52 protein-coding genes and 2 pseudogenes (2 of these 54 running past the window's edge) are annotated in these 54,699 nt (G+C 55.9%); 33 read left to right on the top strand and 21 right to left on the bottom strand.

Annotated elements, in window-relative coordinates:
* A protein-coding gene (locus ACHH0Z_RS09080) for a DUF2002 family protein (protein ID WP_008502568.1) crosses the window boundary here: on the top strand, positions 1-296 show its 3' portion. 49 nt of this gene lie to the left of the window's left edge; the window shows 296 of its 345 coding nt (coding positions 50-345); its start codon lies beyond the left edge, outside the window; it ends in the stop codon at positions 294-296.
* 32 nt (positions 297-328) lie between these two features.
* Here the strand turns inward: ACHH0Z_RS09080 and alaE are convergent, their stop codons facing one another.
* A complete protein-coding gene (gene alaE / locus ACHH0Z_RS09075; RefSeq protein WP_023294397.1) occupies positions 329-778 on the bottom strand; it encodes an L-alanine exporter AlaE in 450 nt (149 codons plus the stop codon).
* A gap of 492 nt (positions 779-1,270) precedes the next feature.
* Between alaE and stpA the strand changes: the two genes are divergently transcribed.
* A complete protein-coding gene (gene stpA / locus ACHH0Z_RS09070; protein ID WP_008502566.1) occupies positions 1,271-1,675 on the top strand; it encodes a DNA-binding protein StpA in 405 nt (134 codons plus the stop codon).
* Between the two features lie 38 nt (positions 1,676-1,713).
* Here the strand turns inward: stpA and ACHH0Z_RS09065 are convergent, their stop codons facing one another.
* From ACHH0Z_RS09065 to ACHH0Z_RS09055, 3 genes are all read right to left on the bottom strand, one after another.
* Positions 1,714-1,893, bottom strand: a complete 180-nt coding sequence (locus ACHH0Z_RS09065; RefSeq protein ID WP_008502565.1) for a hypothetical protein — start codon at positions 1,891-1,893, stop codon at positions 1,714-1,716.
* Between the two features lie 79 nt (positions 1,894-1,972).
* Positions 1,973-2,494 carry a rhodanese family protein gene (locus ACHH0Z_RS09060; protein ID WP_023344777.1) on the bottom strand — a complete coding sequence of 174 codons (522 nt, stop codon included), beginning with the start codon at positions 2,492-2,494 and terminating at the stop codon, positions 1,973-1,975.
* A 9-nt stretch (positions 2,495-2,503) separates the two neighbouring features.
* Positions 2,504-2,803: a helix-turn-helix transcriptional regulator gene (locus ACHH0Z_RS09055; protein WP_008502563.1), complete on the bottom strand. Its 300-nt coding sequence runs from the start codon at positions 2,801-2,803 to the stop codon at positions 2,504-2,506.
* A gap of 181 nt (positions 2,804-2,984) precedes the next feature.
* Here ACHH0Z_RS09055 and ACHH0Z_RS09050 point away from each other — a divergent pair, with 181 nt between their 5' ends.
* Positions 2,985-3,143, top strand: a complete 159-nt coding sequence (locus tag ACHH0Z_RS09050) for a YqaE/Pmp3 family membrane protein (RefSeq protein ID WP_008502562.1) — start codon at positions 2,985-2,987, stop codon at positions 3,141-3,143.
* On the opposite strand, the gene ACHH0Z_RS09045 is transcribed toward ACHH0Z_RS09050, so the two are convergent.
* The gene (locus ACHH0Z_RS09045) at positions 3,140-4,069 is read right to left on the bottom strand and encodes a LysR substrate-binding domain-containing protein (protein ID WP_008502561.1); all 930 of its coding nucleotides are present in this window, start codon (positions 4,067-4,069) and stop codon (positions 3,140-3,142) included. The genes ACHH0Z_RS09050 and ACHH0Z_RS09045 overlap by 4 nt on opposite strands.
* A gap of 319 nt (positions 4,070-4,388) precedes the next feature.
* Here ACHH0Z_RS09045 and ACHH0Z_RS09040 point away from each other — a divergent pair, with 319 nt between their 5' ends.
* From ACHH0Z_RS09040 to ACHH0Z_RS09010, 7 genes are all read left to right on the top strand, one after another.
* The gene (locus ACHH0Z_RS09040; protein ID WP_008502560.1) at positions 4,389-4,994 is read left to right on the top strand and encodes an ankyrin repeat domain-containing protein; all 606 of its coding nucleotides are present in this window, start codon (positions 4,389-4,391) and stop codon (positions 4,992-4,994) included.
* Between the two features lie 108 nt (positions 4,995-5,102).
* Positions 5,103-6,644 carry an acyl-CoA synthetase FdrA gene (gene fdrA, locus ACHH0Z_RS09035; protein WP_045408749.1) on the top strand — a complete coding sequence of 514 codons (1,542 nt, stop codon included), beginning with the start codon at positions 5,103-5,105 and terminating at the stop codon, positions 6,642-6,644.
* Positions 6,644-8,059, top strand: a complete 1,416-nt coding sequence (locus tag ACHH0Z_RS09030; protein WP_045408751.1) for a DUF1116 domain-containing protein — start codon at positions 6,644-6,646, stop codon at positions 8,057-8,059. The genes fdrA and ACHH0Z_RS09030 overlap by 1 nt, the downstream gene beginning before the upstream one ends.
* A gap of 11 nt (positions 8,060-8,070) precedes the next feature.
* A complete protein-coding gene (locus tag ACHH0Z_RS09025; protein ID WP_008502557.1) occupies positions 8,071-9,624 on the top strand; it encodes a hypothetical protein in 1,554 nt (517 codons plus the stop codon).
* A complete protein-coding gene (locus ACHH0Z_RS09020) occupies positions 9,621-10,577 on the top strand; it encodes a carbamate kinase family protein (protein WP_045353532.1) in 957 nt (318 codons plus the stop codon). The genes ACHH0Z_RS09025 and ACHH0Z_RS09020 overlap by 4 nt, the downstream gene beginning before the upstream one ends.
* A gap of 1 nt (position 10,578) precedes the next feature.
* A complete protein-coding gene (locus ACHH0Z_RS09015; protein WP_045408753.1) occupies positions 10,579-11,958 on the top strand; it encodes an amidohydrolase family protein in 1,380 nt (459 codons plus the stop codon).
* A gap of 126 nt (positions 11,959-12,084) precedes the next feature.
* The gene (locus tag ACHH0Z_RS09010) at positions 12,085-12,819 is read left to right on the top strand and encodes a bifunctional 2-polyprenyl-6-hydroxyphenol methylase/3-demethylubiquinol 3-O-methyltransferase UbiG (RefSeq protein WP_045408755.1); all 735 of its coding nucleotides are present in this window, start codon (positions 12,085-12,087) and stop codon (positions 12,817-12,819) included.
* Here ACHH0Z_RS09010 and ACHH0Z_RS09005 read toward each other — a convergent pair.
* Positions 12,813-13,415 (bottom strand): short chain dehydrogenase, encoded by a 603-nt coding sequence (locus ACHH0Z_RS09005; RefSeq protein WP_025912360.1) that lies wholly within the window; start codon positions 13,413-13,415, stop codon positions 12,813-12,815. The genes ACHH0Z_RS09010 and ACHH0Z_RS09005 overlap by 7 nt on opposite strands.
* Before the next feature lie 97 nt (positions 13,416-13,512).
* On the opposite strand from ACHH0Z_RS09005, the gene ACHH0Z_RS09000 reads away from it, so the two are divergent.
* The 3 genes from ACHH0Z_RS09000 to ACHH0Z_RS08990 all read left to right on the top strand — a co-directional run bounded on the left by ACHH0Z_RS09000 (position 13,513) and on the right by ACHH0Z_RS08990 (position 16,196).
* Positions 13,513-14,400, top strand: coding sequence for a LysR family transcriptional regulator (locus ACHH0Z_RS09000; RefSeq protein WP_025912359.1), 888 nt, complete (start codon positions 13,513-13,515; stop codon positions 14,398-14,400).
* A 19-nt stretch (positions 14,401-14,419) separates the two neighbouring features.
* Complete coding sequence (locus ACHH0Z_RS08995) at positions 14,420-15,601, top strand: PLP-dependent aminotransferase family protein (RefSeq protein WP_045408761.1); 1,182 nt, start codon at positions 14,420-14,422, stop codon at positions 15,599-15,601.
* An 85-nt stretch (positions 15,602-15,686) separates the two neighbouring features.
* Positions 15,687-16,196, top strand: coding sequence for a DUF6622 family protein (locus ACHH0Z_RS08990; protein WP_021241976.1), 510 nt, complete (start codon positions 15,687-15,689; stop codon positions 16,194-16,196).
* An 83-nt stretch (positions 16,197-16,279) separates the two neighbouring features.
* Here ACHH0Z_RS08990 and ACHH0Z_RS08985 read toward each other — a convergent pair whose 3' ends face one another.
* The 4 genes and pseudogenes from ACHH0Z_RS08985 to ACHH0Z_RS08970 form a co-directional block, all read right to left on the bottom strand.
* Positions 16,280-17,449 carry an HlyD family efflux transporter periplasmic adaptor subunit gene (locus tag ACHH0Z_RS08985; RefSeq protein WP_086374946.1) on the bottom strand — a complete coding sequence of 390 codons (1,170 nt, stop codon included), beginning with the start codon at positions 17,447-17,449 and terminating at the stop codon, positions 16,280-16,282.
* Positions 17,450-17,459: 10 nt separating this feature from the next.
* Positions 17,460-19,658: pseudogene (locus ACHH0Z_RS08980) on the bottom strand (type I secretion system permease/ATPase).
* Positions 19,655-21,058 (bottom strand): TolC family outer membrane protein, encoded by a 1,404-nt coding sequence (locus ACHH0Z_RS08975; RefSeq protein ID WP_031275130.1) that lies wholly within the window; start codon positions 21,056-21,058, stop codon positions 19,655-19,657. Before ACHH0Z_RS08975 ends, ACHH0Z_RS08980 begins: the two are co-directional and overlap by 4 nt.
* 80 nt (positions 21,059-21,138) lie before the next feature.
* The gene (locus tag ACHH0Z_RS08970; protein ID WP_045408765.1) at positions 21,139-31,200 is read right to left on the bottom strand and encodes a BapA/Bap/LapF family large adhesin; all 10,062 of its coding nucleotides are present in this window, start codon (positions 31,198-31,200) and stop codon (positions 21,139-21,141) included.
* 757 nt (positions 31,201-31,957) lie between these two features.
* On the opposite strand from ACHH0Z_RS08970, the gene ACHH0Z_RS08965 reads away from it, so the two are divergent.
* From ACHH0Z_RS08965 to ACHH0Z_RS08955, 3 genes are read left to right on the top strand one after another with little or no spacing between them, the layout of a single operon-like run.
* Positions 31,958-32,485 (top strand): tetratricopeptide repeat protein, encoded by a 528-nt coding sequence (locus ACHH0Z_RS08965; protein ID WP_008502544.1) that lies wholly within the window; start codon positions 31,958-31,960, stop codon positions 32,483-32,485.
* On the top strand, positions 32,466-33,023 hold the full coding sequence (locus ACHH0Z_RS08960; protein WP_045408768.1) for an RNA polymerase sigma factor: 558 nt from the start codon (positions 32,466-32,468) through the stop codon (positions 33,021-33,023). The genes ACHH0Z_RS08965 and ACHH0Z_RS08960 overlap by 20 nt, the downstream gene beginning before the upstream one ends.
* Positions 33,020-33,811, top strand: coding sequence for an anti-sigma factor (locus ACHH0Z_RS08955; RefSeq protein WP_045408771.1), 792 nt, complete (start codon positions 33,020-33,022; stop codon positions 33,809-33,811). Before ACHH0Z_RS08960 ends, ACHH0Z_RS08955 begins: the two co-directional genes overlap by 4 nt.
* On the opposite strand, the gene ACHH0Z_RS08950 is transcribed toward ACHH0Z_RS08955, so the two are convergent.
* On the bottom strand, positions 33,803-34,363 hold the full coding sequence (locus ACHH0Z_RS08950; protein ID WP_021241981.1) for a YceI family protein: 561 nt from the start codon (positions 34,361-34,363) through the stop codon (positions 33,803-33,805). The two genes, ACHH0Z_RS08955 and ACHH0Z_RS08950, sit on opposite strands and share 9 nt — an antisense overlap.
* A 105-nt stretch (positions 34,364-34,468) precedes the next feature.
* Entirely contained in the window at positions 34,469-34,825 is a 357-nt protein-coding gene (locus ACHH0Z_RS08945; RefSeq protein ID WP_008502540.1) for a hypothetical protein, read from the bottom strand.
* Positions 34,826-35,211: 386 nt separating this feature from the next.
* Between ACHH0Z_RS08945 and ACHH0Z_RS08940 the strand changes: the two are divergent.
* The 3 genes and pseudogenes from ACHH0Z_RS08940 to ACHH0Z_RS08930 all read left to right on the top strand — a co-directional run.
* Positions 35,212-35,409 (top strand): annotated as a pseudogene (locus ACHH0Z_RS08940) (nucleotidyltransferase domain-containing protein); the annotation flags it as partial.
* A gap of 159 nt (positions 35,410-35,568) precedes the next feature.
* Positions 35,569-36,345, top strand: coding sequence for an isocitrate lyase/phosphoenolpyruvate mutase family protein (locus ACHH0Z_RS08935; RefSeq protein WP_045408774.1), 777 nt, complete (start codon positions 35,569-35,571; stop codon positions 36,343-36,345).
* Positions 36,329-37,375: a bifunctional transcriptional activator/DNA repair enzyme AdaA gene (locus ACHH0Z_RS08930; protein ID WP_025912349.1), complete on the top strand. Its 1,047-nt coding sequence runs from the start codon at positions 36,329-36,331 to the stop codon at positions 37,373-37,375. Before ACHH0Z_RS08935 ends, ACHH0Z_RS08930 begins: the two co-directional genes overlap by 17 nt.
* Before the next feature lie 657 nt (positions 37,376-38,032).
* On the opposite strand, the gene ACHH0Z_RS08925 is transcribed toward ACHH0Z_RS08930, so the two are convergent.
* The 5 genes from ACHH0Z_RS08925 to ACHH0Z_RS08905 are packed head-to-tail and all read right to left on the bottom strand — an operon-like array spanning position 38,033 to position 41,742.
* Positions 38,033-40,366 (bottom strand): primase-helicase zinc-binding domain-containing protein, encoded by a 2,334-nt coding sequence (locus tag ACHH0Z_RS08925; protein ID WP_032712339.1) that lies wholly within the window; start codon positions 40,364-40,366, stop codon positions 38,033-38,035.
* A 14-nt stretch (positions 40,367-40,380) separates the two neighbouring features.
* On the bottom strand, positions 40,381-40,701 hold the full coding sequence (locus ACHH0Z_RS08920; protein WP_032712337.1) for a DUF5375 domain-containing protein: 321 nt from the start codon (positions 40,699-40,701) through the stop codon (positions 40,381-40,383).
* Complete coding sequence (locus tag ACHH0Z_RS08915) at positions 40,698-40,925, bottom strand: hypothetical protein (protein ID WP_032712336.1); 228 nt, start codon at positions 40,923-40,925, stop codon at positions 40,698-40,700. Before ACHH0Z_RS08915 ends, ACHH0Z_RS08920 begins: the two co-directional genes overlap by 4 nt.
* Positions 40,922-41,479 carry a host cell division inhibitor Icd-like protein gene (locus ACHH0Z_RS08910; RefSeq protein WP_032712334.1) on the bottom strand — a complete coding sequence of 186 codons (558 nt, stop codon included), beginning with the start codon at positions 41,477-41,479 and terminating at the stop codon, positions 40,922-40,924. Before ACHH0Z_RS08910 ends, ACHH0Z_RS08915 begins: the two co-directional genes overlap by 4 nt.
* Positions 41,476-41,742 carry an AlpA family transcriptional regulator gene (locus tag ACHH0Z_RS08905; RefSeq protein ID WP_023165627.1) on the bottom strand — a complete coding sequence of 89 codons (267 nt, stop codon included), beginning with the start codon at positions 41,740-41,742 and terminating at the stop codon, positions 41,476-41,478. The genes ACHH0Z_RS08910 and ACHH0Z_RS08905 overlap by 4 nt, the downstream gene beginning before the upstream one ends.
* 537 nt (positions 41,743-42,279) lie before the next feature.
* On the opposite strand from ACHH0Z_RS08905, the gene ACHH0Z_RS08900 reads away from it, so the two are divergent.
* Genes ACHH0Z_RS08900 through ACHH0Z_RS08890 form a run of 3 tightly spaced genes read left to right on the top strand, consistent with a single transcriptional unit; the run spans position 42,280 to position 43,836 of the window.
* Complete coding sequence (locus tag ACHH0Z_RS08900) at positions 42,280-43,023, top strand: hypothetical protein (RefSeq protein WP_032712328.1); 744 nt, start codon at positions 42,280-42,282, stop codon at positions 43,021-43,023.
* A gap of 2 nt (positions 43,024-43,025) precedes the next feature.
* The gene (locus ACHH0Z_RS08895; protein ID WP_045408790.1) at positions 43,026-43,244 is read left to right on the top strand and encodes an ogr/Delta-like zinc finger family protein; all 219 of its coding nucleotides are present in this window, start codon (positions 43,026-43,028) and stop codon (positions 43,242-43,244) included.
* 28 nt (positions 43,245-43,272) lie between these two features.
* Positions 43,273-43,836 carry a phage polarity suppression protein gene (locus tag ACHH0Z_RS08890; protein WP_045408793.1) on the top strand — a complete coding sequence of 188 codons (564 nt, stop codon included), beginning with the start codon at positions 43,273-43,275 and terminating at the stop codon, positions 43,834-43,836.
* A gap of 5 nt (positions 43,837-43,841) precedes the next feature.
* Here the strand turns inward: ACHH0Z_RS08890 and ACHH0Z_RS08885 are convergent, their stop codons facing one another.
* Positions 43,842-44,267: a hypothetical protein gene (locus ACHH0Z_RS08885; protein WP_239519693.1), complete on the bottom strand. Its 426-nt coding sequence runs from the start codon at positions 44,265-44,267 to the stop codon at positions 43,842-43,844.
* 238 nt (positions 44,268-44,505) lie between these two features.
* On the opposite strand from ACHH0Z_RS08885, the gene ACHH0Z_RS08880 reads away from it, so the two are divergent.
* Positions 44,506-46,728, top strand: coding sequence for a hypothetical protein (locus ACHH0Z_RS08880; protein WP_032712322.1), 2,223 nt, complete (start codon positions 44,506-44,508; stop codon positions 46,726-46,728).
* Between the two features lie 42 nt (positions 46,729-46,770).
* Here ACHH0Z_RS08880 and ACHH0Z_RS08875 read toward each other — a convergent pair whose 3' ends face one another.
* The 3 genes from ACHH0Z_RS08875 to ACHH0Z_RS08865 all read right to left on the bottom strand — a co-directional run bounded on the left by ACHH0Z_RS08875 (position 46,771) and on the right by ACHH0Z_RS08865 (position 49,982).
* Entirely contained in the window at positions 46,771-47,967 is a 1,197-nt protein-coding gene (locus ACHH0Z_RS08875; RefSeq protein WP_047722569.1) for an integrase domain-containing protein, read from the bottom strand.
* Between the two features lie 354 nt (positions 47,968-48,321).
* Positions 48,322-49,347 (bottom strand): site-specific integrase, encoded by a 1,026-nt coding sequence (locus tag ACHH0Z_RS08870; protein WP_322499704.1) that lies wholly within the window; start codon positions 49,345-49,347, stop codon positions 48,322-48,324.
* A 2-nt stretch (positions 49,348-49,349) separates the two neighbouring features.
* Complete coding sequence (locus ACHH0Z_RS08865) at positions 49,350-49,982, bottom strand: phage repressor protein CI (RefSeq protein WP_395149526.1); 633 nt, start codon at positions 49,980-49,982, stop codon at positions 49,350-49,352.
* A gap of 116 nt (positions 49,983-50,098) precedes the next feature.
* On the opposite strand from ACHH0Z_RS08865, the gene ACHH0Z_RS08860 reads away from it, so the two are divergent.
* The 10 genes from ACHH0Z_RS08860 to ACHH0Z_RS08815 all read left to right on the top strand — a co-directional run.
* Positions 50,099-50,341, top strand: a complete 243-nt coding sequence (locus tag ACHH0Z_RS08860; protein ID WP_180261550.1) for a Rha family transcriptional regulator — start codon at positions 50,099-50,101, stop codon at positions 50,339-50,341.
* Between the two features lie 32 nt (positions 50,342-50,373).
* Positions 50,374-50,883 carry a phage regulatory CII family protein gene (locus ACHH0Z_RS08855; protein ID WP_180261551.1) on the top strand — a complete coding sequence of 170 codons (510 nt, stop codon included), beginning with the start codon at positions 50,374-50,376 and terminating at the stop codon, positions 50,881-50,883.
* Between the two features lie 7 nt (positions 50,884-50,890).
* On the top strand, positions 50,891-51,091 hold the full coding sequence (locus tag ACHH0Z_RS08850; RefSeq protein ID WP_395149525.1) for a phage filamentation protein Fil family protein: 201 nt from the start codon (positions 50,891-50,893) through the stop codon (positions 51,089-51,091).
* Positions 51,055-51,396: a DUF5347 domain-containing protein gene (locus ACHH0Z_RS08845; RefSeq protein WP_395149524.1), complete on the top strand. Its 342-nt coding sequence runs from the start codon at positions 51,055-51,057 to the stop codon at positions 51,394-51,396. The genes ACHH0Z_RS08850 and ACHH0Z_RS08845 overlap by 37 nt, the downstream gene beginning before the upstream one ends.
* Before the next feature lie 67 nt (positions 51,397-51,463).
* Positions 51,464-51,697, top strand: a complete 234-nt coding sequence (locus ACHH0Z_RS08840; RefSeq protein ID WP_001744223.1) for a DUF2732 family protein — start codon at positions 51,464-51,466, stop codon at positions 51,695-51,697.
* Positions 51,697-51,924, top strand: a complete 228-nt coding sequence (locus tag ACHH0Z_RS08835) for a TraR/DksA family transcriptional regulator (protein ID WP_395149523.1) — start codon at positions 51,697-51,699, stop codon at positions 51,922-51,924. Before ACHH0Z_RS08840 ends, ACHH0Z_RS08835 begins: the two co-directional genes overlap by 1 nt.
* Positions 51,921-52,505, top strand: coding sequence for a 3'-5' exonuclease (locus ACHH0Z_RS08830; RefSeq protein WP_015386356.1), 585 nt, complete (start codon positions 51,921-51,923; stop codon positions 52,503-52,505). The genes ACHH0Z_RS08835 and ACHH0Z_RS08830 overlap by 4 nt, the downstream gene beginning before the upstream one ends.
* Positions 52,502-53,197 carry a hypothetical protein gene (locus ACHH0Z_RS08825; protein ID WP_200143509.1) on the top strand — a complete coding sequence of 232 codons (696 nt, stop codon included), beginning with the start codon at positions 52,502-52,504 and terminating at the stop codon, positions 53,195-53,197. Before ACHH0Z_RS08830 ends, ACHH0Z_RS08825 begins: the two co-directional genes overlap by 4 nt.
* Positions 53,194-54,054, top strand: coding sequence for a DNA adenine methylase (locus tag ACHH0Z_RS08820; protein WP_063144847.1), 861 nt, complete (start codon positions 53,194-53,196; stop codon positions 54,052-54,054). The genes ACHH0Z_RS08825 and ACHH0Z_RS08820 overlap by 4 nt, the downstream gene beginning before the upstream one ends.
* Positions 54,045-54,699, top strand: the 5' end (the start) of a protein-coding gene (locus ACHH0Z_RS08815; RefSeq protein WP_179154403.1) for a replication endonuclease. 1,754 nt of this gene lie beyond the right edge of the window; the window shows 655 of its 2,409 coding nt (coding positions 1-655); the start codon lies at positions 54,045-54,047; its stop codon lies off the right edge, out of view. Before ACHH0Z_RS08820 ends, ACHH0Z_RS08815 begins: the two co-directional genes overlap by 10 nt.

Genomic DNA, 54,699 nt, shown 5'->3' with positions numbered 1-54,699 from the left:
TCACCATGGATGAGGTGACGCCAAAAGCGTATGGATATCGCCGTGGCGAGAATTATGTTTACGTTAATCGTGAAGCAAGAATGGGACGTACCGCTCTCATTATTCACCCGACGTTGAAAGACAGAAGTCTGTCATTTGCTGAGCCTGCCTCGGATATTAAAACCTGCGATCATTATCAGCAATTTCCGCTCTATTTAGGCGGAGAGACGCATGAGCATTATGGTATTCCGCATGGTTTCAGCTCGCGTATGGCGCTGGAACGGTTTTTGAAGGGACTGTTTGGCGACGTACAGTAAATTTGCGACTGGCCTGCGCCAGTCGCTTCACATCACGCTTTAGCCTGGCTGTACTGGCTGACCTTAAACAGGCGGCGACAGTAGTCGAGGAAATAGCCATATACCGCCCCCATCAGCATTGAAATCACAATATTCGAACTGACCGCCGCCGCGATCTGGTGCCAGTCCGCGCCCACCGTCAGCAGAATGGCCACGTAAACCGGCGACTGGAACGTCACATAGGCCAGAACGTCTGCCAGATTTTTCACCCAGCCTGCGGGGCTGACACGCCGCGCGAAGCGCATGACGGCATCGCGGTATAAACCGTAAGGCCAGGCAATAATAATATTGACCGGAATCGCCACCAGACGAGAAGAAAGTGACTGCTCGAAGGACATTCCGGAGAGGAATATTTCGATCAGCATGTTCACAACGGAACAGTAAACAACCATCGCGAAAGTATCCGCCACAGCATGGCGAAGGCGTGATTGCGGTGAGAACATGTCTGAACTCCTTGAGAAGAACACAAAAGAAACGATTTTCCCGAAGCGGTTAGTGCTTTAGGTTGGTTTGTTTGACGTGTATAGCGTATATCTCTACGTTTGAAGTAACAACTAGTGATTAATTTTTATTTAATCGCGTTTTGTCCACAAAATTCTCTAAAATTGATGGTTTTTTGTTCGCTTCGTTATAATCTGTCTCGTGCGATGATTTTTGGTTTTAAATCATTGGCTTAACTATCTTGATGTTGAAAGGTGAGTCAGTGCTTTTGTGGGGAGCGAAGAATGCTGAAATTTTGATTAAGGTTGACCCTTTATATTGCAGTGATGATTGAATCCCTGCGTATCGCTCAGACGTTATAAGATAATATTAACGGCGACAGTAAACATATTTACGCTATTGACTGGCCAGCCTGCGGGTAGATATTTCAGCGGAAATGAATTATTCTGTCGGTGATTTATCTATTTACCCTAAACAAAAGGTTTTCAAATAATATGTCTTTGACGTTACAGAATCTTAATAATATCCGAACTCTGCGCGCCATGGCACGCGAATTATCCCTGGACGTTCTTGAGGAAATGCTGGAAAAAGTCAGGGTCGTTGCTGAAGAGAAACGTAGTGAGCTGGCGGAATTAGAGCAGCAGAGAGCCGAGCAGCAGGAGAAAATTAATGCTCTGCTGGAGCGGATGAAAGCCGATGGTATTTCACCGACCGATCTGCTGGGCTCTGAACTGGCGCAGACGGGTAAATCCACGAAAAAGCGTAAGCCGCGTGAAGCGAAATACCGCTTTATTGACCAGAACGGTGAAGAGAAAACGTGGACCGGCCAGGGCCGTACGCCGAAGCCTATTGCCAGCGCGCTGGCAGAGGGGAAATCACTGGATGATTTTCTGATCTAATGCGTGAACCGGGCGGAACATACCGCCCGGCACTCTTTTCAGCAGACGCCGAAATCACCGTCTTCGGTATACGGCGCCAGCTCGGCGGCTTTCAGGGTATATTTCTCGCCTTGTTCATTGCTGGCCTGTACCGCCACCACGCTTTCACCGTTCACTTCGAGCACTTTCAGCTTCGGGCCGCCTTTACGCGGTTGTACATAATCACCGACAGAAAACATATTACCTCCTCATCGTTTTAGCGATCTTCACCTTAGCCCACGTATGACACCGGGTACAGCGTATTTCACCGATTACTGCTTATGAGGTACGCCGGTTCCAGGGCATCACCTTCAGCAGCCGCGCCATGCCGCAAAAACCGGTTACACCGGCGAACAGCAGCCCGGCCCCCACGAAGCCGCTGAGCAGGAAAAAGCCGTCTGAGACGCTATAGCCCAGCACTACGCCGCAGAGAATGAGCAGCCCGGCAGCGATTTGCACCTGACGCATCAGCGGCAGCGGCTGGGTTTTGTCTTCGACTGTCTGCAGACCCGCCTGCTTCCAGCCCTGAATGCCTCCTTCGACCACAAATGCCTGAGCGGGGGCGGCCGCCTGCGCAAGGCGATCGGCATTGCCTGAGGTGCGGGCGCCAGACTGGCAGTGAAAAATCACCGTTTCGCCCGCCTGCGTTTTAAGTCCGCCGGGTAAGGTATTCAGCGGCACGGACTGCGCGGCGGGAATATGCTCGCGGGCGTACTCGTCGGCATCACGAATATCAATCAGTTTTGCGCCATCGGCGATGCGGGCATTGGCCTCGCGCGGCGAAAGAAGGGGAAGTGACATGGCGGCTCCTTACGGGCAATAAAGGGTTTTCAGGGTGCTGATGAGCTGATGCACCGCGTCGTTTTTAATGAAATAGAGAATGCGCTGCGCCTCGCGGGTGCTGGCGATCAGGCCTTCCTCACGCATGCGCGCCAGATGCTGCGACGTGGCGGAAGGACTCAGGCCCGTCGCGCGGGCCAGCTCCCCCGCGCTGGTGCCGGGGGCGCCGCACAGCGTGCAGAGGATCAGCAGCCGACGCGGGTTGCTCATCGCTTTTAAAAGCGTTGCGGCCTGCTCTGCGCTGGCCTGAAGCTGTTCGAGTTCAGTCATAGTACTTTAGCGTTTACTTAATTAAGGCAATGCTAAAGTAATTGTGCGCCTTACGCCAGCGTAAAAAGCGTAAAAGAGGGTAAACGCGGAGCAGGGATCTGGCGCAGACAGGTAAACTGGCTATGCTTAGAAAGGGTTCTCTCTATTATTTTCAATGGATTAGCTTGCACGGGGTTTTAATATGGGTTTTTGGCGTATTGTTTTTACCATCCTGCTACCGCCGCTGGGCGTGCTGTTGGGCAAAGGGCTTGGCTGGGCGTTTATCATCAACATTCTTCTGACGCTGCTGGGCTACTTCCCCGGCCTCATACACGCGTTTTGGGTACAGAGCAAAAGCTAAGCGCGCCACAGTAAATCGCTATAGATATCGGTCAGCACCCCCGCTGGACCAAACTGCTGTTTGATCCAGCGCGTGACCTGGCCTGTCGCGGCATGCTGCGTGGCGAGCAGCATGCGCGAATCCTGACGCGGGTTATTGATACGCCGCGTCACCAGCAGCCCATCTTCCACCGCGTCCCGCGCCATATACTCCGGTAAAAAACCTATCCCTTCGCCCAGGATCTGACACTGGCATTTGGTATTAAAGTCCGGCACCAGAATCGCCTCCTGACCGTGCAGCAGCCAGCCCACCTTCTTGTTAATGGTGTGTGCGGTATCTTCCACCATGATGTTGGGATACAGGCGCAGCTGGCTCTCCGCTATCGGTTCCGGAACGAACGCCAGCGGATGCGCCGGCGCAATGGCAAACACCCAGCGGATGGCGCCGATCTCGGTGTAGTCAATCCCACCGCCGTCGAGCAGCGTGTCCGGTGCGCCAATGGCGATATTGGCCTGGTTATTGATGATCGAATCCCACACGCCGTTGTAGACCTCGGTGGTGACGGTGATCTGGCAGGTCGGAAACTGTTTTTTCAGCACCTGGAGCAGCCGCGCGGTATGGCGCGGCGTATATAACAGCTGGTTGATACAGATGCGCACCCGCGCCTCGATGCCCTGTGAAATGGTATCAATCCCGCGCTTGATGGCGTGGAAGTCGTTAAGCAGGTCGGTGGCTTTGCGGTAAAAGTAGAACCCGGACTCGGTCAGCTCAATGCTGCGCGTGTTACGCACAAACAGCACCACGTCCAGCCCGGTTTCCATCCGCTTGATGGTGTAACTGATGGCGGAGGTGGTGACGCCCAGCTCGGCAGCCGCCTTGCTGAAGCTGCCGAAGCGTGCGGCGGTGGTGAAGGCCAGCAGGTTCTCTTCGGTAAAGATGGAATTCATATCACAGCTTCCTCAGTCATCAGTTTTGAACATATTTTAACAACGCCTTTACAACACATTTGAAGCCGATCACAGTTCTGACTCTTTACGCAGGGCCCCGTCATGCAAGGCTTTTTCAACCATACGAATAATGCAGCCTGAGGCGCTAAAAAGCGGTTAAACATAAGAAAAAGGTTGCACGGACGCACGTTTTATCCTGACTGTTGAATTTATCTCAACAATGAATTCACTGTCGATGAATCATTTTTAAGCGGATTCTTTTATGACCAGGCTGTTGCTATTCTCGGGTCAAGAGCAATAAAACATCGGGAGTCTGAATATGTCTGCAACTGAACTGGTTACGGAATTTCTGCTGGCGGCAGAAGAGGGAAATAGCGATGCGCTAAAAGCCTGTCTGGAAAAAGGCGTGGATATTAACGCCACTAACCGCCAGAAAAGAACCGCCGTTACGATTGCCAGCCTGAAAAAACACTATTCCTGCGTGGCGTTATTAATTGCCGCCGGGGCAGATATTGATAAACAGGACCAGACCTGTTTTAACCCCTTCCTGATCAGCTGCCTGACGAACGATTTAACCCTCCTGCGGCTGGTATTACCCGCGAATCCGGATCTCGACCGCCTTACCCGCTTCGGCGGCGTGGGCATTACCCCTGCCAGTGAAAAAGGGCACGTGGAGATCGTGCGCGAGCTGCTGGAAAAAACCGACATTAACGTTAACCACACCAACTTTGTCGGCTGGACGCCGCTGCTGGAAGCCATTGTGTTAAACGACGGCGGTGCGAAACAGCAAGAGATTGTGAAGCTGCTGCTGGATCACGGCGCGAACCCGCACATGACCGACAAATACGGCAAAACCCCGCTCGAACTGGCGCGGGAGAAAGGCTTCACTGAGATTGCCGACCTGCTGCTGGCGGCGGGCGCGTAACACGACCGGTCAGCCCGTTCCGGCTGGCCGCTAATTTAAAAAAGCATTTTTACCGACGTGCATTTTGCACGACGGCGGCCTCCTTTTATCCGTAAACAGGTGCAAATAATGCCAACGAAAATCGTGATTAAAAAGAATACGTATTATGACTCCGTGTCATTAATGTCCGTTTCCACCAAAGCCAATAAATTGCCGGGCGTCGAGCAGGCCTTTGTCGCCATGGCGACGGAGATGAATAAGGGCGTATTAAAAAACCTCGGGCTGTTAACGCCGGAATTAAATGAGGCGAAAAACGGCGACCTGATGATCGTCATTAAAGGCGACGCGGCAAATGATGAAACCCTGGCGGCCATCGAAGCGCTGTTTACGCGTAAAGAGCCCGCGGGCTCCCATGAAGCGCGCTACGCGACGATTGCCAGCGCCAAAAAACATCGCCCGGAGAGCAACCTCGCGGTGATTTCCGTCAACGGCACCTTCGCTGCCCGCGAAGCGCGCCAGGCGCTGGAACACGATCTCAACGTGATGCTCTTCTCCGATAACGTGTCGCTCGACGACGAGCTGGCGCTGAAGCAGCTGGCGCATAAGAAAGGGCTGCTGATGATGGGGCCGGACTGCGGCACCGCCATCATCAACGGCGCGGGATTGTGCTTCGCCAACGCGGTGCGTCGCGGGCCGATTGGCATCGTCGGCGCGTCCGGCACCGGCAGCCAGGAGCTAAGCGTGCGCATCCATGAATTCGGCGGTGGCGTGTCGCAGCTGATTGGCACCGGCGGGCGCGATCTTAGCGAGAAGATCGGCGGCCTGATGATGCTCGACGCCATCGACATGCTGGAAGCCGACGAGGGCACAGAGGTGATTGCGCTGATCTCCAAGCCGCCGGCGCCAGCCGTGGCAGAGAAGGTGCTGGCCCGCGCCAAAGCCTGCCGCAAGCCGGTGGTTGTTTGCTTCCTCGGGCGCAATGAACCGCCCGCCGATGAAGACGGCCTGCAGTTTGCGCGCGGCACCAAAGAGGCGGCGCTCAAGGCCGTTTTGCTTACCGGCATCAAAAAAGAGTCCCTCGATCTGCACCCGCTCAACTGGCCATTGATTGAAGAAGTGCGCGCCCGCCTGACCCCGCAGCAGAAGTACATTCGCGGCCTGTTCTGCGGCGGCACCCTGTGCGACGAGGCGATGTTTGCGGCGCTTGCGAAATTCGACGACGTCTACAGCAACATCCAGCCGGATCCGGCTAAGCGCCTGAGCGACATAAGCGTCAGTAAAGCCCATACCTTCCTCGACTTTGGCGACGATGAGTTCACCAACGGCAAGCCGCACCCGATGATCGACCCGACCAACCGCATCAGCCGCCTGCTGCAGGAGGCGCGCGATCCGGAAGTGGGCGTCATCGTGATGGACTTCGTGCTGGGCTTCGGCGCGCACGAGGATCCGGTAGGGGTGATGATCGAGGCGATCAAAGAGGCGCAGGCCATCGCGAAAGCCGATAACCGTCCGCTTGAGATCCTCGGCTACGTGCTCGGCACCGACCAGGATCCGCAGTCGCTGGCGCAGCAGTGCCAGCGGCTGACCGACGCAGGCGTCATCTGGGCCAGCAGCAGCACCAATACCGGATTACTGGCACGCGAATTTGTCTGCAAAGGGGAGAACGCATAATGACCACCTTATTCAACCAGCCGCTGAACGTCATTAACGTCGGCATTGCGATGTTCAGCGACGATCTTAAAAAGCAGCACGTACCCGTGACCCCGCTCGACTGGACGCCACCGGGGCAGGGCAATATGCAGGTGGTGGAAGCGCTCGACCAGCTGGCGGAAAAACCGCTGGCGGAGAAGATCGCCGCCGCCAACCAAATCGCCCTTGAGCGCATTATCCTGTCCCATCCGGTGTTGGTGGGCTATGACCAGGCGATTAACGTTGTGCCGGGGATGACCCGCACCACCATTCTGCACGCCGGTCCGCCAGTCTCCTGGGAAAACATGTGCGGCGCGATGAAGGGCGCGGTCACCGGGGCGCTGGTGTTTGAAGGTCTGGCGAAAGATCTGGACGACGCGGCACGGCTTGCCGCCTCAGGGGAGATCGCCTTCTCGCCGTGCCACGAGCACGACTGCGTGGGCTCGATGGCGGGCGTCACCTCCGCGTCGATGTTTATGCACATCGTGGAGAACAAAACCTACGGCAACCGCGCGTTCACCAACCTCAGCGAGCAGATGGCGAAGATCCTGCGCATGGGCGCCAACGACCAGAGCGTCATCGATCGCCTGAACTGGATGCGCGACGTGCTCGGCCCGATGCTGCGCGACGCGATGAAGATTATCGGCGAAATCGACCTGCGCCTGATGCTGGCCCAGGCGCTGCACATGGGCGATGAGTGCCACAACCGCAACAATGCGGGCACCACGCTGCTGATCCAGGCGCTGACCCCGGGGCTGATCCAGGCGGGCTATCCGGTTGAGCAGCAGCGCGAGGTGTTCGAGTTTGTCGCCAGCAGCGACTACTTCTCCGGCCCGACGTGGATGGCGATGTGTAAAGCCGCGCTGGACGCCGCCCACGGCATTGAATACAGCACCGTCGTGACCACCATGGCGCGCAACGGCTACGAGTTCGGCCTGCGCGTCTCCGGCCTGCCGGGGCAGTGGTTCACCGGCCCGGCGCAGCAGGTGATTGGCCCAATGTTCGCTGGCTATAAGCCGGAGGATTCCGGGCTGGACATCGGCGACAGCGCGATCACCGAAACCTACGGCATCGGCGGCTTTGCGATGGCGACGGCGCCGGCAATCGTGGCGCTGGTGGGCGGCACGGTGGAGGAAGCCATCGACTTCTCCCGTCAGATGCGCGAAATCACCCTTGGCGAAAACCCGAACGTCACCATTCCGCTGCTCTCCTTTATGGGGATCCCGACCGCCATCGACATCACGAAGGTCGCGGGCAGCGGCATTCTGCCGGTCATTAATACCGCCATTGCCCACAAAGACGCGGGCATCGGCATGATTGGGGCGGGCATCGTTCACCCGCCGTTTAGCTGTTTTGAAAAGGCGCTGTTGACCTTCCGCGATCGCTACTTTTTATAAGGCATGCATCCATGAAAAACATGAAACTGGAGTGGAAAAGAGGTGACTGGGCGGCGTATTTCGGGTTGATGACCAACAACCTGACCAATCTGCTGACCATGATGGGGTTGCTCATTTTTGTCGTCGGCATCCCGAAGGAGATTGTTTATGGACGCATTGCGCCAGCCTTCGGGCTGGCGGTATTGGCCGCGAGTATTTGCTATGCGTGGTTCGGCATGCAGATGGCGCGCCAGACCGGGCGTACGGACGTCACCGCGCTGCCGTCCGGCCCCAGCGCGCCGTCCATTTTTACCGTGACCTTCCTGGTGCTGATGCCGGTCTATCAGCAAACGGGCGATGCGGAGTTCGCGATTCAGATTGGCCTGGTGTGGTGCTTCGTGGAGGCGATGATCCTGGCGGGCGGTTCGTTCCTCGGTGAAACCATCCGCAAGATGATCCCGCGCACCGTGCTGCTGTCGTGCCTCTCCGGCCTGGGCCTGCTGCTGCTGGCGATGAACCCGATGCTGCAGGCGTTCGAAGCGCCGACCGTGTCGTTCATCGTCCTGCTGCTGATCTTCATCAACTGGTTCGGTAAAAAGCCGATTTTCGCCAAAATCCCGACCGGTCTGCTGTTGCTGATTGCCGGTACGGCCCTGGCGTGGATCTCCGGTCTGCAAAGCCCGGAAGCGATCAAAGCCTCCATGTCATCGTTCGGCTTTAACCCGCCGCAGGTGCATGTGGAGGGCTTCCTGCAGGGCTTGCCGCATGCGCTGCCGTATCTGGCCTCTGCCGTGCCGCTGGGGCTGGCGAACTACATCTTTGACCTGGAGAACATCGAAAGCGCTCACGCGGCGGGGGATGAATACCCGACGCGTAAAGTCATGCTGGCGAACGGTCTGGCCTCCATGCTCGGCTGCCTGATGGGCAACCCGTTCCCGGTGACGGTCTACGTCGGCCATCCCGGCTGGAAAGCGATGGGCGCGAGCATCGGCTACACCCTGGCTTCCGGCGTGACCATGTTCATCGTGCCGCTGTTCGGGCTGGGAGCCTTTATGCTCGCCATCATCCCGATGACCGCCATCGTGCCGATTCTGGTGTTTATCGGCGTGGTCACCGCCAACCAGGTGGTGAGGGAAACGCCGAAGGTGGAAGTGCCGGTGATCTTCATCTGCCTGTTCCCGTGGATCGCCAACTGGGCGCTGACCATGATGAACAGCGTGATGGGGGCGGCGGGCACGAATGCCGCCAAAATCGGTACCGATGTGCTGCACAGCAAAGGGATCTACTACGAAGGACTCGTCCATCTGGGGAACGGGGCACCGCTCGCCAGTATGCTCTGGGGCTGTATCGCCATTTTCGCCATCATCAATAAACCGCTGCGCGGCGCCGTGGCTGCCGCGGGCGGGGCACTGCTGGCGCTGTTCGGGGTGATCCACGCGCCGGTGGTGGGCTTTGCCGAAGGCAGTTCGCTGATGTTCGTCACCGCGTATCTGATGATGGGCGGCATGTTTGTGGTGAAGCATTTTCTCGACAGCCGGGAAGTGACGAGCGCTGCGTCGGGTACTGTTGCGAAGGAACACGTATGAAAGAGCTTATGGTCGTTGCCATCGGCGGCAACAGCATTATCAAAGACAACGCCAGCCAGTCGATTGAACATCAGGCGCAGGCGGTTAAAGCGGTGGCAGAGTCGGTGCTCGAAATGCTGGCCTCCGACTATGACATCGTGCTCACCCACGGCAACGGTCCGCAGGTGGGGCTGGATCTGCGCCGCGCCGAAATCGCCCACGAGCGGGAAGGGCTCCCGCTGACCCCGCTGGCAAACTGCGTGGCGGACACCCAGGGCGGCATCGGCTACCTCATTCAGCAGGCGCTGAACAACCGCCTTGCCGCGCGCGGGGAGCAAAAAGCGGTCACGGTCGTCACGCAGGTGGAGGTGGATAAAAACGATCCCGGTTTCACGCACCCCACGAAGCCGATCGGCGCGTTCTTCAGCGAGGCGCAGCGCGACGAGCTGCAGCGCGCGCACCCGGACTGGCACTTTGTTGAGGATTCGGGCCGGGGATATCGTCGCGTGGTGGCCTCCCCGCAGCCGCTGCGCATTGTCGAGGCCGATGCGATCAAGACCCTGACGCAAAAAGGCTTTGTGGTGATTGGCGCGGGCGGCGGCGGGATTCCGGTGGTGCGCACTGAGCAGGGCGATTACCAGAGCGTCGACGCGGTGATCGATAAAGATCTCTCCACCGCGCTGCTGGCGCGCGAGATCCGCGCCGACGTGCTGGTGATCACCACCGGCGTGGAGAAGGTGTGCATCCACTTTGGCAAGCCAAACCAGCAGGCGCTGGACACGGTGAGCGTGGCGCAGATGACGCGTTACAAAGACGAGGGCCATTTCCCGGCGGGCAGCATGCTACCCAAAATCGTCGCCTCGCTGGCGTTTTTACACCACGGCGGCAAGCGCGTGATCATCACCTCGCCGGACTGCCTGCCCGCCGCGCTGCGCGGAGAAACCGGTACCCATATTGTGAATGAAGGAAGATAAGATGAGTGAAAATAAAAGCCGCCGTGAATTTATCAGCCAGAGCGGCAAAATGGTCACCGCCTGCGCGCTGTTTGGCGCGACCGGTTCCGTCGCGTATGCTGCCGACTCCGCAAAACCAACCTGCGAGACGGGTAAACCGATGACCATCACCGCGAAACATTACTATCTGGACAACGTGCTGCTCGAAGCCGGGTTTAATTTTGACGGCAACGTGGCGACGAGCACCCGCACCGAGCTGAAAACGCTGGAGATTCAAGACGGGAAGATCGTCGCCCTGCGCGACAACAAGCGCCACGACGACGCCACGCTGCCGCACTACGACGCGGGCAACACGCTGATGCTCCCGGCAATGCGCGACATGCACATCCACCTGGATAAAACCTTTTACGGCGGCCCGTGGCGTTCCCTCAACCGCCCGGCGGGCACCACCATTCAGGATATGATCCGCCTGGAACAGAAGCTGCTGCCTGAGCTCCAGCCCTACACCCAGGAGCGTGCGGAAAAGCTGATCGACCTGATCCAGTCAAAAGGCTCCACCCTCGCCCGCAGCCACTGCAATATAGAGCCGGTTTCCGGCCTGAAGAATCTCGAAAACCTGCAGGCGGTGCTGGCGCGCCGCAAGCCCGGATTTGACTGCGAGATCGTTGCCTTTCCGCAGCACGGCCTGCTGCTGTCGAATTCCGAAAAGCTGATGCGCGAGGCGATGCAGGCCGGGGCGCACTACGTGGGCGGGCTGGACCCGACCAACGTCGACGGCGCGATGGAGAAATCTCTCGATCTGATGTTCCAGATTGCGCTGGACTACGACAAAGGGGTGGACATTCACCTGCACGAAACCAGCCCGGCGGGCGTGGCGGCGGTGAACTACATGGTCGAAACCGTGGAGAAAACCCCGCAACTGAAGGGCAAGCTGACCATCAGCCACGCCTTCGCGCTGGCCACGCTCGACGAGCAGCAGGTGGATGAGATTGCTACCCGCATGGCGGCGCAGCAGGTGACTATCGCCTCCACCGTGCCGATTGGCACCCTGCATATGCCGCTGAAGCAGCTGCGGGACAAGGGCGTGTTTGTGATGACCGGCACCGACAGCGTAATCGACCACTGGTCGCCGTACGGTCTGGGGGACATGCTGGAAAAAGCGAATCTCTACGCCCAGCTCTACATCCGCCCGAACGAGCAGACGCTCTCCCGCGCGCTGGGAATTGCGACCGGCGACGTGCTGCCGCTGAACGACAAAGGTGAACGCGTGTGGCCGAAAGCGCAGGACGACGCCAGCTTTGTGCTGGTGGACGCCTCCTGTTCCGCCGAGGCGGTGGCGCGCATCTCCCCGCGCACCGCGACGTTCCATAAGGGCAATCTGGTCTGGGGTACGGTGGGCTAAAAGCGAGCCGGGTGGCGGCTTCGCCTTACCCGGCCTACTGAACCCCTCAAATCGTAGGCCGGGTAAGCGCAGCGCCACCCGGCAATGTTTTATACTGGGCGTCACATTATTAAAGAGGGATCTGCCATGGCACAAAACATCTACGACAACCCGGCGTTTTTTGAAGGCTACGCTCAGCTTCCGCGCTCGGTGCAGGGGCTGGACGGTGCGCCGGAGTGGCCCGCGCTTAAGGCCATGCTGCCGGATTTAACCGGTAAATCGGTTGTCGATCTCGGCTGCGGCTACGGCTGGTTCTGCCGCGCCGCGCGCGAACTGGGCGCCTCTGAGGTCACGGGCGTTGATATCTCCGAAAAGATGCTCGCCCGCGCAGCGGAGCTTACGGCGGATCCAAAGATTCACTATCAGCGCAGCGATCTGGACGCTCTCAAGCTCGACGAAAGCAGCCTCGACCTCGTCTACAGCTCGCTGGCGCTGCATTACCTTCCGGAACTGGACACGTTATTTGCCAGGGTTCAGCGCGCGCTCAAGCCCGGCGGGAGGCTGGTCTTTTCCATGGAGCACCCGATTTACACCTGCGCCTCGCGTCAGGGCTGGCTGACCGATGATAACGGCGAGCGGTTCTGGGGCGTGAATCATTATCAGGACGAAGGCCAGCGCGTCAGCAACTGGCTGGCGGACGGGGTGATCAAATACCACCGCACGCTCGGCACCACGCTTAACGCGCTGATTAAGGCCGGATTAACGATAAGCAACGTCAACGAATGGGGGCCAACGCAGGCGCAGATTGACGCCTGGCCCGCGCTGGCCGAAGAGGCGGAGCGCCCGATGCTGGTGCTGATCGCCGCCCGCAAGGCTCAGTAGCCGACCTTGTACACCCGCCCGGTCTGCACGCCTTCCACGCTGCGACGATAGGCTTGCGCCACCGTGGCGGCAGGCACGCTTTCGAAGCCCGGGAAGAAGCCATCGTACGTGTCGACCGATTCGGTGAGCACCGTTGGGCTAATCAGGTTGATGCGGATCCCGCGCGGCAGTTCGCAGGCTGCGGCGCGAACAAACCCTTCCAGCGCCGCGTTCACCGTGGTGGCATTTACCCCCTGCGCAATCGGCTCGTGCGCCACGATCCCGCTTATCAGCGTAATCGAGCCGCCTTCGTTCAGGTAGTGCTGGCCGGTCAGCGCCAGGCGCACCTGCCCGAGCAGCTTATCCTGCAGGCCCTGGTTGAAGTCACTGTCCTTCATGGTCGCGAGCGGGCCGAAGTAGAGGCCGCCGCTGGCGGACACAATGGCATCCACCTGGCCGATTTTCTCAAACAGCGCCTGAACGCTCGCCTGCGAGGTGATATCTACCTGCTCGTCGCCCTGCGTGCGGCCCACGCGGATGACCTCGTGGCGACGACTCAGCTCATCCGTTACCGCACGACCGACCGTACCGCTGGCACCAATAATGACGATTTTCATAGCCGACTCCTTATGTTGTGAGCCTTCATTCTTTAATAAATTAAAAGTCGGATAAACTGGGCTAAAGTTAGAAGATTGCTAACCAGAGGTTTGGAATATGGATAAGCTTCGCAGCATGGAGACGTTTATTGCCGTGGTGGAAAGCGGCAGCTTCACCGGCGCGGCGGCGCGGCTGGAGATGTCGGCGGTGATGGTGGGCAAATACGTTGCGCTGCTGGAAGCACAGTTGGGCACCCGACTGCTGGAGCGTAACACGCGCCGCCAGAGCCTGACGGATGCCGGACGCGTCTATTTTGAAGAAGCCCGACGGGTTCTGGAGCAGGTGTCGATTGCCGAAAGCGCGGTTGAACGGCTGCGTGCCACGCCGTCAGGCACCCTGCGCGTCACGGCGCCTACGTCGTTTGGCGGCTGCGCGATCGCCCCGCTGACGGCAACCTTTTTGCAGCGCTACCCGGAGGTACGCATCGAGCTGGATCTGACTAACCGGATGGTCGATCTGGTGGAAGAGGGCGTCGATCTGGCCATTCGCATTGGCGACATTCATAACGACGATCTGGTGGCGAAATACCTGTGCCCCTACAACATGGTGATCTGTGCCGCGCCGGACTATTTAGCGCAACACGGCACGCCGCAAACGCCAGACGATCTGGTGGATCACCTCTGTCTTTCGCACACGGTGTGGACCGCGCGCAACGAGTGGCGGCTGCCGGGCGTGGAAGGGGAGGTGCGCTGGAAGCGCGATGCCGTTTTACGATGCAATGACGGCTATGGCTTACGCATGGCGGCGCGCGCGGGGGCGGGGCTGTTGCTGCAGCCGGAGGTGCTGGTGGCGGAAGAGCTGGCAACCGGCAGGCTGGTTCGGGTAATGGAACCGTTCACGCCCGCGCCGAGGCCGGTGCATTTATTGTGGCGTCAGGATTTGCGGCCGCTGCCTAAGCTGACGGAATTTATTGCCCATATTCTGCTAAGATTGGGCACAATATAAAAAAGAAGGTAATCAAAGAATGTCTGCAAACAAACTCGCCCGCAGCGCGCAGGGCCTGCAATCCTCTGCCATCCGTGAATTATTAAAACATAGCAAAATGGCGGGCGTGATTTCGCTGGGTGGGGGTATCCCAAACCCGGACCTGTTCGATCGCGAAGGGCTGAAAATTGCCTCTGATGCCGTCTTATCGCAGCATTTTGGGGAAGCATTCCAGTATGGCCTGACGGAAGGCGTGCCGGGGCTGCGCGAAGAAATTAAACGCATCTGCGAGGGGCGCGGCATCACCTGTAAGGCCGATGATGTCGTCATTACCTCCGGCTCTCAACAATCTCTGGACGTGCTGGCGCGCGCGTTAATTAATCCGGGCGATACGGTTGTCGTTGAGCGTCCAACCTATCTTGCTGCGCTGCAGGTCTTTGGCCTGGCGCAGGCCAACTTTGAATCCGTCGGCACCGACGGTGACGGCATGAAGGTCGATGAACTTGAGGCGTTGGTGGCAAAGAAAACCATCAAAGCGGTCTATATCGTTCCAACCTTTGGTAACCCAGGTGGCGTTACGCTGTCTGAGGCGCGCCGTAAACAGCTGGTGGCACTCTCGAAGCGCTATGACTTCGTGATTATCGAAGACGATCCGTACAGCGAAATTAACTATACCGATGACGTCTTCCGCCCGTTAATTGCCCATGCCAAAGATATCGGCAACGAAGAGAACGTGGTGTATACCTCCACCTTCTCTAAAATCCTCGCGCCGGGTACCCGCGTGGGCTGGGTGGTGGTACCGGAGTGGCTGAAGCGCGCGGTGGTGAACCTTAAGCAAACCACCGATCTGCACACCAGCACGCTGTCGCAGCTGATGACATATGAGTACCTGAAGACCGGCCGTCTGGCCGATCAGATTAAAACGATCCGCGAGGCCTATCGCCAGAAATACCGGACGTTCGCCACGGAGCTGGAAGCCGAGCTGGGCGACGTGATGTCGTTCCACAAGCCGAAGGGGGGCATGTTCCTGTGGGCGAAAATGAACAACGGCATGAACACTACCCGCTGGCTGGAAAAAACCTTAAGCAACGGCGTAGTCTTTGTGCCGGGCGAATTTTTCTACTGCAACGAGCCGGACCAGACAACGCTGCGCATGTCATTCGTCACCCCAACGGATGAGCAGCTGATAGAAGCGATTCGACGCCTGAAAAAATCGCTGTAAAAGACCTGCGCATAACGGTGGTTTTGCCGTTATGCGCAATACGCGTTCAGGGCGGCACGGGCCGCAATCGTCCATGGAGATCTCCATGTTTGAATTTCTGATCGGTGTTGTGACGCACACGCCCGTCTGGGTGTGGGTGCTGTTTATCTTCCTTATCTCCCGCGGCCTTAAAGCCCGACGGCCCGCCACCGTGACGCTGGAGCGGCTTGCCATTATTCCGGGCATCTTTCTTATCTGGGATATTTACGATCTGATAGTCTATCGCACGCTGACTCCCGGGACTGTTGCATTGTGGACGGCGGGGATCCTTGCCGGTGCCGCGCTGGGGTATGTCCTGATTAAGCAGGCTGTGATTACCCGCGCAGAGGCGCCGCGCAGCCTTTACCGGCAGGCCGACTACACCGCGCTGCCGTTTATGATGCTGGCGTTCGGGGTGAAGTATGTGCTGGGCGTGATGAGCGCGGTCTCTCCCCAGACGATGCAGCAGCCCGCCATGAGCGCGCTGGCGATCGTCTCCGGCGGCATGTTTGCCGGCGTCTTTATCGGGAAATTTGCGCGCTATGTTGGAGTCTATGTCGCCCGGGTTCCGGTCTGATGCCCTCACCCCAACCCTCTCCCGCAGGGAGAGGGAGAAAACCATGTAGGCCGGGTAAGGCGCAGCCGCCACCCGGCGATTGACTACCGCTCCCTCAGCGCCTCTTTCGCCCGGTTAAACGGCTTAATCAGATAATCCAGCACCGTTTTCTCGCCGGTCTTAATGTCTACCGTGGCAATCATCCCCGGCACAATCGAGAAATGCCTGCCCGCCTTATTGACCAGGTAATCCTGGCTGGTGCGGATAAACACCCGGTAATAAAACACCTCCGGCTTGGCCTCATCCTGAATGGTGTCCGGGGAAATGGTCTCGACCACGCCGTGCAGCCCGCCGTAAATGGCGTAGTCGTAGGCGGTGATTTTGACCAGCGCCTCCTGGTTCGGGTGGATAAAAGCGATATCACGCGGCGAGAGGCGGGTTTCGATCAGCAGGTGATCGTCCACTGGCACAATCTCCATTAGCTCGCCGTTGGGCGGGATCACCCCGCCGATGGTGGTGACCTTGATGTTTTTGACGATCCCGCGCACCGGAGATTTAACCGTCAGGCGGGTGACGGAATCCTGACGGCCCTTGAGGATCGCCGAGACCATATCCACCTCCGCGTTGGCTTTCGAGAGCGCCTCGCGGGCCTGGACGTAATACTGCGAACGCACGTCGGTGAGCTTCAGCTCCAGATCGCTTTTCTGCCGCTGCAGGCGCAGCACCTCCACGTGGCTGGCGGCCCCGGTCTTTACCAGCCGCTGGGTAATGGCCAGCTCTTTGTTAGCCAGATCTAACGCGGCGCGAAGCTCCCGCTGGGTATCCTCCAGCTGCGCGCGGCGCGAGTTGTACAGCCGGGTTTCGTCGGCAATCAGATCCGGCCATTTCGCCAGCGAAGGCGGGAACTTCAGCGGCAGATCGTTTACCTCGGCGTAGAGGCGGGCGCTGGAGGCCAGCGAGGCGCGGTAGCGCGCCGCGCTTTCGCCGACGTTTGACTCGGAACGGGTCGGATCAAGCCGCGCCAGCACCTGCCCGGCCTGCACCTGATCGCCCTCGTGGACGTTCAGCTCGGTGAGGATCCCGCCGTCGAGAGACTGTAAGACCTGCTCGCGCGAGCTGGGGATCACTTTCCCCGATCCGGTTGACACCTCATCCAGCACGCCAAACCACGCCCAGACGCCCAGCACCACAAACATCAGCAGCGAGAAGATCACGATCCGGCGCGCGCCGGTGTAGCCGCTTTCGGAGTCGAGGGCGTTATCCAGATCGTCCATTGCCGCCACGTCACGCTGACTGATTTTCATTTTTCCACTCCCGTCCGGTTGCTGCCTGCTGCTGTTGCTGCTGCATGCGGCTGTTGCTCAGCGCCTGGGCTTTTGGCGCGTCCATCACCAGCATCCCATCTTTCAACACGACCACGCGCTCCACCAGCTCCAGCACCGGTACGCGATGGGTGGCGACGATCAGGGTGCGGTGCCCGAGCCAGTCGCCCAGACGCTGGATGAATTCCCGCTCGGTGTGCTCGTCCAGCGAGGCGGTGGGTTCATCCATCAGCACGATATTCGGATCGCGCAGCAGCATTCGCGCCAGCAGAATCGACTGGCGCTGCCCGCCGGAGAGCCCCACGCCGTTTTCCATGATCGGGTAGTCCAGCCCCTTGGGCAGCTTCTGCACGAAGCCCGCCGCGCCGGTCAGCTCCAGCGCCTCGAAGATCTCTTCGTCGGTGGCGCGCGGCATGCCGAGGGTGATGTTCTCGCGCAGGGTGCCGTAAAACAGCCGCGCGTTCTGGGTCATAAAGCCGACGTTGCGCCGCACGTCCGCCACGTCGAGATGCGGCAGGCTGAAGCCGTCGAGCCGCAGCTCGCCCGCCGCCAGATCCATCCCGCCCGCCATCGCCTGCAGCAGGGTCGATTTGCCCGCGCCGTTGCGCCCGAGGATCGCCACTTTCTCACCCGGCCCGATCTCGAGGCGGTTAATGCGCAGCGCCATGCGCGGATCGTCCGGCTGATAGCGGAACTGCGCCTGCTCGAAGAGGTAGTGGCCGCGCAGCACGTCCTGGCGGATCGGCGTCTCCTCGCGCTGGTTTTCGGTGGGAAGCTGCATGATGCTGTCCAGCCCCTCTTTTGCCGCTTTGACCTGCTGCCAGCGGGCCAGCACGCCGCACAGTGTCGCCATCGGGGCGATCATGCGGGAGGCCAGCATCGATGCAGCGACCACCGAGCCGGTGGTCAGGGTACCGTCGATCACCATCGGCGCGCCGACCACAATCACGGCGGCGTAAACCAGGCTCTGAATGGTCATCCCTCAGCTGATCAGGTTCTGCGTCAACTCGCGGGTGCGCAGGCCGGATTCGGCGGTGATCTGGATATAGCTGTTCCACTGCTGCAAAAAGCGGTTTTCCGCCTGCATCAGCTTGATGTCTTCCAGCCCCTGCACGCTCTCCACCAGCACCGCGTTGCGCAGGGTCGATTCATGGGCCGACTGCTTTGCCAGCTCCGCCAGCTTCTTCTGCAGCAGCAGGCCGGGCAGGACCATGATCACCGCCGCGACCGGAGCGATCCACGCCAGCTGCGGGGCGATGATCGCCAGCACCACCACGAACAGGAGAAAGAAGGGCAGGTCGACAATCGTCGAGATGGTGGACGAGGTGACCATCTCGCGGATCTGCTCCAGCTCGCGCAGCTGTGAGATAAAGCTCCCGGTGGAGCGGGGAATCGCGCTGTTGCGCAGCCGCAGCGCGTGGCCGAAGACGCGATCCGAGACGCGCATATCCGAGCGCTTGCCGAGCAGATCCATAATGTGGCCGCGCGCCACGCGCAGCACGAAGCCAAACAGGGTGGCGATCAGCACCCCGATGGTCAGGACGTACAGCGTCGGGTAGGACTGGGCGGGGATCACCCGGTCATACACCTGCATGGAAAAGACGATCCCGGAAAGCGACAGCACGTTGATAAACAGCGCGGCGAGCATCACCCAGCTGTAGGGGCGGAGATCGCGCATCACCAGCCGGTAGAGCCAGTCCGGGCGATATTTTGAGATATAAGCATCCACGCGGCTGTCCTTCAGCGCGGCAAGGGGACGCAGGGCAATGACGTGGCGGATAGCGGGCAGCATGGCCGTCATCGACAGCCGGTTGGTGTAGGTCTGGTCGTCGAAGAAGCTGACTTCCAGCGTGTCGTCGCCGTCGAAGTGCTCGATCGCCCCGACCCGGCCGTCATTCAGCGCCACCACCACCGGCAGACGCCAGCTGTTGATTGACTGCTGGTCAGCGGTGAGCAGCTGAAACGACAGCCCCGCTTCACGGGCGAGCTGGGTGAGGGCGGGCACCATCGGTTTGCCTTTCAGCCACGGTGCGCCTGCGATCAGCGCGCCGGGCGAGCAGGCAACGCGGTAGCGGGTGGCGATAAAGCCAAAGGCCTGCGCCCACTGCGCCAGGGCCGCATCCGTCATGTTTTCACCTTGCGGGATATCACGCTGCTTCATGGCTGGATCTCCACGGTCTGGATGGTGCGGTTATCAAGGTCGAACGCATGACGCAATTGCCCGGTGTTATACAGGCAGTTGAGCTGCAGCTGGTGCAGCTGACCAACGGTCTGCTGCTGGGTGAAGCGCGCCTGATAAACCTCCTGTTCGGCGTTGAGCACGTCGAGCAGGGGGCGCGAGCCGAGGTCCAGATACTGCTGCTGGTACAGTTCGCGGGTGCGGGCGCTGAGCGCCTCCTGGCGACCCTGAATTTGCAGCGTGCTTTGCAGGCTCATCACCTGGCTGCGGGCTTCCAGCAGTTTCTGGCGAACGTCAAGGCGCGTGCGCTGAATGGTGGACTGTGCCGCTTCCACCGCGTGTCCGGCGGCGTTACGCCGGGCGGTGAGGCCGCCGCCCTGGTAGAGCGGCATCTGCACTTTCACCCAGGCGGAATACTGGGTGCGATCCCGCGTGTCGCTGCCCGCGTAGCGATCGTTCATGTAGTGGCGCACCTCCGGCTCCAGCGAGACGGTGGGCGTCATCTGCGCGTCGGCGTAGTCGAGGTTAGCCTGGGCGACGTTAGCCTGCGCCCAGGCGGCGAGTACCGCGGGAACCAGTCGGTCGTCCGGCTCGGCGACATCGCAGCTGCGGGCCAGCTTTTGCGGAAAATCATTGCTGATCGCGTTCAGGCTGTTCCAGCCGAGAAAGCTCATCAGCGTCGCGCGGGCGCTGTCCAGGCTGGCCTGGTATTGCATCAGCTGGGCGCGCGCGCCTTCGATACGGGCATCGGTCTGTACCACGTCAGAGAGCGACGTAGCCCCCTCGTCGTTACGCTGGCGGGTCAGCGTGCCAATGGAGGAAAGAGCCTCAAGCTGCTCTTTGGCGGTGTCGACCATCTGCTGCCAGGTTTGCACCTGTACCATGGCGACGGCGGTATCGTGGGCGATGGTGTCGATACTCACCAGCACGTTAGCCTGCTGCTGGGCCACGCCGGCGCTTTCGGCGCGCACCTGGCTGGCCACCTTGCCGAAGTCGTAGAGCATTTGTGAGAGGGAAAGCACCAGCGACGGCGTAAAGCCGTTCTGGTCGCCGTCGTGGGAATACCCGTTGTCCACGCCGGCATTAATCTGCGGATAGTATTTTGATTTTGCGACGTCCACCTCTTCGCTCTGCTGGTAGAGTTTGCCCACGGCTTCGCTGATGGCCGGATGCCAGGTGACGGCACGGTTGACGGCCTCGCCAAGCTGTAATGAGCCGGGCGCGGCGTTGCCAGCCACCGGGGCCACGCGACCGTTGAGCGAGGGGAGTTCCTGCGTTTCGCGAAGCTGTCCGGTATTGATGGTTGCCGCCGGATTTGCGCAGAAAGCGGGCACAGATATCAGGCAGCACGAGAGCCACCAGTAAGGCATCTTCATTCCCATGTCATGTCCCTAATAAAAAAGTACAGCTTTATTATTAATGCCCGGGCGCTGTGCGCCCGGGTCATCTGTTGCAGGTGCTATCAGGTAATGATGTGTTGCTGGTTAACAAGCTCGTCGTACGTGGTCTGAACGTTATCAAGCGTAACGAGTGCAGTATTAGTGTAGGTGGACCCTGCACCATCACGGTCGATGGAGATCACAGTGTTGCTACCGCTTTGTGTGACATGGATATAATTCCCCAACGAGGCGGTATTACCGTCCCAGCCCACCAGCAGATCGCCAATGTCGATCTTGTCTCCCTGCGCCAGCGAGAACCCGGTCCAGTGATCGCCTCCGGCGCTGCTGACGTTACCCGCCGTGGCATTCCCCACCGTACTGTTCAGCACCTGGTAAATCAGCGTATCGCCGTAGGCCGTACCGGTGATGGCGTCGTTATGTTCCGAGCTGATGAACTGCGGCGCCATATTGATGGTCAGCGTAGCGGTATCCGTTCTTCCGGCAGAGTCGGTCAGGGTGTAGTTGAAGGTCTCCTTCGAGGTCATGGTTGAGAGCGATACCCCGCTGTTCAGGGTATAGGTGTAGTGTCCGTCAGCGCCGATCGCCAGCGTGCCGTAGTGGCCGACAATGTTCACCGTTGCGCTGCCGGTATACGGATCCAGCGTGGTGGTCACGCCGTTGTAGCCGGTCACGCTCAGACGGGTATCCACCGAGTGGAGCTGATCCAGCACGCCGCCAGAGTCGGTGCCGTCAAAGATATTGCCGTTGACGGTGTGGCTGCCGGTGACGTCGAAATTACTCAGCGAGTAGGTGGTGCCGTTTACGCTTGGCGTGATGGTGATGGTCCCAACGCTGAGCCCCGGTACGCTACCGGTAAAGCTCAGCGTATAGGTCCCGGCGTTGAGATCCAGCCCGGTCAGCGGGACGTCGATACTGCCGCCCAGCAGCGAGGCGCCGCTGAAGGAGCCGCTGCGGATCGCGCCGTTGGCATCGCTAATCGTCCAGTTCACCGTCAGCCCGCCCAGCGCCAGCAGCGAGGCCACGCTAAAGTGCAGCGACGCGTTGTGCAGCGCGGTGTTCGGGTCGACCACAAAGGTTCCGCTGCCGCTGCCCTGGGTTGACGAGAGCAGGGCCGTGGTCCAGCTGGCGACGCCCACGGTGGTATCCGAGTAGACCGACGTGTGGTGCACCGAGGTAAGGTCCATCGTGGCGCTGACATCGTTGACCGCATTCATTGCCTGCGCGGTTGGGGTGATGTTGAGCGATGCCGTATCCTTCGAGCCGTCAGGCGCGGTAACGGTGTAGACGAACGTATCCGGCGTGCTGATATGGTCCGCGCCTACGCCGTTCCTCAGGGTATAGGTGTACTGACCGGACGCATTGATGGTCAGCGTGCCGTATTCCCCCTGAATGGTGGTGGTGCCGCTGCTGTTGACCGTCACGCCGTTCACTTCGGTAACCAGCGTGCCCGCCGGAACCGGGTCATTCGCCAGCACGTCGCCGGTGGTCGTTTCGCTAATACTCGCCACGCTGTAGACATGGTCCTGCAGGACGCTCAGCGTGTAGGCCGTCAGGGCGGTGATCCCGGACGCGGTATTCAGCAGGAACAGGTACTCCCCGGCAGGCAGGTTCAGCGTAAGCTGCGGTGACGTGCCCCCCAGCAGCGGCGCGCGCAGCCAGCCCGACTCGACGCGAACCTGCTCGAAGGTCTGGGTCGCATTGTTGAACTTATAGACGTACAGATCGAACACCGATGCCAGCGCCACGCCCCCCACGGAGGCCTGGATGGTCATGGTACGGGTCGTCCCTTCCTCCACGTTGTAAATAATCGGGTTGGTCAGGTCGTCCAGCAGGTTAAGCCCCAGCGTGCTGCCGAGATTAATGCCCACCAGGGTAAAACCGTTCTGAGACGAGGCGCCGTTATTCACCTCACTCACGGTGGTGTCAAAGGTCAGCGAGGCCGTGTCGTCTACTGCCACAATGCCGTTGATGACCGTACCGGCACCCAGAGACAGCACCAGGTTTGCCGACGCGCTGACGCCGTTATGGGTGATGGTGTAGGTGAAGCTCTCCGTCCGGCCAACGACCGCGGCGCTGGTGTCGGTCAGGTTGTAGGTATAGCTGCCGTCGCGGTTGATGGTCAGCGTACCGTATTTGCCCTGGATCACCGTGCCGTCGGCGTTCACGCTGGTGGTCACGCCCTGCGCGTTAGTGACCGTGGAGATAGTGGTGCCGGCCGGCGCGTTGTCGCTGCCGGCGGTCGGGTCCGTATCGAGGATCACGTTGCCGTTGAGGCTGGTATCGCCCGTGACCGTACCCGGACCGGTCTCTTTCACCGCCACGTCGAGGCTGGTGTAGGAACCGGTCGCCAGCAGGTTGGTGTTATAGCTGAGCACGCGGTAGTTGCCGTCGGCCAGCCCGGTAAGGTTCAGCGAGACGCCGGTGGCGCCGAGGGTCAGGAGATCGGCAAACTGCGGCTGGCCGGTATCCACCACGGTTGTCCAGACACCGTTGACGTAGTGCTGCACCACCAGCTCAAGGGTATTGAGCAGAGAGAGCACCGCCCCCGTGGCGTTGGCGTTTACCACGATGTCCGCGCTGCCGCCGTTGCCCACCGTGAAGTTCACCTGCGCGGTGTCATTACCGATCAGCGTCAGGACGTTGCCCACGGCGCCGACCAGCAGGAAGCCGTAGTCGCTGTACTGGCTGTTGGTCACGGTCGCCGTGGTGCTGAGGTTCAGCTCCTCAACGTTATTGCTGGCGGAGAGCGGCACCACCGGCGCAAGGGCAGAGCCCGGCAGGGAGGTGTTGCCTGCGACGTCGGTCGCGGTGATCTGCAGCGTCTGGCCTTCGATCTGTTTGTTAATGAAGGTGTAGCTGTAGGTGCCGTTGCTGCCCGCAATGGCGGTCACCGTTGAACCGTCCGCAAGGCGGATAGTGACGGTGCTGCCCGCCTCCGCGCTCCCGGTCAGGATGCTACCGTCGGCGTTGAAGGTTCCGGTCGGCGCCGTTGGCGCGGTCGTATCGACGATAATCGTCGTCACGGCTGACGCCACGCTGGTGTTGCCCGCCGCATCGGTGGCCGTCGCGGTAAAGTTATGCGTGCCCTGCGTCAACGTGGTGGTGGTTTGTGGCAGGGTCCAGTTGCCGCTGCCATCGGCGGTGACCGTGCCCACCAGCGTGATGCCGTCGTAGATCCGAACCGTGGCATTCGCTTCGGCAGTCCCGTTCAGCGTTGGACGGGTGTCGTTAGTCGGGTTCGTACCGGTCACGGGCCCGGTGACGCTGCCGACATCATCAATGACCGAACTGATGACCGGCGCGGCTGGCGGGAGGGTATCGACGTTAATGACATATCCGGCGGTGGGGGCGCTGGCGTTGCCCACCGCATCGGTGGCGGTGAAGGTCAACGTGTGCGCGCCGTTGCTCAGCGCCGGAGATGGCGTAAAGCTCCACGCGCCGCCGGTCGCCGTCACGCTGCCGATCTGTACGCCGTTATCAAAGATTTTCACCGTGGCTCCCGCTTCCGCCGTACCGCTGAGGGTCGGCTGCGCGTCGTTGGTGAACCCACCGTTGGCAACCGGCGTCGCCGCATTGCCCACGTCATCCAGAATGCTGGTCAGCACCGGCAGCGCAGGCGGCGTGGTGTCGACGGTGAGGCTGAAGCTGGTGGACGACACGCTGGTATTGCCTGCCGCATCCGTGGCCTGCGCGGTAAAGCTGTGCGCGCCCGCGGTCAGCGGAGGGGTGAGCACGATGCTCCAGCTGCCGCTGCCGTCCGCGGTGCCCGTGCCGACCAGAGTGGTGCCCTCATAGATCTTCACGGTGGCAAACGGTTCGCTGGTTCCAACAAGCCGAGGTACGGTGTCGTCGGTTGTCTGCCCGGACGTGAGCGGGCCGGTGATGCTGCCCACGTCGTCTATCGCCTGGCTGATAACCGGCGCGTTCGGTGCCGCGGTATCAACAATCAGGGTAAAGCCCGGCGAGGTCGGGCTGACGTTGCCCGCTGCATCGGTGACCGTGGCGGTCCAGGTATGGCTGCCGCTTGTGAGCGGCGCTGATGGCGTAAAGCTCCATGCGCCGGTGCCGTCCGCCTGCACGGTGCCGACCGGCTGTCCGTTTTCATACACGGTAACCGTGGCGTTGGCGGTCGCGGTGCCGTTCAGCGTCGGCGTGGTGTCGTCGGTGCTCTGCCCGGAAGAGAGCGGGGTTTGAATACTGCCCACGTTGTCACCCGCGGTCGAGATGACCGGCGCTAACGGCACGCCCGTATCGACCGTCAGGTTAAACGGTGCCGTTGTGGCGCCGGTGTTGCCTGCCGCATCGGTCGCGTTAAAGGTGATGGCGTGTGGACCTTCGGCCAGATCGCTGCCCGGGGTGAAGCTCCAGTTGCCCTGGGCATTGACCACCGCCGTGCCAATTTCGTTGCCATCAACGAGCACGTGCACGGTAGAACCCACTTCGCCCGTACCGCTGAAGGTCGGACGCGCGTCGTTGGTGCTGTTACCCGACGTGAGCGTCCCGGTGACCGAACCGATATCGTCAACCACGCTGGTGACTACCGGTACACCAGGGGCTGCGGTATCCACGGTAAAGGTGAAGACCGATGAGTTGGCCGAGGCGTTGCCTGCAGTATCCGTTGCATACGCGCGCAGGGCGTAGCTGCCGTCGCCCAGCGGCGCGGTCGGCGTAAAGGACCAGTTCCCGCTTCCGTCAACGGTCGTTGTACCAATCTGCGTGCCGTTATTCATGATGTGGATAGTGCTGCCCGCCAGCCCGGTGCCGCTGATGGTTGGGGTGCTGTCGTTGGTCACCTGGCCGCTGGTGAGGTTACCCTGGACGCCGCCAGGGACGTCGTCGCTCACATTATCCAGCGTCGGAACCGTCGGTGCAGTCAGGTCAATCACCACGCTCCAGGGCGCGGAGACCGCGCTGAGGTTACCCTGCGGGTCGGTCGCCCGGACGGTAAAGCTGTGCGAGCCTTCGCCGAGGGCGGTATCAGGGGTAAACGTCCATGCGCCGGTACTGTCAGCCGTCACTACGGCAATCTGGGTGCCGCCGTCGAAAATAGTCACCACGCTGTTTGCGTCCGCTGTCCCTGTAAGGGTTGGCGTGGCGTCGTTGGTGAGCTCGCCGCTGACCACCGTGGTGGCGGCATTGCCCACATTATCCGTGACGTTGGTGATGACCGGCGTGGCGGAAACGGAATCCACCACGACGGTGAAGCCCGCCGAAGGACCGCTCTGGTTCCCCGCCGGATCGGTCTCGCGGATGGTCAGGACGTGATTGCCCTCTGCCAGGACAGGCGTGGTGTAGCTCCAGGTGCCGGTATTGCCGATTACCACACTGTCCAGCAGCACGCCGTTGTTGTAGATGGAGATGGTATCGCCCACCGCGCCGGTGCCGGTGAGGGTCGGCTGGTTGTCGTTGGTGGTCTGGCCGCTGGTCAGCGGGCCGGTGCCCGGGCCGACGTCGTCAATCACGGCGCCGATGGTCGGCGTGCCCGGCGCGGTAAGGTCAACGGTGACGCTGGCCGCCGGAGAGCGGCCGCTGGTCTGGCCGTTAAGGGTCGCAGTCACCTCAAAGGTGTGCAGCCCCTCGCCAAGCGCGGCCGGCGTATAGCTCCAGTTGCCACTGCCGTCGGCCGTGACCGTCGAGACGGGCGTCACGCCACCGTCCAGGTAGATAGCGATCTGGCTTCCCGCCTGAGCCGTACCGGTGAGGGTTGGGGTGGTGTCGTTGGTCGTTTTGCCTTTCACGTCGCCAATGATTGGGTCGACGTCATCGTTGATGGCCACGATCACGGGTACGTCAGGAAGATTCGGAAGCGTACCGGTGACGTTATAAGTTGCATCAACGCTGGTACGTCCGGAAGCATCGGTCGCGGTCACGGTCAGGGTCGCGCCATCCTGCGGGGCCGGGCTGACCGCAATGGAGAAACTGCCGCCGGTCGCCACCCCGGTACCAATGACGTTACCGCCACTATCCTTAACGGTGATGAGTGCGCCTGCTTCGGCGGTACCGGTCAGCGGTGTACCTTCTGGAGCAAGGCTAAGATTGCCCGGTGCGGTTGGGTCCTGGGTATCCACCGTCACGCTCAGTGACGCTGAACCGTTTGACGGATTGCCTGCCTGATCGACTGACGAGACAGTAAAGGTATGTGAACCATCCAGGAGCGTTGTGCCTGCGGTCCAGCTCCAGCTGCCGTCCGGCTGGATCGTGATCGGCACACCTGACGCAGTACCGTCGACGGAGACGATAACGGTGGTGCCGGGCTCGCCGGTCCCGGTTAGGGTCGGCGTGCCGTCGCGGGTGTAGAGCACGTTGTTGGTGAGCTGGCTGTCTGAGACGGCATTAATTTGCGGTATCCCGGGCGCAACGGTATCGAGCGTGACGGTAAAGACCGAACTCGGCGCGCTGAGGTTGCCCGCTGTGTCCACGCCCGCCACGGTAATGTTCAGCGGACCGTCCGTTTGCGCTGGAAGCGTCAGGCTCCATTCTCCGTTCACCACCACGACACGGCCCAGCTCGACGCCGTTGTTGTAGACGATCACCGTCTCACCGTTAACGCCGGTTCCGCCCACTGTCGGCGTGGTATCGGTGATAAAGCCACCATCAGGCGCGCCGCCCACTGCACTAATCACCGGTGTATCCGGCGCCAGGGTATCCACGATGATCGTAATCGCTGACGACGGGTCAGAGACGTTGCCCGCTTCATCCGTGGCGGTGGCGGTATAGGCGTGGCTGCCCTCGGCAATGTCGCTGCCGGGACGCCAGCTCCAGTTGCCGTTGCTGTCTACCGTGACGGTGCCCACAACGGTCGGTGTACCGTTAACGGTGTCAGTGATGTTGATAACGTCGTTTGGCGTACCGGTGCCGCTCAGCACCGGGCGCGGATCGTTGGTGGTGCCGCCATTGGGGACGGGGCCGGTGATCTGGGTGACGCTGTCGGTGACGATCGGTGCCGCAGGCGTAGCCGGCGCCTCGGTATCAATGGTAATAGTGACCGGCTGCGACGGGGCGCTTTCGTTGCCCGTGCCGTCCATGTTGGTGACGGTCAGAGTGATGTCATAGGTTCCGTTAGGTAGCGGGGTGGCTGGTGTCCATGTCCAGTTACCGTTACCGTCCACGAGCACATCATCAAGTTTGACGCCGCCGTTGTAGATCGTCACGGTATCACCTGGATTGCCGGTACCGCTCAGGGTTGGCGTGGTGTCGCGGGTGGTTTCGCCCGGATTCAGCGGCGTTGTTGTGCCGTCAGGATTGACGGTAATGGCCGGGATATCCGGCGTGGCAGGCGCAACGGTATCCACCGTCAGTTCAAATGGCGTTGAGATGGTGGTATTGCCCGCGGCGTCCGTGGCGTGCACCGTCAGGGAATGCGGACCGTCGGTGAGCGGGGTCACGGGCGTGAAGCTCCAGCCGCCGCTGCCGTTGAGGATGGCGGTGCCAAGCAGAGTCGTGCCGTCATAGACGGTGATCACCGTGTCTGCAGGGGCAGTGCCCTGCAGCAGGGGGCGAGTGTCATCCGTGGTATCGCCGCTGTTGAGCGAACCCAATACGCCGCCGACGTCGTCGGTCACGGTGACGATGGTGGCCGCCGCTGGCGCAGTGATATCAACGTTCAGGGTAAAGTCGTCTGACGGCTGGCTGGTGTTACCCGCCGCGTCGGTGGCGACAACGCTAAAGGTATGAGGACCTTCGTCAAGCGGCGTGGGAAGGGTATAGGTCCAGGTGCCGCTGCCGTCGATCGGGATCGTAATAAGATCGGCACCATCCAGGCGAATGGTAACGGTTGAGCCCGGTTCAGCCGTGCCGTTGAGCGTTGGCGTGGTGTCGTTGGTGCTGTCGCCAGAATTGAGGGCGCCGAGGCGCTCCGGCACATCATCCAGCACCTGGGTAATGACCGGCGCCCCAGGCGCGACGCTGTCAACCGTCAGGGTCCAGGTGTTGGAGACGGGGCCGGGGTTGCCTGCCGCATCGGTCGCGACGGCGGTCAGAGCGTGGGGGCCTTCACCGATTGGGGAGGAAGGTGTAAAGCTCCATACGCCGAGGCCATTGGCGACGGTTGTACCAATTTCAACACCGTCCACGCGCAGGCTGATCGTCGCGTTTGCTTCAGCGGTACCGCTGAGCGTCGGGGTGGCGTCGTTGGTGGTCCCGTTCAAGTCGATCGCGCCGGTCTGCCCTGGAATATCGTTTACAACCTGTAAAATCACCGGGGCGGTTGGCGCTGTACCGTCAACGTTAATTGTCCACGCATTTGATATCCCGCTCGGGTTACCGGCGGGATCCGTCGCCTTCGCGGTCAGCACCCAGGTGCCGTCGGTCAGCGGTGTGGGCGGCGTAAAGCTCCACTGGCCGGAGGAGGGAACAACCACCGTACCGAGGGCATCGCTGCCGTTATAAATCGTGATGGTCGAGCCTGCCTCGCCTGTGCCGTTCAGGGTCGGTGCCCGGTCGTTGGTCAGCCCATTCTGGGCCACGGGACCGGTGGTGGCCTGCACGTCATCAATCACCGACAGGATGACCGGGGTCTGCGGCGGGGTAATGTCCGGTGCCGCCGCGGAGGTGGTTGGACTGGTGTTGCCCGCCGTGTCGGTGGCGTCAGCGGTAAGGATTTCGCCGTTGATCCTCGGCGGGCTCAGCGTCAGGCTGAAGTTCCCCTGGCTATCAACAACCACTGTGCCAAGAGTGAAATCGCCTTCACGGATGGTCACCGTGCTGCCTGCTTCTCCGATGCCGCTGATGGTGCCGCCATCATTCGACACCACGAGGTTTCCTGGGGCTGACGGCGGCGTGGTGTCCACGGTAAAGATGATAGGCTCAGAGGCCGTACTCTGGTTTCCGGCGGCATCGGTTTCAGTGACGGTGATCGAGTGCGTTCCGTCCGGGAGCGGGCCCCCTGGGGTAACGCTCCAGGTACCGTTAGGCAGCACCGTCGTTGTACCAATCGCCACGCCGTTATCGTAAATGGTGATGGTTCCACCGGGTTCGCCCGTTCCCGCCAGGATCGGCTGCGAGGCATCGGTAGGCAAGCCCGACGTGATTGTTCCTCGGATAAGGCCCGTATCGTCGAGCAGCACAATCGCGGTGGGCGCTGTCGGAGGGGTAAGATCGACGGTGAGGGTGAATACCGGTGAGGCTGGCCCGGTGTTGCCGGCGGCGTCGGTTGCCCGTACGGTAATCTGGTGGGTGCTTTCATTCAGGTCGACGGACGGGGTGAATGTCCATGTGCCATTGCTGGCGACGACCGCGGAGCCAATGGCTATTCCGCCGTCATAAATCGTCACGGTGGAGCCCGCTTCAGCGGTGCCGGAGAGCTGCGGCCGCCGATCGTTGGTGCTGCCGCCGTTGATCACCGTCCCCGTCTGAGGGGCGATATCGTCGATTACGCTGCCAATCGTTGGTGCATCGGGTGCGGTGAGATCCGGTGCGGTGACGCTTGAACCCTGGCTGATATTCCCGGCGTTATCCGTTGCGGTGGCGGTTACCTGCTCGCCGTTGGTCAACGGTGTCCCGAGGGAGACGCTAAAGTTGCCGTCGCTGCCCGTTTTTCCTGTGCCAATGACGTTGCCGTTCGCGTCTTTCAGCGTGATGGTACTGCCGGGTTCGGCGGAACCGGTGACGGTTTTACCGTCTGAGGAGAACTTAAGGCCGGAAGGTGCATTTGGTGCAGTCGTATCCGGATCGGCCGAATTGTTACTGCTGCCACCACCGCCGCCACCGCCGCTACTTGCCGCGGCCGCGATGCCCCCTGCAGCGGCAATACCACCCAGGGCCCATGGCCAGATGGCGGCGCCACCAGCGTCACTTCCTGACGCCGCAAGCAGCACGTCCGTGGACGCGATAGATTCGTACGTGGCGGCCCCGGTCGGATCTTCAATCCACCATAACGCGCCGTTGCTGTCCTGCAGAACCAGCTGACTCACGCCCTGCGCGTCCGCCACATAGAAGTTTTTAAGGGTGATCACCTCGCCGGAGTGCAATGTCACCAGCAGGTCGTTACCGCTTCGCGCGAAGTGGGAGACGCTCGCTCGCTCGACGTGAAGCTCAACGACAGAGGAATGGTTCAGCGTAACCTGTGTGCCTTCCAGGGTCGTTTCTACGCCAGTAAGTTTTGAAATAACAGAGATTTGGCTCATTTTGTTATTACTCCAGCAGAAGTGTCATGAACGGCGAGCAAGACGAGCCATCTCTGCTGAAGGTAAAGGGCGCCCCCGGCGCAGTTGCTGTTATAAAACAGCGCTCACCGTAGATTTCAGCGCGCACGATGCCCGCCATGCGTCAGAGTGGCAACATCAGAGCGAATCTAATGACTTATGAAAAAAACGTTTAATGGGTGTTTTGTATTTTATAAAACCCTGTAATTAATAGAGGAATTGGTTTCTGGAATATAAAAATGATATAGACAGAAAATGAGGGTTGTGCAAATTAAGCTTTGGTAAATAAAGATGGAAACAATGAGTGGGGCATTAATGGATTGCTCTTTTTTATAATTGTTGTTTTTTATATCGTTGTTTTTAGTGTCTTTTTGTTTTCTTTTGCGGTGCTGTTATTTAACGTTTACGACCCAGTATGATAATTGGTAGGGAGCATTTTAAATATCATGTCAAACGTTATTATTTAAGCGCGCTTAATGTGTGTTTAAGTTAGGGTAACGTTTTTGATGTAAGATATATTATGTCACTTAGGTAATGAAATATATTCTTGTACAGGGTTAAAACTCTGCTAATGGGCGCAAGGAATAATAACGAGAAAACAAAAAATAACCTGGTTTATTACCTTTACAACTGAAGTGCAGGCAGGGTTTTAGGACAGAAAAAAATTCACCGAAGAATGAATAAAAATCCTCACCCGGACGTTTACTGACGTCACTCCCCACTCACCCTGGAGTTTTATATGCGCACAACCTCGTTTCGTTTGATCCCGGTGCTGATTTTTTCTCTGCTGTCTCCACTGGCGCTGGCCATGGGCAATAATAGTACCGAGAGCAAAACGCCTGATTGTCCTTCCGGACAGGTGTATGACAGCGCCACGCAGAAATGCGTGCCGGACAAGAGCAGCAGCCTCAGCGACCAGGACAAAACCAACTATGCGTACCATCTCGCGAAGAAAGGCGAGTACCAGGCGGCGCTGAACCTGCTGGATTCGCTGAAAAATGGCAACACGGCTGAAGCGTGGAACTATCGCGGGTTCGCCACGCGCAAACTGGGCCGAACGGACGAAGGGATTGGCTATTACCAGCGCGCGCTGGCTATCGCCCCGGATTACGCCAAAGCCCGGGAGTATCTCGGTGAAGCGTGGATGGTGAAAGGACGCCCGGACCTCGCGAAAGAACAACTGAAGGTCATTGCCGGAATCTGTGGCCAGTCCTGCGAGGAGTATCGTGACCTGCAGGCCGCCATCAATGGACACCCGGAATCCTGATCTTCTCGTGGAGGGAAAACCCATCGCAACCCGTGAGGTTCGTCAACAGCTCGCCGCACACCTGACGCGCCTCTGGCGCTATGGGCTGGTGCTGTCGCGAAACAGGGATATCGCCGAAGAGCTGGTTCAGTCCACCTGCGTGCGTGCGCTTGAAAGAAGCAGCCAGTACACGCCTGGCACGCGCATCGACAGGTGGCTGTTCGCGATCCTGCACTCCATCTGGATCTCAGAGCTTCGGGCACGACACGTTCGACAGGGGCAGGGATTTGTTCCCAGCGACGAGTTGCTGGCACCGGACACCCAAGAACAGAATGAGACGCGCCTGCATTACCTTCAGGTAATGCAGCGCGTTAACGCGCTGCCCGAAGCCCAGCGCAACGCGGTATTTTTGGTTTATGTCGAAGGCTTTACCTACCTGGAGGCGGCGGAGACCCTGGCGGTGCCGATCGGTACCGTGATGAGCCGGCTGGCGACGGCGCGGGCTCGGCTTGCCAGATCCGCTGACGCACTCCCTCCGGTAAAGGAGAAACGCTCTTGAACGCGCACCGTTTTACACCGCCCTATAACGACGACGCCATCGTGGCCTGGATAGATGGCGAGATGTGTCGCGCCGACGCGCAGCAGTTTGAAGAACAGTTAAAGCGTGACGAACGCCTCGCCGGACGAACCGATGAACTGATGAAAAGCAGCCAGGATTACGCCGGGGCGTTTGCTCCCCTGCTGGATGATGCGCCTCTTGAGACGATGCAGGCGCGTCTTGCGGCACTTCCCGACCCGCAGTCCGCCACGCCGACTGGCGTCAGCCGACGGGCGCTGATCGCCGCCTCGGTCAGTTTCTTGCTGGTCGGCTCCGGGCTGGGCTACCTGCTGCGGCCTGCTGCTGCCCCAGAGGATGAGAATGCCCATATCCGCGACCTCGAAGCGCAATATATGTCCCTGTACAGCGTCGAGACGCTGCTGGATATGGACAGCGCAACGCCGGTTCTGCAGCGCGGGCTGGAACGGGCCGCGCAGGATATCGGCATGACGCTAAACCTGTCGCAGCTTACCCTGCAGGGGGCAGAGCTTAAAATGGTGCGCATGCTGCGCTATGAAACCACCTCTATCGCGCAGATTGCCTGGATCAACCCCGACTACGGCCCGATGGCCCTCTGTATTTCGCCTGTTGATGAGAAGACGACGGCCTCGCTCCAGCAGGAGCAGCGGCACAGCATGAACCTGGCGTGGTGGCTGGAGGCGGGCTACCAGTTTGTCCTGATTGGCCGCAACCCGCCGTCTCACCTGCGGGGAAACGCTGAGCGGCTGCAGCGCGTGATTTCAGGATGACGGCACCTTGTTAGTCTGTATCGCAATGGCGATGGCAATACGATCGTCAACGACCAGGGCAAACTTATCCATCCCGTAGGACGCGCGTGATATCGCGGTGGTGGCATCCAGCGTGAGGGCCTGCGCATGCGGGTCTTTCACCGCGGCCTCCAGGATCACCGGCCGGGCAATGTTTCGAACGGTCAACGTGCCGAACACCCTGAACCGTCCGGCGCCCTGGTCGACCACGCGAGAGCTGATGAACTCGATGGTCGGGTAGTGCTCCGCATCAAAAAACATGTCGCTTTTTAATTGCCAGGTGAGCAGCGTGTTTGAGGCCACCAGGGTGGCCACGGGAATGGTGACGTGGATGTGGTCGTCAACGTCGTTATCCGGATTGAGCGTTACGGCACCCGTCACGCCGCTGAACGTCGCCCAGGAGAGGATGCCGCCGAAGGCGTGCCACGAGAGCCGAATGGCGGTGTTTTCGGTGTCGATAAGGTAGCTTTTTGGGGCAGCATGCAGGGAAGGGCATAAAAGCAGAACGGTCAGAAAGGCCAAAAGGCGATACATAGTGGTTTCTCCGATAAGTGCGCACTGCGTAAACGCCTGAGGTGCTAATTATATTCGAAGAAATAAAAAAGGCCGCAAGCGCGACCTTTTCGTGAGGATAATTAATTACTCAGTGACTTTCTTTTCCAGCTCGCTGGCACCTTCTTTGGTTTTGTTCCAGCCTTTCTCCGCGCCTTCTTTGGTGGCATCCCACCCTTTCTCGGTGCCTTCTTTGGTTTTATGCCAGGCTTTCTGGGAATCTTCGCTGACCTTGCTGCCAAAGCTTTCGCTTTTACCTTCCGCAGCATGCTTCTGTTTCAGCTTCAGCTCTTCACCTTTGTTCTGCTCTTCGTGCAGTTTTTGCTTCGCCTCGTTGGCGTTTGCGTTCGCCGCCGCGACGGTATCGTCAGTTGCATGTGTGGTCGCAGCAAATACTGGGGAAGCCAGCAGAACGGCAGATAATGCGATAATTGTTTTTTTCATAATATCCTCATTTAACGTTATCGGTTATGAGCGTGATTCAGCATGGCACAGGCGAAACGGGATGGCTTTAGGAAAAAACTGTAATGAGATCAACATGCCCTGATGAGAGGTATTTAGCCTGAGGATTATCCAAAGGATAAAACGCCTATTTCCGCGAGGGCGGCGAGCGTCAGGAGAATGAATATTATGACGGTTATGGGTCTGTACATGGTGGAGTTCCTTCCGGGTTAAGCGGCTATTCCGTAGCGCTGGGTAGGGGTGTTTTTTTATTCTCCATAGGGGGAGGGGCGGTGTCGTTGATGTTGGTCAAAGGGAGAGGATAGCTTCTCAAGCGAGAAGATGAATGAGCTCTGTCAGGGCTGGACGTAGTGATTGTGGTGGAATGATCGCAGATTCACTCCCTTCTCGCTGGCGGCTCGCTTGTTCATGGCGGGTTCGATCAATACTCCGATCTTAATTTTGTCGTTGTGGTAGACCCTCTCTACTATGACGAAATCCTGGCTCAGCGTATTGTGTTCGCCGGAACACTGGGTCACCTGCTCCATGCTTTCACCGGGGAACATGTGGGAGAACCTCGTCTGCTTAGCCATGCTGAAAGCCGGAGTCCGGGCCTGAAAGGTTTTGGTCTGTTCCGCCCCCCCATGTTCAGACGACGTTTGCTAAAAAATGGTCGTCTGAATTTCGGTTGTGAGGTTCTTCCTGAGTGCTTAGATTCATTTTCAATCTATCGAGAGGATATGAATATGAACTTTGCAGAACGCCACTATCAGCATGAGCCTCTTCTTATCGCCAACGTCTGGGATGCCGCCAGTGCTGTCGCAGCGCAAAAAGCAGGCTACCAGGTTCTGGGAACGTCCAGTGCAGCTATAGCGTCCACACTGGGATATGACGACGGGCAGGGAGTGCCGTTTGATGAGTTATTTTATATGGTCACCCGGATCCGGGCTGCCAGCAGCCTGCCATTGAGCGTTGACATGGAAGCAGGGTATGGTGATTCAGCCGAAGAGATAGCAGACAATCTGCGGCGTCTTGCTCAGACAGGCGTCGCAGGCGTTAACCTCGAAGACAGCCGAGTCATAAACGGGGTTCGTCAGCTTGACGATGCCTCTGATTTTTCCCGTAACCTGAGAACAGTATGCGATACGCTGAGAAGCGAAAATTACAGCCTGTTTCTGAACATCCGGACTGATACTTACCTGCTCGGGCATGAAGACGCGTTGCAGGAGACGATATTACGGGGTCAACGCTACAAAGCTGCAGGTGCTGACGGCCTTTTTGTTCCCTGCCTGACGTCAGAGAAAGACATCAGCCTCATTGCAGAGGCAACGGGATTGCCTTTGAATGTCATGTGTATGCCCGTTCTTCCGTCATTCGACAGGCTGAAACGGGCAGGGGTAAGCCGCATTTCAATGGGCAATTTTGTTCATTCAGCGATGCAGTCAACGCTGACTGATGTCATGCATGCGATCCGATCTCGTCAGACGTTTGAAGGACTTTTTGGTGATGAAAATAACCGATAAAAATCTGTGTGATATCTGGTATCAGGCATTACTTGAACGTGCTTCAGATTACACTGGCGTGTTTTTTGTTGGCGTCAAAACCACTGGCGTATTCTGCATTTCGGTATGCCGGGCGCGAAAGCCCAAGCGCGAAAATGTCGAATTTTATAAAGATGCCAAATCTGCCCTGGCGGACGGCTTTCGTCCCTGTAAGGTCTGCAGACCTGCGGAAAATGCGCACAGCGCGCCATTATTCGTTGAGCAGGCGCTCGCGCTTGTCAGGCGCGATATCAAATCCCGTGTAGCAGACGCGGAGCTTCGTCAGCATGGCATCAGCCCGGAGCGGGTAAGGCGCTGGTTCCTGCAACATCACGGCATCACTTTTCAGGCTTTCCAGCGAATGCAGCGGGTGAACGTTGCCTTGCAGGAGCTGAAAAGCGGACGAGCGGCGACTGACGTTGCGCTGGACAATGGCTATGAATCGCTGAGCGGCTTTGGTTATACCTACAAGCGTCTTACTGGCGCAGCGCCGACTCAGGCAACCCAGGTGATAGTCATTCACCGGTTTACCACGACGCTTGGTCCGATGTTTGTCTGCGCGACAGACCGGGGAGTCTGTCTGCTGGAGTTTACCGATCGCCGGATGTTAGAAACAGAATTCCGCGATATTCAGCGTTTATTTAACGCCAGAATCGTCACCGGCGAAAACAGCCATACCCGGCAGACAGTAAAAGAGATCGGCGAGTATTTTGCCGGAACGCGCCGACAGTTTGATCTGGCTTTAGATGCTCCGGGCAGTGATTTTCAACAATCCGTCTGGCATGCGTTGCGTGCTGTTCCCTATGGACAGACCTCACACTATCAGGCCATTGCACTACGGCTTAATAAGCCAAATGCTGTGCGCGCCGTCGCTGCCGCTAACGGTGCCAACCGGATTGCGATTGTCATCCCCTGTCACAGGATAATTGGAAAAGATGGGGCGATGACAGGTTACGGAGGGGGGATTTCACGCAAAGAATGGCTCATTGAGCATGAGAGAAATAATGTTTAATGGCGTGATGTTTCTGTGTCGCCGGGAAAATTTACGGACTTCGCGGGACATGTTGAGGGTACAAAAAAGCCCGCAGTGCTTGCGCCGTGCGGGCTTTCAGGACTTCATCAGTCGACTCTGGTGATCGCCGATGGAGAATTTTGGTGGGCTGGCGGAGTCTGAATAAATTTCTTAATGTATTAAATATAAAGGATTTTTCCGTATTCAACTTTCAGTTGTGTACCTAAACGTGTACCAATTATGAATTGTCATAGTAATACGATCCCTCTTTAGAAATGTGTCACCTTTTTCATGTGATCTTTTTTTAAACAATAAGCACAGAAAAAAAGTTTTTTTGCATTTAACTGTTCACACTGTTCACCTCGGTTGTTTCTCATTTTATATCATGTGGTTAGGTGGTGCTGAGTTGGTGAAGAGTGAACAGTCGACTCTTCATCTTTGTGATTTTTGTTCGTTCTGGATACGCCCGGCCAGGCGATACGCGGGGGGATAAAAAGTTTTTTTGGGTTTTATTGTTCACTCTGTTCACCTCTTGCTTTTTATCAATAATTTCATAGTGATACAGGGTGAATATACGGTGAAGGGTGAACAGTGGAGTGTTCACCTTATGATAATGGCCGGAAAGAAAAAGACCGGCTGTTGCCGGTCTGGAGTTGGTTATGTCGCTGCGGGTTCGTCGCATTTCGGCAGCCAGTCGCCGTAGCTTTCTTCTTTCAGCGACAGGTTAGTTTGTATCCCCTGCTTTGTGTGCCGCTTTTCATAATTCAGGCCGTACTCTTTCAGCATCATGGGCAGCCCCAGCCCGAACATTTTCAGGCTGAGCACGTTCCTGTATCCGTTAGCCTCCATATAGGCCAGATACGCGTGATAGAGATATTTACGGTAATTGCGCGGGACGATGCTGGCATTACCCATAAACATCCCGTTGGTCTGCGGCAGCATTTCCAGATAGCCGCAAAAATCAAACGTCGGGTCAGCATCGCGCTTGATACTGAGCGCCTCGTCGGAGTTCTGCTGCGACTGGAGCAGTGCGCGGGCGGTCATAGGGTCGCTGAATTTCTGCATAAGCTGGCGCACGATAACGGCCAGCTCGCGCGCAATTTTATCCCTGAGCTGCGGGTCGCGTTCCTCCGGGGCAATCTGCTCCGGGAAATGAATAATCACCCGGCGACGTGACACACCGCCGCTGCGGTCGGTGAAGCGCATCGGATTATTGTTCACGGCCAGAATGACCGCCGGAATATGCGTTGAATACGGGTTCTGGTATTTCGGGTCAACCGAGACCGCATCACCGCCGGTGATGGCCTTCAGCCCTGCACCGTCACCGCTCCATTTTTCCTGGTCAGGCAGACGTATCAGCGAGAAACCAATCAGGGATGCACGCTTGCGCGGGTCTTCCAGCGTGTCGATATCGGCCGACGTGGCGTTATCCTCTCCGGCGAGCAGGGTCGCAATTTCGGCCAGAATACTTTTCCCACTCCCGCCGGGACCAGTGACTTCGAGAAAGAGCTGCCAGTCGTAGCGGTTCGCCAGCACCATAAACAGCGCGGCCAGAATCACGTCGCGCTTTTGTGGATTTTTACCGGCCGCCCGGTCGAGCCAGCGCCAGAAATTCGGCGCGTGGGTCTCCAGCATTTCGCCTTCCACCGGCGGGGTAAAATCCACGTCGCACAGCGTGCGCAGCCAGTGCGATTTGCTGTGTGGGCTGAACAGGCCGCTTTGGGTATCGAGTACCCCGTTGCGAAAACCAATCAGACGGCGTGCCGGTGCGACCTGCTGAGGAATAATCAGCTTCAGCGTCTCCACCACTGAGGTGATTCTCCCCGACGAGAACGGGGCGCGCAGGCGCTGGAAAAGCCCGGCTACGTCGCGTTCGAAACTGGACGGCTGAACGACTTTCCATATCCCTGCTTCATAGCGGGACAGGAGCTGGCCGTTCGCATCCACCGCCAGCGCTTCACCGTAATGCTCATGCACCCGCAGAGCCTTGTCACTGGCGCTCATGGCGGTAAACTCCGCCTCGCTCATGGTATCAAACGGACTTTGCATCGGTGGCCGGATGGCGTCATAAATCGCTTTTCGCGTGGCCTCCCAGCCATTCTGCATAAACGCATCATTCCAGTCACCAAACACCGGCGGCAGGGCAACAACACCCTCACAGGTTTCTGCGGCCGCTGCGGCTTTGTTCTGGCCGTCGCCGTTAAGGTCGCGGTCGGCGGCGAGCACAATCTGACAGGCCGGGTGTTTCTGACGGGCAAGGCTCGCCAGAGAAAGGAGGTTCACGGACGACAGTGCCACCATGACGGTTTCGCCGGTCAGGTGATGCACGGTGAGCGCGGTTGCATAGCCCTCCGCAATCCACAGGCGTTTTCCGGCCTGTTTTTTTCCTTCGATGGTGTGACACGCTCCTTTTACCTGACCGCCTTTCAGGGTGCGTTTGAGCCCCTCAGAACTGATAAGCTGAAGGTTAACCAGTGCGCCGGTATCGTCATATAGCGGGACAACCACATCACCGGCGCGGAACGTCAAGCCGCCGGTTTTATGCATGACCGACAGTACCGGACATTCCCGGTCAGGGAAGCCCTTGCGGGTCAGATAGGCGTTGCCACTGGCCGTGCGGGTTTTCTCCATCAGTCTGACGGCCAGCGCGGCGGCCGCTTTGCGGTCAGCCTCCGTTTCAGCCTCTGCGGCCGCAATCACTTCCGGGGCAACCGGCGGCAGGTTGCCGGTCACGGCGTTCACCTTCTCGGCAGCCTCTGATGCGGTTACGCCGAATACTTTCTCTACCAGCTTAAGCCCGTCACCCGCGCCGCACTGATTGCAGAGCCATGTCCCGCGTCCCTCTTTATCGTCAAAGCGGAAACGGTCAGAACCGCCGCACACCGGACAGGCCTGATGCCGGTTTTTCATGACCTTCACACCCAGCGCCGGGAGAATGCGTGGCCAGTGGCCGCACGCCTGTTTTACGGTTTCCGTTACGTTCATTTTCATCGTTATTTTCTCCCTCAGTGCACAACAGGCGATTGCATGTGACGGGCGCAGAGTTCATCCATCACGGCCAGCCCGAGAAAGGACAGTGAGGGCGCGGCTTTGAGTGGTCCGGCTTCCATTAAATCTTCCAGCAGTGCACAGGCAATCAGACGGCCTTTTTCCTCGCCGTGCTGGCGCAGGTAGAAGCCCTCCAGTTCGTCGGTAATGGCGCTTTCCAGCGCGTCGAGGGTGAGGTGCGGGTAGCGGTGCTGATGTTCGCATACTGTCAGCCATGCACATGCCACGGCGCGACGATACAGCGCGGCGCGTAATACGGGGGGTAATGGCTTTTTCATACGTTTCCCTCCCCGGTCAGCCAGCGCTGATTGCAGCGTTCGACCACGCCGTCGAGCTGGGCGGTCATAAGGTAAATCACGGAGGTGAGTTGCGACTGCTGCGCAGGGTCACGACAAACGGTGGCGCAGTCCTGCACCTGCATCAGCTCATTGACGAGCTGGCCGACATTGCGCATGTGCTCAAGGCATTCGAGATCACGGGCGGAAATGGTGGTGTGTCTCATGCGCGCACCTCCGCAACCGGCAGACGGCCAGCAAACGAGAGGACGTAATCGCGAACGAGGGAACGACGTGCAGCGTGTTCATCACCGGCAACGGTGCGAAGCATACAAATGCGGGGCTTACGGTCTGCGCGACGAACGGCGGCAAACACAAAGACGAATTGAGGGTGTGACGGGGTGAGGATAGTAGCCATGATGGCAGCCTCCATTGAGTAGCGGTTACTGCTACCACCGGAAACGCCAATTTCACTGGTGGCAGCCCGAACGGGGTTGGCGTAACCGGCCTCAATGGATACCGGCCAGCCCGAAGGCTGCCCCGCCCGGACTACCATTATCTTGCTGGAACCATGGTGTATAAAAAGACACCACAGCCCGGAAAATGGGTGTGCCTGAGCTACGACGAAAAAAAAGACGCACGGCGCGTCTGGTGTCGCCATTGAGTTTCGCGGAACGCCAATTCCGGCTGTCGATTTTGCGACAGCGGGAAAACTATACCTGGAAACGGCGACAGGAAGCAAGCCAGAAAAAGGGTCTGTTTGCTGAACGGTCATCATCATGCGTCATAGCCCCGGTTACGTTCGGCAATGCGATCTGCCATCCATGCGGTGATTTCAGACTGCGCCCACGCCACGTTTTTGCCGCCTAGGCTGATTTGTTTCGGGAAAGCCTCGCGGCTGATGAGGTCGTAAATGGTTGACCGGGACAGGCCGCACAGATGCATCACTTCAGGCAGGCGGATAAAGCGCTCCTGAACGGCATCAGAAACCGGCATCAGTGGTGCGGCAGGGGCAGAAGACGGGGAAGAAAAAGCGGTGTGCATCGGGCTACCTCATAAAGTCCATACAGTGCCGGTCATGTCCGTCCGGCTTCGGGTAGCTCCTTATTATGTCTATATTTTTCCTCAGGTCATGTGAGATTTTCGGGGAAACAAACATTGACTTTTCGCTCTGGCAAACAAAGACAAACGCTGGCAAAGATATGCAAATCACTGCATTACAATGCAGCAATTTCGATTTCTTTTAGTTATACCTTTTTCATTTTTAATCGAAATAAAGTCTAAGTGGTATAGACAGAGCAAAACAGGAGGGTGAACAGTGGTGAACAGACGGTGAACAGTCAGACCTGCAACTGTTCACCCCTTATCTTACTGTATTATTTATATTTTTATTTAAGATGAACAGTGGTGAATAGTTATAAGTAAAAAAACAAACGATGAGTAAGGTTTTGCTGAGGCCTTTCTCTGGCCAGCCGGGTTTTGGGTGCTGTTTGTGCCAGAACTGCCACAACTGCAATGAATCGAGATGTTGTGTCATGAAGGGCAGAATCATTTCAGGTTGAACACACGGAGAGCCTGAACATGAAACCCGAAACAGTCATTACCGCCCTGCAGAATGTAGCCGCTCAACAGTCAGCAGAGAGCAGCCAGCGCATCACCGACAAGCTGAGCGCATTCACTGCGGCCAGAGACACGCACGCGGCCAGCATGCAGGAACTGAAAGAGATTGATACGTCCATTGAACGCTGTAAGCAGGAGCGGCAGACCGCCCTCAGTGAGAGTGCAGAGGCGGAGCAGGACTGGCGCAGTCGCTTCCGCACCCTGCGCGGCAATCTCACCCCTGAAATGAAAGCTGAGCACAGCAAGCGTATCGCCAGTCGCGAGCTGGCCGACGAGTTCACCGGCCTGATTGCGGAGCTGGAAACTGACCGGACACGCGCCATGCTGAATGCCTGCTCGACCGCCAGTAAATACCTGTCAGCGCATGATGATGCCTTTACCACTTATGCCGGTGCGGAATGGGCTCAGGCGGTCAACACGCTCCCCGCCGCGCTCATTCGTGCTTTCCTGCTGCGCATTCGTGCCCTCGAAATGAAGGGTGACAGCGCACCGCAGTCCGTGGCCATCGGCGAGCTGCGCGATGCGCTGAGCCGTCAGGGCAGCCTGTATCAGTTCGATATGAAGCAGGAGCCGGTATTGTCCGTGACGGGCATGCACCGGCCACAGATTACCGGTGTGGATATGGAGCTGTTACGCAGCCCGGCGAAGAGAATGATGCTCGCCAGAAAGCTGTCTGAAAATGACGGCACTAAGGTCGAGGCATAAGTATGTTTCACTGTCCGTTCTGCAAAACCAGCGCACACGCCCGCACCAGTCGTTATCTGTCAGAGAACGTTAAACAGCGCTATCACCAGTGCGTGAATATCGAGTGCTCGGCAACTTTCCGCACGCTTGAATCCGTTGACGGGATTATCTGTTCGCCGCCGACAGAGCCGGTCATTCCTGCATCCGAACCGGCAGCCACCGTTAACCGTGCGGGCGCTTAAACACGACCAGTCATCAGGAGAAACTTACGTGACCACACTGACGCTACAGAAAGCCTTTGAGGCCTGTCAGACAAATAAATCCGCCTGGCTGCAACGCATGGAAGAACTGACTCAGGCCGAACAGGCATACCGCGAACAGCTTGCCGGTAGCGGCCACAGCGGCCGGAACCTGCAAACACTGCGCGAGATTATCGACGTGAAAAAGTGGGAAATTAACCAGGCTGCCGGGCGTTATATCCGCTCGCATGAGGAGGTGCAGCGCATCAGCATCCGCGACCGATTAAATGATTTTATGCAGGCGCACGGCGCGGAGCTGGCCGCCGCCCTCGCCCCCGAGCTGATGAATTATTCCGGGCAACATTCCGCCGTTCAGCGCTGCGCCATGCAGCACTCAGTTGACTATATGCGTGAGGCGCTACAGGTCTGGCTGGCCGCCGGAGAAAAAATTAATTATTCGGCGCAGGATAATGACATTTTGACGGCCATCGGATTCAGGCCTGACGCGGCTTCGCGCGATGATAGTCGTGAAAAATTCACACCTGCACAGAACCTGAATTACACCCGCCGACGCGCAGAGCTGGCCGCGCAGTAGTCCTTTCAAAAATTCCCGAAAATCCCGCCTTTTTCCCCTAAAAAAGCCATGCATGCATAAGGTGCATGGTTTTGCATGCGTTTTACCGATACTGGAACCCCCGCCAGCGCCAGCACTGGCGCGCCCTGATGCCGGTCATGCACCTGCATTAAATGCGCCCCCTTAAGCGGGCAGGCGTGGCGGGGATAGCATTGCGCGCCATTAATAATGTGGGTTTTCGAGACTTGAACGTGTTGCTGCTCTGCACGGATATGTAACTGGTGCAGAGTTATTGTTGGGAGTAAATGGTTATATGAAGTCAAATGAGGAGCGAGTAAAAACAGTAGGATGCAGAGGTAATAAGCTATATTTGTGTTAGGAAGAGAAGTTTCAAATTGCTTTCCTTCTGATTTATCTAAATGCACAAATGCAAGGTTGGTTTTGACGTTCATGAGCCTCCATGTAGTCCCGTATGAAAACGTCTTATACTTTATGGGCAGGTGTTGCAGAAAGCGTTTAAGAAGGCGACAATAGACGTCACAATAAAAATCTTCTTTTTTTTCAGAGTGTTAGATTTCTTGATGGATTTAAATAGATATAACTATAAGATTTTGTAGTATATGATATTATAAACCCCTAAAAATTATGTTTAATGAGTCGTCTTCTAAAAATATTAGATAAGGAAATTGCATGAATAATTTTGTCAAGAAAGAATTATTTGAAGTGGCGCTTAACAAAGTGACGGGTTTTGAATTTGAGGACTTTGCATGTGCATTTATGGCAGCCTTAGAAGGAAGGAATTTTATTCCATTGGGAGGTGTTCATGATGGCGGTGCTGATGGCCTTAGTGATAAAGAGTTGTATCAGGCTGAATCAACCAATGTTTTCTATCAAATGACGATTCAATCGGATTACAAGTCAAAGATAAGGATGACGATAAATAGGTTAAAGGATTTCAATAGAACACCTAGAGTGCTCTATTATGTGACATCTAAGGTAATATCTCATATTGACAAAGAGGAGGATGAATTATCTGAAGAGTTAGGGGTGATTATCAAAATAAGAGACGCAAAATACATAGGTGTCCATATAAACGACACCCAAGCTACTAAAGCTGCATACTATCAGTTTTTGGCTAGTAAAACCGAACATTTATCTAAAGTAGGTGCCTCTACAGAATTGGGGTTTTCAGATTTTGTTAAAGATCCTTCAGTTTTTGTTTTTCTTCAACATGAAATGTCAGAATCACAAGGGAATAGGAAGTTAATACATTCTATTACTGATACATTAATTCTTTGGGCATTACGTGACACCGATCCAGATAAGGGCTTATTTATGAATAAAGAGGAGATTAAAGAAGCTATAATTTCAAGCTTTCCTTGGGCTAATTATTTTATCAATAATAACTTAAAAAATAGGCTGAGTAGTTTAAAGTCAAAAGAAGTTAATGGCAGAGAAATTCGATGGTACAAAAATGATAAAAAGTATTGTTTGCCATTTGAAACAAGAGAAGCAATCAAACTTGAGAACTCCGTAGATGAGTTGCTTGCGATTGATTTTATGAAGGAAATTAAAGAACAGTGTAATTTGAAATTTAGTTTGTCTCCTAAACGCTGCCAAGTGATTTCTGAACTTACTAAGGTAATTATTCAGAGGGTTTTCGAAAGGCAGGGATTAATGTTAGCGTCCTTTATTTCAGATCCTGATAGTTCTGTCAATGAAAAAGAACTTGTAATAAGCGATTGCATTGAGGATGTGCTTATAAAATCAAAAATAAAACCAGAGGATATCGCAGACTATAGAAACTATATTGAAAAAATTTTAAATGATGTTTTTTATCACAGCACAGAAAATCAAAGAAAATATTTACTACAACTCTCTAAAACTTATGTTTTGTTGTTTACATTAAAAGCAGACCCGAGAATAGTTGACTACTTTAGTTCAATGTGTAGTAAATTTATGCTATTTTTAGGTTCAGATATAATTGTCAAAGCTTTATCTGAAAGGTATTTACAAAAAGAAGATCAGCAATGTAAAAACTTACTTCAATCTGCTGCGTTGAGTGGTGTTAAGTTAAGGATGTCAACTGCAGTTTTGGAAGAAGTGTATACTCATATAAGAAATACTAACTACGAGTTTCATAATCACTTTAGGACAATTGAAAACCATATAACTACAGAGATAGCAAGAAATAGTTCAAAAATACTTATTAGAGCTTATTTTTATGCCCGGAAAGCAGGTTTAGTACGCACTTGGGAGAGTTATATTAATCAGTTTGTAAGTTATGATGAAATTACTAATAACTCTGGCAGGGAAGAATTGAAGAGATATTTGGTTTCAGAATATAGTCTAACTTTTATCGAAAATGAGGAACTATCCTCCTACTCAAATGCAAAAGAGGTAAAGGAACTTGCAGATACTTTAGTTGAAAATGATGAGAAAAAGCATGATGTTTTAGCCCATAATAGTGCTTTGTTAGTTCATGGTATTTACGGGTTAAGAATTAAAAACAATGAATCTAATAACGGCAGTCCATTTGGATATGGAACTTGGTGGTTAACAAATCAAACAAGAATTCAAAAGCATACTGCAGAACTCGTGCGAAAACATTCTTCTAAATATATTATGAGGCCTGAGTTTCTTTTGAATTTTTTGTCACTATCTCCATCTGCTGAACAAGTTAGGAAAACCTATGGAAATATTTTTCCGAGTAATATTGGTATCCAATTTGGACATCGTCTAAAAGAAGATGCTTTTCATGCAGTTTTAGATAAGGTCAAAGAATGGTCGGATTATGAGCCTGGACGGGTTACGGCTCTTGTGTCTAAATTATCTGACACCATTAAGTCAGAGCAATATAATATAGAAGAAAGCTGGGATACAATTAAAGAAAAAATTGAAGAGGAAGATTAAATTATTTTGCGGGCAAAATAATTTAATCTTGCCCGGCTGAAACTAATAATTAAAAGCCGAGACCATATTGCCCCACCAGTTCATTAGTTCTTGTCTTTGCTTTAAATAAAGACTCCGATTATATGCTTTTCGTACTTCATTTCTTTCGATATGCGATAATGCTACTTCGATTACATCTGAATTAAAACCTTGCTCATTCATAGCGGTACTTGCTATAGAGCGAAGTCCATGTGCGACTAATTTTCTACCATAGCCAAGGCGTTTTAATGCTGCGTTTGCAGTTTGGCTATTCATTGGTAGCTTGGGATCATTCCTGCTAGGAAAAATATGTTCTCTATGTGCGCTAATTGGTTTCATCACATTTAAAATCTCTAATGCCTGAGGAGATAATGGTACGATGTGCTCACGCTTAGCTTTCATCCGTTCCGCTGGAATTATCCATAGTTTGGCCTCCAGATCGATCTCGTCCCATCGTGAACCAGAAGCCTCTGAAGGGCGTGCTAAGGTCAAAAGTTGCCACTCAATCAGACAACGGGTCTGAACAGACAGATTTGACATGATCAAAGAACGCATGAGCTTAGGCAATTCTTCTGGCCGCAGCGTCGGCATGTTTTGCTTTTTAGGTTTCTCAAACGCCATTCCAACCCCTGATGCCGGATTTGCATCAATAAGGCCAGTATTGACTGCATAAATCATGATCTCGTTAATGCGCTGAACCAAGCGGCGAACTGTCTCAAGCGCCCCGCGAGCTTTAATTGGTTCCAATGCTTCAATAATCGTTCTGGCCTTGAGCTCCTGAACAGGAATCTCGCCGATCGTGGGGAAAATGTCTTTCTCCAGCGATCGCCAAATATCCTTCGCATAATCCTCTGTAACGCTTTTTCTCTTAAGCTCAAACCAATTCCCGGCAACTACAGAGAAAATGCTCTCCAATTCGATTTGCCGCTGCTCAGAGGCTTGTTCCTGTTGCCTTTGTGGGTCGATTCTTTGTACGAGCAACGATAAATACTGATCACGCATCTGACGAGCGGCAGCGAGAGTTAAAGCAGGATATGAGCCAAGACTAAGGTTTGTACGGCTACTACTATCCGGCCGTTGATAACGAAATCGCCACAGTTTCTTCCCAGACGTTTTTATTAGGATGAAAAGGCCATCACCGTCATGCAGTGTGTAGTCCTTATCTTCAGGTTTAGCTTTTAAAATTTCGTTGTTGGTGAGGGGGCGTGTAATCCGCGCCATGACAGGTTTCCGTCCATAATTGGTACACGTTTTTGGTCCATATTATAGCGTGTACCTAAACGTGTACCAATTAAGACTGGATTCAGGCGGATCATGTCGGAAAGTTACAGACACAAAAAAGCCCGCAGGGCTTGCGCTGTGCGGGCTTTCAGGACTTCTGCGGATGGCTCTGGAACCATCTTTGAAGAATTTTGGTGGAGCTGGCGGGAGTTGAACCCGCGTCCGAAATTTCTACATACCATTTTTAGTATAATAAAAACAGTGAGTTACCTTTATAAACAGTGGGTTAGTGTTATTTGGTGTTTGTCCGTTTTATGCGTTTTTAATGCTCTGCCGCCAAAATGCCGCCATAAATTAGCGCTTCCAGTTGAGATTGTGAAGCGGGTTTTTTGTCACTGCATCTTCGAGGTGATCAGGTGCAAAGTGAGCATATACCATTGTCATTTTTATATCGGCATGGCCTAGAATATCGCGCAGTACCAGTATGTTTCCGCCGTTCATCATAAAATGGCTGGCGAATGTATGGCGCAGCACATGAGTACATTGACCTTCTGGCAGATCGATTCCGGCCCGCTTCACTGCGCGCTCAAAGGCTTTTCTACATGGCGTGAATAACTTCCCTCTGTTCTTAGGTAGTTCGTCATACAGATCCTGTGATATTGGCACGGTTCTGTTTTTCTTGCCTTTGGTCTTGGTGTAGGTGATGCGATATTTAGACAGCTGGTGTCCTTGTAGGTTTTCTGCTTCACTCCATCGTGCACCAGTGGCTAGGCATACTTTTGCAATCATCAGTAAGCTGGGGCTTTGAGATTCCGCACAGGAATCCAGTAGGCGTTTAATTTCTTCCGGGGCTAGGAACGCCAATTCACCCTCGGCAATTTTGAATGTTGGCAGACCGGCTAGCGGGTTTGGGGCTGACCAATGGCCCAGCTTTTTCAGCGTGCCAAAAACAGAGGATAGGTTGCGTTGCTCAAGGTTTACCGTGCGGGGTTTAACTGGCGACATAAGCACGCCATCTTCATTTTTGACTTCACCTTTTAGACGTGCTTCCCGGTATTTCGTAAAATCGCCTGCGGTTAACTCTGAGGCGATGGGATCACCAAGGCCATTACAAATAATGCTGAGTTTTGCCATAAGGCGTTTGGGGTCAGCCAGCGTCTGCCCATAAAGTGAATGCCACTGCTCAATCACTTCTGACAGATGCCGCCGATCTTCTTTCTCTCCAAGCCACGGTTTTTTGTTCACCTCGTCCATAGTGTGGTTTTCGAATGCTATGGCCTCGCCTTTTGTCGTAAATTGCTTGCGCACGCGCTTACCGTCGCGCCCGTTTGGGTAGCACTCACACAACCATTTCCCGTTAGGCTGCTTTCTGATTGTCATGGTCAGATGCTCTTTATGACTTTAACTGCCCGGCCTACTACCTCGATATCATCAAGGCTGCACTCAAAAGATGATTCGCCCTGCTGGACAACTAAGCGATTGCCGGGGATACGAGCAAGCTTTGCTATCGTTTTTATTCCATCAATATCAACGAGCCACACGCCATTTACTGGTGGAGTGCCGCTACGGTCAACGAGATAGGAACCATCATCTGTATGGATGAGCCACGGATTAGTCATGTTGTGGGGGATCAGGCTGTTATCCAATATGACTTTGCCATGGTCCACTAAAGCACCACCATCTAATGTGGCCTTGTCAATTTCAGGAGCTACTACCTCGGATAACGGTTTGATGTGAGAGTGGTTCACAAAACCAAAACTATTTTCCTGTGCATTATTATCATTTTTATCCCCTTGCCCGGTAGCTAACCAAAGTAGTGAAACCCCAGTTTCAAGGGCGCACTGTATAACCCATTCAGCAGGAAAACTATCTCTTAAGTATCTGTTTGCCATGGTGCTTTTTGAGACTGAAAGATGGTCACATAGTTGCTGTCGGGAGTTGAAGTTGTAAGCCTTAATCAGCCTATTGATTGCTTCACGTCCTCCGCTGTCATTGCCAACCTTGATTGATCTCATAAGCAAAACCCTTGACGTATATAAAATGTGATCTTAATATTCGGTCAAGGTTTGAAAAACAAACCTCAACCACATGAAACGAGATAAAACGAAACCAAACTAAGAGATACTGCACTATGAGCACAGATATTTCAATTCGTGTACCAAAAGAGATGGCAACTCCTGCAGAGTTCGCGGAATGGGAAGGTATTTCACGAGGGTCTGTTTATCAAAAAATCCATCATGGTCAACTTGCTAAGTACATGGTAAAGAAAGATAAAAACAAAGGTCGCGTAAGCCTGCGTTACCTGATGTACAAAACGGATCAGGTTCGTGAATCCCTCGGTCATTCCAACTTTCGCGTCATTGTTGGTCTGTAAGTTCAATTATGAGAACTTTCTAAGGGGCTTGCATGTTTGATTATAAGATTTCCAAACATCCGCATTTTGATGAAGCCTGCCGAGCTTTCGCATTGCGTCACAACATGGCGAAGCTGGCAGAACGTGCGGGAATGAACGTCCAGACGCTGCGTAACAAACTGAACCCGGAGCAACCGCATCAGCTCACGCCGTCGGAAATCTGGCTGCTTACCGATCTTACTGAGGACTCCACACTGGTTGACGGTTTTCTGGCTCAGATTCACTGCCTGCCATGCGTACCGATGAACGAAGTGGCAAAAGAGAAGCTGCCCCATTACGTCATGAGCGCTACTGCTGAAATCGGACGTGTTGCTGCCGGTGCCGTATCGGGCGATGTGAAAACCACCGCAGGCCGCCGCGATGTTATCAGCAGCATTAACTCTGTTACTCGTCTGATGGCACTGGCTGCCGTTTCGATGCAGGCGCGTTTGCAGGCTAACCCGGCGATGGCAAGCGCGGTGGATACCGTGACGGGCCTCGGCGCTTCGTTCGGTCTGATTTGAGGTGGTTATGCTGACTAAAGAACCATCTTTCGCGTCACTTCTCGTTAAGCAAAGTCCGGCAATGCACTACGGTCACGGCTGGATCATGGGGAAGGATGGCAAACGCTGGCACCCGTGCCGCTCTCAGGATGAACTGCTGGCTGACCTGCCCACAACCAAACAGGGGAAATCATGGCTATTGAAGGCGCTACGGCGACTGTTCCATTAAGCCCCGGTAAACGCCTGGACGGACTGAACCATATTGCGGAATTGAGGGCTAAAGTGTTTGGTCTGAATATTGAGCCGGAGCTTGAAAGGTTTATTAAAGATATGCGCGATCCACGCGACGTAAATAATAAACAGAATGAGCGGGTACTGGCAGCCATTTTTTATATGGCAAAAATTCCGGCAGAACGTCACGGCGTCAATATTAGTGATCTGACTACTGACGAAAAGCGGGAACTGGTGAAAGCAATGAATCATTTTCGTGCAGTGGTGAGCTTATTTCCCAAACGGCTAACCATGCCGAATTAATCCACAACAGAAATTAATGGCGTAAACCCGTCGGGCTTCTTATTGCCCAAATTCAGGAGAAACAACGATGCGAAATATTGAAACCCGTACCACTAAAACCGGACCAGATGATGCTGGACTCAACCTGTTGCTGACTGAGGCACGCAAAGAAGAACGCCGGGGACGTGCAGATGTGATGGCTGCACGTCTGGACTCTTTAGCAGCCCGTATCGTGTCACGTCAGCTTAACCACACGGAAGCGGCTGAACTGCTGCGTCAGGAAGCTGTGAAGATTCAGAACGAAGCGCAGGAGATCCACTGATGGCTGATTCAATGGACCTCGTACAGCAGCGCGTTGAAGAAGAACGCCAGCGCCACATCCACATCGCCCGCAATAAAGCGCCGGGCGTTTCCCGTGTTCTCTGCATTGATTGTGATGCACCGATCCCGCCAGCACGCCGCCGCGCCATTCCGGGTGTGCAGTGCTGCGTCACCTGTCAGGAAATTTCGGAGCTGAAAGGCAAACACTACAACGGAGGTGCTGTATGAGCATTATTAATACGACAATTAGCCAGCGTGCAAAACGTTGGCTTGATGATGGGCGCTTATTTATTGATACCGAAACTACTGGATTGGGTGATGATGCGGAAATCGTTGAGATCTGCATCATAGATAAAAATGGTTTTATTATGCTGAATACGCTAATTAAACCTACTAAGCCTATCCCCGATGAGGCTATCGCTATTCATGGCATTACCAATGAAATGGTTACTCATGCACCAACTTGGAAAGATGTTCATGGTGCAGTAGCCGATCTGTTCTTTAATTATGGATTCGTTATTTATAATGCTGATTATGATACTCGTCTGATTCGTCAAACAGCGGAATTAAATGGATTAGGGACGGACGGATTATCTTCATTTATGGATGAGTATTCTCTGTGCGCCATGAAGTTATATGCAGAATATCGTGGCGAACCGGGGAAATATCACGGTTATAAGTGGCATAAGTTAGTTGATGCTGCTGCGCATGAAGGGGTTGTGGTCGAGGGGCAGGCACACCGTGCTTTAGCGGATTGCAAAATGACAGTAGGTGTCATCAAAGCCTTGGCGCAAGGCGGTGCAGCATGACCATGAACCGCATAACCGATGAAAGTTTGAATCAACTTATAGCAATTGAGTCACTGGCTAGTGATAACGCTGGTGACGATAAGCGTCAGGCTGACCAGATTTATCATTCAAATATTGTTTCCGCATTAGAGGAACTACGGGATTGCAGAAATTCTGCAGCATCACCGGTGGCTTGGACTGATGGAACCGAATTGCGCGAAATCGAACACGCAGCGGTTGCTGAAATGTGGGGCAAGCCGCACGGTTTTGGGCAGGATATAGCTCTTTATAAGGCTGCGCAGGCGGAACCGCCAATTGTTAATGATGTAGTCGGCATTATTGCGCTGCTACATGAAAACGAATGGGCAGATCACTGCACGAAAACAGCGCTAGGACAACAGCTGGAATATGAGATTACTAGGCTTATTAATAAAGCTCAGGCTAATCAGAAAGTATCTCATTGGTCTAATCTGTGCCCTGATAATTTCCCAGCAACTCCTGCAAGCCGTGATCTGATTGGAGGGTGTCATTGGCTCGACTGGAACCAGCTAAGCGCTCTTGGCCTGATTGTTCGAGTTAATAAAGAAATTCTACACCCTATGGGATTGGCATTATTCCGCGATCCAGAAAGTGGTGTTTCGGATGGTGCCCTGATTGCCCCAGATGGTAAATGGAATTATGCAGATGATATTGAGAAAGGCGGTGCAAAATGAGCACCATTCTGAAATGGGCGGGAAATAAAACCGCCATCATGCCGGAACTGATTAAGCACCTTCCTGCTGGTCCGCGACTGGTTGAACCTTTCGCAGGTTCATGCGCTGTAATGATGGCGACAGACTATCCTCATTATCTTGTCGCGGATATTAATCCAGACCTGATAAATCTTTTTAAGCATATTGCATTTGACTGCGAAAAATTTATTTCAAATGCAAAAGGATTCTTTTCAGGCACAAATAGCGCTGAGTCTTATTACAACATCCGTCAGGATTTTAATCATTCGGCTGAAACCACCGATTTCTGGAAAGCTGTATTTTTCCTTTATCTTAATCGCCATGGTTATCGTGGGTTGTGCCGCTATAATTTGAGCGGTCATTTTAATGTCCCTTACGGTAATTATAAAAATCCGTATTTTCCTGAAAGTGAAATACGCGCTTTTGCAGAAAAGGCTCAACGCGCAACGTTTATCTGTGCCAGCTATGATGAAACACTGGCGCTGCTGCAGGCTGGTGATGTTGTTTATTGTGATCCGCCATACGATGGCACATTTAGCGGTTATCACACTGCCGGTTTTACAGAAGACGATCAGTATCATCTGGCGTCTATTCTTGAGCGCCGGTCATCAGAAGGTCATCCGGTTATCGTGTCCAACAGCGACACGTCCCTGACCCGTTCGCTTTATCGTAATTTTACCCGCCATCGCATCACTGCAAAGCGCAGCATGGGTGTGGCTGCCGGTGAGAGTAAATCTGCAGCAGAAATCATCGCCACAAAATCAGCAGGCTGGTTTGGTGTCGATTTGGCGTCCGGTCCAGATATCTCGGTGGAAACTGAGGTGCGGGCGTGGCAGTGAGTAAATTCACATTACATAATGCACCAACCACCGGCGGCTTGAATGAGGCCGCCGTGGCCTTTTCATGGAGTAACCCTAAAAAAGCGGTTAACCCATATCTGGACCCGGCGGAAGTTGCGCCGGAGTCCGCGCTTTCAAACCTGATCGCTCTTTACGCTGCGGATAACCAGCAGGAGCAGCTGCGCCGTGAGGCGCTGAGCGATGAGGTCTGGGAACACTATTTCTTCAATGAATCCCGTGATCCTGTCCAGCGAGAAATGGAGCAGGACCGGCTGATTAGTCGTGCCAAAATGGCGCGCGAGCAGCAGCGATTTAATCCCGATCTGGTCATTCTGGCTGACGTTAATGCCATGCCGTCCCATATCAGCAAGCCTCTGCTGGAGCGGATTAAATATTTCCATAGTCTGGGCAGAGCAAAAGCCTATTCCCGTTACCTGCGCGAAACAATCAGGCCGTGTCTTGAGCGGCTGGAGCGCGTGCGTGACAGTCAGGTGTCTGCCTCTTTCCGATTCATGGCTAGCCATGACGGGCTGGAGGGGCTGCTGGTATTGCCTGAAATGAATCAGGATCAGGTTAAGCGCCTTTCCACACTGGTTGCGGCACATATGAGCATGTGTCTTGATGCGGCCTACGGTGATCTGTTTG

Origin of the sequence: Enterobacter cloacae complex sp. 2024EL-00227, from assembly GCF_043945315.1 — a bacterium.
Classification (GTDB): Bacteria; Pseudomonadota; Gammaproteobacteria; order Enterobacterales; family Enterobacteriaceae; genus Enterobacter; species Enterobacter roggenkampii.
Note: the sequence above shows the minus strand (reverse complement) of the source record. Positions and strands in the feature narration are given on the sequence as shown.

What these genes read in the sequence shown, in the direction of transcription:
- alaE (WP_023294397.1), bottom strand. Translation starts at nt 778, where the DNA reads ATGTTCTCACCGCAATCACGCCTTCGCCATGCTGTGGCGGATACTTTC.
- stpA (WP_008502566.1), top strand. Translation starts at nt 1,271, where the DNA reads ATGTCTTTGACGTTACAGAATCTTAATAATATCCGAACTCTGCGCGCC.
- ACHH0Z_RS09065 (WP_008502565.1), bottom strand. Translation starts at nt 1,893, where the DNA reads ATGTTTTCTGTCGGTGATTATGTACAACCGCGTAAAGGCGGCCCGAAG.
- ACHH0Z_RS09060 (WP_023344777.1), bottom strand. Translation starts at nt 2,494, where the DNA reads ATGTCACTTCCCCTTCTTTCGCCGCGCGAGGCCAATGCCCGCATCGCC.
- ACHH0Z_RS09055 (WP_008502563.1), bottom strand. Translation starts at nt 2,803, where the DNA reads ATGACTGAACTCGAACAGCTTCAGGCCAGCGCAGAGCAGGCCGCAACG.
- ACHH0Z_RS09050 (WP_008502562.1), top strand. Translation starts at nt 2,985, where the DNA reads ATGGGTTTTTGGCGTATTGTTTTTACCATCCTGCTACCGCCGCTGGGC.
- ACHH0Z_RS09045 (WP_008502561.1), bottom strand. Translation starts at nt 4,069, where the DNA reads ATGAATTCCATCTTTACCGAAGAGAACCTGCTGGCCTTCACCACCGCC.
- ACHH0Z_RS09040 (WP_008502560.1), top strand. Translation starts at nt 4,389, where the DNA reads ATGTCTGCAACTGAACTGGTTACGGAATTTCTGCTGGCGGCAGAAGAG.
- fdrA (WP_045408749.1), top strand. Translation starts at nt 5,103, where the DNA reads ATGCCAACGAAAATCGTGATTAAAAAGAATACGTATTATGACTCCGTG.
- ACHH0Z_RS09030 (WP_045408751.1), top strand. Translation starts at nt 6,644, where the DNA reads ATGACCACCTTATTCAACCAGCCGCTGAACGTCATTAACGTCGGCATT.
- ACHH0Z_RS09025 (WP_008502557.1), top strand. Translation starts at nt 8,071, where the DNA reads ATGAAAAACATGAAACTGGAGTGGAAAAGAGGTGACTGGGCGGCGTAT.
- ACHH0Z_RS09020 (WP_045353532.1), top strand. Translation starts at nt 9,621, where the DNA reads ATGAAAGAGCTTATGGTCGTTGCCATCGGCGGCAACAGCATTATCAAA.
- ACHH0Z_RS09015 (WP_045408753.1), top strand. Translation starts at nt 10,579, where the DNA reads ATGAGTGAAAATAAAAGCCGCCGTGAATTTATCAGCCAGAGCGGCAAA.
- ACHH0Z_RS09010 (WP_045408755.1), top strand. Translation starts at nt 12,085, where the DNA reads ATGGCACAAAACATCTACGACAACCCGGCGTTTTTTGAAGGCTACGCT.
- ACHH0Z_RS09005 (WP_025912360.1), bottom strand. Translation starts at nt 13,415, where the DNA reads ATGAAAATCGTCATTATTGGTGCCAGCGGTACGGTCGGTCGTGCGGTA.
- ACHH0Z_RS09000 (WP_025912359.1), top strand. Translation starts at nt 13,513, where the DNA reads ATGGATAAGCTTCGCAGCATGGAGACGTTTATTGCCGTGGTGGAAAGC.
- ACHH0Z_RS08995 (WP_045408761.1), top strand. Translation starts at nt 14,420, where the DNA reads ATGTCTGCAAACAAACTCGCCCGCAGCGCGCAGGGCCTGCAATCCTCT.
- ACHH0Z_RS08990 (WP_021241976.1), top strand. Translation starts at nt 15,687, where the DNA reads ATGTTTGAATTTCTGATCGGTGTTGTGACGCACACGCCCGTCTGGGTG.
- ACHH0Z_RS08985 (WP_086374946.1), bottom strand. Translation starts at nt 17,449, where the DNA reads ATGGACGATCTGGATAACGCCCTCGACTCCGAAAGCGGCTACACCGGC.
- ACHH0Z_RS08975 (WP_031275130.1), bottom strand. Translation starts at nt 21,058, where the DNA reads ATGGGAATGAAGATGCCTTACTGGTGGCTCTCGTGCTGCCTGATATCT.
- ACHH0Z_RS08970 (WP_045408765.1), bottom strand. Translation starts at nt 31,200, where the DNA reads ATGAGCCAAATCTCTGTTATTTCAAAACTTACTGGCGTAGAAACGACC.
- ACHH0Z_RS08965 (WP_008502544.1), top strand. Translation starts at nt 31,958, where the DNA reads ATGCGCACAACCTCGTTTCGTTTGATCCCGGTGCTGATTTTTTCTCTG.
- ACHH0Z_RS08960 (WP_045408768.1), top strand. Translation starts at nt 32,466, where the DNA reads ATGGACACCCGGAATCCTGATCTTCTCGTGGAGGGAAAACCCATCGCA.
- ACHH0Z_RS08950 (WP_021241981.1), bottom strand. Translation starts at nt 34,363, where the DNA reads ATGTATCGCCTTTTGGCCTTTCTGACCGTTCTGCTTTTATGCCCTTCC.
- ACHH0Z_RS08945 (WP_008502540.1), bottom strand. Translation starts at nt 34,825, where the DNA reads ATGAAAAAAACAATTATCGCATTATCTGCCGTTCTGCTGGCTTCCCCA.
- ACHH0Z_RS08935 (WP_045408774.1), top strand. Translation starts at nt 35,569, where the DNA reads ATGAACTTTGCAGAACGCCACTATCAGCATGAGCCTCTTCTTATCGCC.
- ACHH0Z_RS08930 (WP_025912349.1), top strand. Translation starts at nt 36,329, where the DNA reads ATGAAAATAACCGATAAAAATCTGTGTGATATCTGGTATCAGGCATTA.
- ACHH0Z_RS08925 (WP_032712339.1), bottom strand. Translation starts at nt 40,366, where the DNA reads ATGAAAATGAACGTAACGGAAACCGTAAAACAGGCGTGCGGCCACTGG.
- ACHH0Z_RS08920 (WP_032712337.1), bottom strand. Translation starts at nt 40,701, where the DNA reads ATGAAAAAGCCATTACCCCCCGTATTACGCGCCGCGCTGTATCGTCGC.
- ACHH0Z_RS08915 (WP_032712336.1), bottom strand. Translation starts at nt 40,925, where the DNA reads ATGAGACACACCACCATTTCCGCCCGTGATCTCGAATGCCTTGAGCAC.
- ACHH0Z_RS08910 (WP_032712334.1), bottom strand. Translation starts at nt 41,479, where the DNA reads ATGATGATGACCGTTCAGCAAACAGACCCTTTTTCTGGCTTGCTTCCT.
- ACHH0Z_RS08905 (WP_023165627.1), bottom strand. Translation starts at nt 41,742, where the DNA reads ATGCACACCGCTTTTTCTTCCCCGTCTTCTGCCCCTGCCGCACCACTG.
- ACHH0Z_RS08900 (WP_032712328.1), top strand. Translation starts at nt 42,280, where the DNA reads ATGAAACCCGAAACAGTCATTACCGCCCTGCAGAATGTAGCCGCTCAA.
- ACHH0Z_RS08895 (WP_045408790.1), top strand. Translation starts at nt 43,026, where the DNA reads ATGTTTCACTGTCCGTTCTGCAAAACCAGCGCACACGCCCGCACCAGT.
- ACHH0Z_RS08885 (WP_239519693.1), bottom strand. Translation starts at nt 44,267, where the DNA reads ATGAACGTCAAAACCAACCTTGCATTTGTGCATTTAGATAAATCAGAA.
- ACHH0Z_RS08880 (WP_032712322.1), top strand. Translation starts at nt 44,506, where the DNA reads ATGAATAATTTTGTCAAGAAAGAATTATTTGAAGTGGCGCTTAACAAA.
- ACHH0Z_RS08875 (WP_047722569.1), bottom strand. Translation starts at nt 47,967, where the DNA reads ATGGCGCGGATTACACGCCCCCTCACCAACAACGAAATTTTAAAAGCT.
- ACHH0Z_RS08870 (WP_322499704.1), bottom strand. Translation starts at nt 49,347, where the DNA reads ATGACAATCAGAAAGCAGCCTAACGGGAAATGGTTGTGTGAGTGCTAC.
- ACHH0Z_RS08865 (WP_395149526.1), bottom strand. Translation starts at nt 49,982, where the DNA reads ATGAGATCAATCAAGGTTGGCAATGACAGCGGAGGACGTGAAGCAATC.
- ACHH0Z_RS08860 (WP_180261550.1), top strand. Translation starts at nt 50,099, where the DNA reads ATGAGCACAGATATTTCAATTCGTGTACCAAAAGAGATGGCAACTCCT.
- ACHH0Z_RS08855 (WP_180261551.1), top strand. Translation starts at nt 50,374, where the DNA reads ATGTTTGATTATAAGATTTCCAAACATCCGCATTTTGATGAAGCCTGC.
- ACHH0Z_RS08850 (WP_395149525.1), top strand. Translation starts at nt 50,891, where the DNA reads ATGCTGACTAAAGAACCATCTTTCGCGTCACTTCTCGTTAAGCAAAGT.
- ACHH0Z_RS08845 (WP_395149524.1), top strand. Translation starts at nt 51,055, where the DNA reads ATGGCTATTGAAGGCGCTACGGCGACTGTTCCATTAAGCCCCGGTAAA.
- ACHH0Z_RS08840 (WP_001744223.1), top strand. Translation starts at nt 51,464, where the DNA reads ATGCGAAATATTGAAACCCGTACCACTAAAACCGGACCAGATGATGCT.
- ACHH0Z_RS08835 (WP_395149523.1), top strand. Translation starts at nt 51,697, where the DNA reads ATGGCTGATTCAATGGACCTCGTACAGCAGCGCGTTGAAGAAGAACGC.
- ACHH0Z_RS08830 (WP_015386356.1), top strand. Translation starts at nt 51,921, where the DNA reads ATGAGCATTATTAATACGACAATTAGCCAGCGTGCAAAACGTTGGCTT.
- ACHH0Z_RS08825 (WP_200143509.1), top strand. Translation starts at nt 52,502, where the DNA reads ATGACCATGAACCGCATAACCGATGAAAGTTTGAATCAACTTATAGCA.
- ACHH0Z_RS08820 (WP_063144847.1), top strand. Translation starts at nt 53,194, where the DNA reads ATGAGCACCATTCTGAAATGGGCGGGAAATAAAACCGCCATCATGCCG.